57 protein-coding genes and 3 pseudogenes (1 of these 60 running past the window's edge) are annotated in these 55,726 nt (G+C 68.1%); 26 read left to right on the top strand and 34 right to left on the bottom strand.

Features of this window, described 5'->3' with window-relative positions:
- The first annotated feature begins 737 nt into the window (after positions 1–737).
- Both AC5677_RS40600 and AC5677_RS40595 read left to right on the top strand, forming a co-directional pair.
- On the top strand, positions 738–950 hold the full coding sequence (locus AC5677_RS40600) for a helix-turn-helix transcriptional regulator (protein WP_497192859.1): 213 nt from the start codon (positions 738–740) through the stop codon (positions 948–950).
- A complete protein-coding gene (locus tag AC5677_RS40595; protein ID WP_497192858.1) occupies positions 940–1,326 on the top strand; it encodes a hypothetical protein in 387 nt (128 codons plus the stop codon). The genes AC5677_RS40600 and AC5677_RS40595 overlap by 11 nt, the downstream gene beginning before the upstream one ends.
- 308 nt (positions 1,327–1,634) lie before the next feature.
- Here AC5677_RS40595 and AC5677_RS40590 read toward each other — a convergent pair whose 3' ends face one another.
- Both AC5677_RS40590 and AC5677_RS40585 read right to left on the bottom strand, forming a co-directional pair.
- A complete protein-coding gene (locus AC5677_RS40590) occupies positions 1,635–1,952 on the bottom strand; it encodes a hypothetical protein (RefSeq protein ID WP_497192857.1) in 318 nt (105 codons plus the stop codon).
- 32 nt (positions 1,953–1,984) lie between these two features.
- Positions 1,985–2,344, bottom strand: coding sequence for a DUF8825 domain-containing protein (locus AC5677_RS40585; protein ID WP_497192856.1), 360 nt, complete (start codon positions 2,342–2,344; stop codon positions 1,985–1,987).
- Between the two features lie 124 nt (positions 2,345–2,468).
- Between AC5677_RS40585 and ku the strand changes: the two genes are divergently transcribed.
- Complete coding sequence (ku, locus tag AC5677_RS40580; RefSeq protein WP_497192855.1) at positions 2,469–3,266, top strand: non-homologous end joining protein Ku; 798 nt, start codon at positions 2,469–2,471, stop codon at positions 3,264–3,266.
- Between the two features lie 679 nt (positions 3,267–3,945).
- Here ku and AC5677_RS40575 read toward each other — a convergent pair.
- The 3 genes from AC5677_RS40575 to AC5677_RS40565 form a co-directional block, all read right to left on the bottom strand.
- Positions 3,946–4,431: an iron chaperone gene (locus AC5677_RS40575; RefSeq protein WP_497192854.1), complete on the bottom strand. Its 486-nt coding sequence runs from the start codon at positions 4,429–4,431 to the stop codon at positions 3,946–3,948.
- 54 nt (positions 4,432–4,485) lie between these two features.
- Positions 4,486–5,151, bottom strand: coding sequence for a glyoxalase (locus tag AC5677_RS40570; protein ID WP_497192853.1), 666 nt, complete (start codon positions 5,149–5,151; stop codon positions 4,486–4,488).
- A 393-nt stretch (positions 5,152–5,544) separates the two neighbouring features.
- The gene (locus tag AC5677_RS40565) at positions 5,545–6,354 is read right to left on the bottom strand and encodes a hypothetical protein (RefSeq protein WP_497192852.1); all 810 of its coding nucleotides are present in this window, start codon (positions 6,352–6,354) and stop codon (positions 5,545–5,547) included.
- 495 nt (positions 6,355–6,849) lie between these two features.
- On the opposite strand from AC5677_RS40565, the gene AC5677_RS40560 reads away from it, so the two are divergent.
- The gene (locus tag AC5677_RS40560; protein ID WP_497192851.1) at positions 6,850–8,424 is read left to right on the top strand and encodes an alpha/beta hydrolase; all 1,575 of its coding nucleotides are present in this window, start codon (positions 6,850–6,852) and stop codon (positions 8,422–8,424) included.
- Positions 8,425–9,095: 671 nt separating this feature from the next.
- Here the strand turns inward: AC5677_RS40560 and AC5677_RS40555 are convergent.
- Positions 9,096–9,569, bottom strand: a complete 474-nt coding sequence (locus tag AC5677_RS40555) for a MarR family winged helix-turn-helix transcriptional regulator (protein ID WP_497192850.1) — start codon at positions 9,567–9,569, stop codon at positions 9,096–9,098.
- 88 nt (positions 9,570–9,657) lie between these two features.
- Between AC5677_RS40555 and AC5677_RS40550 the strand changes: the two genes are divergently transcribed.
- Positions 9,658–9,942: a hypothetical protein gene (locus tag AC5677_RS40550; RefSeq protein WP_497192849.1), complete on the top strand. Its 285-nt coding sequence runs from the start codon at positions 9,658–9,660 to the stop codon at positions 9,940–9,942.
- A 348-nt stretch (positions 9,943–10,290) separates the two neighbouring features.
- On the opposite strand, the gene AC5677_RS40545 is transcribed toward AC5677_RS40550, so the two are convergent.
- The 3 genes from AC5677_RS40545 to AC5677_RS40535 form a co-directional block, all read right to left on the bottom strand.
- Positions 10,291–10,902: a hypothetical protein gene (locus tag AC5677_RS40545; protein ID WP_497196964.1), complete on the bottom strand. Its 612-nt coding sequence runs from the start codon at positions 10,900–10,902 to the stop codon at positions 10,291–10,293.
- Complete coding sequence (locus AC5677_RS40540; RefSeq protein WP_497196936.1) at positions 10,799–11,110, bottom strand: phosphotransferase; 312 nt, start codon at positions 11,108–11,110, stop codon at positions 10,799–10,801. The genes AC5677_RS40545 and AC5677_RS40540 overlap by 104 nt, the downstream gene beginning before the upstream one ends.
- Positions 11,111–11,743: 633 nt before the next feature.
- On the bottom strand, positions 11,744–11,983 hold the full coding sequence (locus AC5677_RS40535) for a DUF6191 domain-containing protein (RefSeq protein ID WP_497192848.1): 240 nt from the start codon (positions 11,981–11,983) through the stop codon (positions 11,744–11,746).
- 99 nt (positions 11,984–12,082) lie between these two features.
- Between AC5677_RS40535 and AC5677_RS40530 the strand changes: the two genes are divergently transcribed.
- From AC5677_RS40530 to AC5677_RS40510, 5 genes are all read left to right on the top strand, one after another.
- Complete coding sequence (locus AC5677_RS40530; protein ID WP_497192847.1) at positions 12,083–12,475, top strand: transposase; 393 nt, start codon at positions 12,083–12,085, stop codon at positions 12,473–12,475.
- Positions 12,476–12,974: 499 nt separating this feature from the next.
- Positions 12,975–13,889, top strand: a complete 915-nt coding sequence (locus AC5677_RS40525; RefSeq protein WP_497192846.1) for an NAD(P)H-binding protein — start codon at positions 12,975–12,977, stop codon at positions 13,887–13,889.
- 249 nt (positions 13,890–14,138) lie between these two features.
- Positions 14,139–14,642 carry an LLM class flavin-dependent oxidoreductase gene (locus AC5677_RS40520; RefSeq protein ID WP_497192845.1) on the top strand — a complete coding sequence of 168 codons (504 nt, stop codon included), beginning with the start codon at positions 14,139–14,141 and terminating at the stop codon, positions 14,640–14,642.
- Between the two features lie 461 nt (positions 14,643–15,103).
- A complete protein-coding gene (locus AC5677_RS40515; protein ID WP_497196935.1) occupies positions 15,104–15,631 on the top strand; it encodes an alpha/beta hydrolase in 528 nt (175 codons plus the stop codon).
- A gap of 334 nt (positions 15,632–15,965) precedes the next feature.
- Entirely contained in the window at positions 15,966–16,646 is a 681-nt protein-coding gene (locus AC5677_RS40510) for a DUF6445 family protein (protein ID WP_497192844.1), read from the top strand.
- Between the two features lie 66 nt (positions 16,647–16,712).
- On the opposite strand, the gene AC5677_RS40505 is transcribed toward AC5677_RS40510, so the two are convergent.
- From AC5677_RS40505 to AC5677_RS40490, 4 genes are all read right to left on the bottom strand, one after another.
- On the bottom strand, positions 16,713–17,984 hold the full coding sequence (locus AC5677_RS40505) for a GTP-binding protein (RefSeq protein WP_497192843.1): 1,272 nt from the start codon (positions 17,982–17,984) through the stop codon (positions 16,713–16,715).
- A gap of 67 nt (positions 17,985–18,051) precedes the next feature.
- Complete coding sequence (gene rpmF / locus AC5677_RS40500; protein ID WP_497192842.1) at positions 18,052–18,228, bottom strand: 50S ribosomal protein L32; 177 nt, start codon at positions 18,226–18,228, stop codon at positions 18,052–18,054.
- Between the two features lie 935 nt (positions 18,229–19,163).
- A complete protein-coding gene (rph, locus tag AC5677_RS40495) occupies positions 19,164–21,761 on the bottom strand; it encodes a rifamycin-inactivating phosphotransferase (RefSeq protein ID WP_497192841.1) in 2,598 nt (865 codons plus the stop codon).
- Positions 21,762–22,336: 575 nt separating this feature from the next.
- Positions 22,337–23,212: a sigma-70 family RNA polymerase sigma factor gene (locus AC5677_RS40490; RefSeq protein ID WP_497192840.1), complete on the bottom strand. Its 876-nt coding sequence runs from the start codon at positions 23,210–23,212 to the stop codon at positions 22,337–22,339.
- Between the two features lie 87 nt (positions 23,213–23,299).
- Between AC5677_RS40490 and AC5677_RS40485 the strand changes: the two genes are divergently transcribed.
- Together AC5677_RS40485 and AC5677_RS40480 are read left to right on the top strand one after the other, a co-directional pair.
- Positions 23,300–23,758 carry a carboxymuconolactone decarboxylase family protein gene (locus AC5677_RS40485; protein ID WP_497192839.1) on the top strand — a complete coding sequence of 153 codons (459 nt, stop codon included), beginning with the start codon at positions 23,300–23,302 and terminating at the stop codon, positions 23,756–23,758.
- Positions 23,759–23,847: 89 nt separating this feature from the next.
- Positions 23,848–24,024 (top strand): hypothetical protein, encoded by a 177-nt coding sequence (locus tag AC5677_RS40480; protein ID WP_497192838.1) that lies wholly within the window; start codon positions 23,848–23,850, stop codon positions 24,022–24,024.
- A gap of 167 nt (positions 24,025–24,191) precedes the next feature.
- On the opposite strand, the gene AC5677_RS40475 is transcribed toward AC5677_RS40480, so the two are convergent.
- Both AC5677_RS40475 and AC5677_RS40470 read right to left on the bottom strand, forming a co-directional pair.
- The gene (locus AC5677_RS40475; protein WP_497192837.1) at positions 24,192–24,365 is read right to left on the bottom strand and encodes a CsbD family protein; all 174 of its coding nucleotides are present in this window, start codon (positions 24,363–24,365) and stop codon (positions 24,192–24,194) included.
- 231 nt (positions 24,366–24,596) lie between these two features.
- Positions 24,597–25,517 (bottom strand): LysR family transcriptional regulator, encoded by a 921-nt coding sequence (locus AC5677_RS40470; protein ID WP_497196934.1) that lies wholly within the window; start codon positions 25,515–25,517, stop codon positions 24,597–24,599.
- Between the two features lie 429 nt (positions 25,518–25,946).
- Between AC5677_RS40470 and AC5677_RS40465 the strand changes: the two genes are divergently transcribed.
- Complete coding sequence (locus tag AC5677_RS40465) at positions 25,947–26,642, top strand: SDR family oxidoreductase (RefSeq protein ID WP_497192836.1); 696 nt, start codon at positions 25,947–25,949, stop codon at positions 26,640–26,642.
- On the opposite strand, the gene AC5677_RS40460 is transcribed toward AC5677_RS40465, so the two are convergent.
- Entirely contained in the window at positions 26,615–26,815 is a 201-nt protein-coding gene (locus AC5677_RS40460; protein ID WP_497192835.1) for a hypothetical protein, read from the bottom strand. The two genes, AC5677_RS40465 and AC5677_RS40460, sit on opposite strands and share 28 nt — an antisense overlap.
- A gap of 158 nt (positions 26,816–26,973) precedes the next feature.
- On the opposite strand from AC5677_RS40460, the gene AC5677_RS40455 reads away from it, so the two are divergent.
- Positions 26,974–27,624: a LysE family translocator gene (locus tag AC5677_RS40455; RefSeq protein ID WP_497192834.1), complete on the top strand. Its 651-nt coding sequence runs from the start codon at positions 26,974–26,976 to the stop codon at positions 27,622–27,624.
- Between the two features lie 691 nt (positions 27,625–28,315).
- On the opposite strand, the gene AC5677_RS40450 is transcribed toward AC5677_RS40455, so the two are convergent.
- From AC5677_RS40450 to AC5677_RS40440, 3 genes are all read right to left on the bottom strand, one after another.
- Positions 28,316–28,741 carry a VOC family protein gene (locus AC5677_RS40450; RefSeq protein WP_497192833.1) on the bottom strand — a complete coding sequence of 142 codons (426 nt, stop codon included), beginning with the start codon at positions 28,739–28,741 and terminating at the stop codon, positions 28,316–28,318.
- Positions 28,711–29,223 carry a cupin domain-containing protein gene (locus AC5677_RS40445; RefSeq protein ID WP_497192832.1) on the bottom strand — a complete coding sequence of 171 codons (513 nt, stop codon included), beginning with the start codon at positions 29,221–29,223 and terminating at the stop codon, positions 28,711–28,713. The genes AC5677_RS40450 and AC5677_RS40445 overlap by 31 nt, the downstream gene beginning before the upstream one ends.
- Positions 29,224–29,887: 664 nt before the next feature.
- A complete protein-coding gene (locus tag AC5677_RS40440) occupies positions 29,888–30,139 on the bottom strand; it encodes a hypothetical protein (protein ID WP_497192831.1) in 252 nt (83 codons plus the stop codon).
- A gap of 102 nt (positions 30,140–30,241) precedes the next feature.
- On the opposite strand from AC5677_RS40440, the gene AC5677_RS40435 reads away from it, so the two are divergent.
- Genes AC5677_RS40435 through AC5677_RS40425 form a run of 3 tightly spaced genes read left to right on the top strand, consistent with a single transcriptional unit; the run spans position 30,242 to position 34,433 of the window.
- Entirely contained in the window at positions 30,242–31,411 is a 1,170-nt protein-coding gene (locus AC5677_RS40435; protein WP_497192830.1) for a tyrosine-type recombinase/integrase, read from the top strand.
- Complete coding sequence (locus AC5677_RS40430) at positions 31,408–33,900, top strand: tyrosine-type recombinase/integrase (RefSeq protein ID WP_497192829.1); 2,493 nt, start codon at positions 31,408–31,410, stop codon at positions 33,898–33,900. The genes AC5677_RS40435 and AC5677_RS40430 overlap by 4 nt, the downstream gene beginning before the upstream one ends.
- Positions 33,897–34,433, top strand: a complete 537-nt coding sequence (locus AC5677_RS40425) for a DUF6262 family protein (RefSeq protein ID WP_497192828.1) — start codon at positions 33,897–33,899, stop codon at positions 34,431–34,433. The genes AC5677_RS40430 and AC5677_RS40425 overlap by 4 nt, the downstream gene beginning before the upstream one ends.
- A 72-nt stretch (positions 34,434–34,505) precedes the next feature.
- Here AC5677_RS40425 and AC5677_RS40420 read toward each other — a convergent pair whose 3' ends face one another.
- Both AC5677_RS40420 and sigJ read right to left on the bottom strand, forming a co-directional pair.
- On the bottom strand, positions 34,506–34,772 hold the full coding sequence (locus AC5677_RS40420) for a hypothetical protein (protein WP_497192827.1): 267 nt from the start codon (positions 34,770–34,772) through the stop codon (positions 34,506–34,508).
- Positions 34,773–35,341: 569 nt separating this feature from the next.
- The gene (gene sigJ, locus AC5677_RS40415) at positions 35,342–36,259 is read right to left on the bottom strand and encodes an RNA polymerase sigma factor SigJ (RefSeq protein ID WP_497192826.1); all 918 of its coding nucleotides are present in this window, start codon (positions 36,257–36,259) and stop codon (positions 35,342–35,344) included.
- 101 nt (positions 36,260–36,360) lie between these two features.
- On the opposite strand from sigJ, the gene AC5677_RS40410 reads away from it, so the two are divergent.
- Positions 36,361–36,771, top strand: coding sequence for a hypothetical protein (locus AC5677_RS40410; RefSeq protein ID WP_497192825.1), 411 nt, complete (start codon positions 36,361–36,363; stop codon positions 36,769–36,771).
- Between the two features lie 380 nt (positions 36,772–37,151).
- Here the strand turns inward: AC5677_RS40410 and AC5677_RS40405 are convergent, their stop codons facing one another.
- The 4 genes from AC5677_RS40405 to AC5677_RS40390 form a co-directional block, all read right to left on the bottom strand.
- On the bottom strand, positions 37,152–37,694 hold the full coding sequence (locus AC5677_RS40405) for a GNAT family N-acetyltransferase (protein ID WP_497192824.1): 543 nt from the start codon (positions 37,692–37,694) through the stop codon (positions 37,152–37,154).
- 823 nt (positions 37,695–38,517) lie between these two features.
- Positions 38,518–39,426 (bottom strand): polysaccharide deacetylase family protein, encoded by a 909-nt coding sequence (locus AC5677_RS40400; protein ID WP_497192823.1) that lies wholly within the window; start codon positions 39,424–39,426, stop codon positions 38,518–38,520.
- Between the two features lie 154 nt (positions 39,427–39,580).
- On the bottom strand, positions 39,581–40,807 hold the full coding sequence (locus tag AC5677_RS40395; RefSeq protein ID WP_497192822.1) for a maleate cis-trans isomerase family protein: 1,227 nt from the start codon (positions 40,805–40,807) through the stop codon (positions 39,581–39,583).
- 8 nt (positions 40,808–40,815) lie between these two features.
- Complete coding sequence (locus AC5677_RS40390) at positions 40,816–42,150, bottom strand: MFS transporter (RefSeq protein ID WP_497192821.1); 1,335 nt, start codon at positions 42,148–42,150, stop codon at positions 40,816–40,818.
- Between the two features lie 171 nt (positions 42,151–42,321).
- Here AC5677_RS40390 and AC5677_RS40385 point away from each other — a divergent pair, with 171 nt between their 5' ends.
- Positions 42,322–43,074 (top strand): GntR family transcriptional regulator, encoded by a 753-nt coding sequence (locus AC5677_RS40385; protein ID WP_497192820.1) that lies wholly within the window; start codon positions 42,322–42,324, stop codon positions 43,072–43,074.
- Positions 43,075–43,147: 73 nt separating this feature from the next.
- On the opposite strand, the gene AC5677_RS40380 is transcribed toward AC5677_RS40385, so the two are convergent.
- Positions 43,148–43,342 carry a hypothetical protein gene (locus AC5677_RS40380; protein WP_497196963.1) on the bottom strand — a complete coding sequence of 65 codons (195 nt, stop codon included), beginning with the start codon at positions 43,340–43,342 and terminating at the stop codon, positions 43,148–43,150.
- Here AC5677_RS40380 and AC5677_RS40375 point away from each other — a divergent pair.
- Positions 43,341–43,936, top strand: a pseudogene (locus AC5677_RS40375) (GNAT family N-acetyltransferase). The gene AC5677_RS40380 and the pseudogene AC5677_RS40375 overlap by 2 nt on opposite strands.
- Positions 43,937–44,059: 123 nt before the next feature.
- Here AC5677_RS40375 and AC5677_RS40370 read toward each other — a convergent pair.
- The 3 genes from AC5677_RS40370 to AC5677_RS40360 form a co-directional block, all read right to left on the bottom strand.
- A complete protein-coding gene (locus AC5677_RS40370; RefSeq protein WP_497192819.1) occupies positions 44,060–45,034 on the bottom strand; it encodes a DMT family transporter in 975 nt (324 codons plus the stop codon).
- Between the two features lie 153 nt (positions 45,035–45,187).
- On the bottom strand, positions 45,188–46,378 hold the full coding sequence (locus tag AC5677_RS40365; RefSeq protein WP_497192818.1) for an argininosuccinate synthase-related protein: 1,191 nt from the start codon (positions 46,376–46,378) through the stop codon (positions 45,188–45,190).
- 13 nt (positions 46,379–46,391) lie between these two features.
- Complete coding sequence (locus AC5677_RS40360) at positions 46,392–47,120, bottom strand: 2OG-Fe dioxygenase family protein (protein WP_497192817.1); 729 nt, start codon at positions 47,118–47,120, stop codon at positions 46,392–46,394.
- 1,257 nt (positions 47,121–48,377) lie between these two features.
- Here AC5677_RS40360 and AC5677_RS40355 point away from each other — a divergent pair.
- Both AC5677_RS40355 and AC5677_RS40350 read left to right on the top strand, forming a co-directional pair.
- Positions 48,378–49,562, top strand: coding sequence for a macrolide family glycosyltransferase (locus AC5677_RS40355; RefSeq protein WP_497192816.1), 1,185 nt, complete (start codon positions 48,378–48,380; stop codon positions 49,560–49,562).
- Between the two features lie 72 nt (positions 49,563–49,634).
- Positions 49,635–49,844: pseudogene (locus tag AC5677_RS40350) on the top strand (site-specific integrase); the annotation flags it as partial.
- 42 nt (positions 49,845–49,886) lie between these two features.
- Here the strand turns inward: AC5677_RS40350 and AC5677_RS40345 are convergent.
- The gene (locus tag AC5677_RS40345) at positions 49,887–50,489 is read right to left on the bottom strand and encodes a TetR/AcrR family transcriptional regulator (RefSeq protein WP_497192815.1); all 603 of its coding nucleotides are present in this window, start codon (positions 50,487–50,489) and stop codon (positions 49,887–49,889) included.
- A 72-nt stretch (positions 50,490–50,561) separates the two neighbouring features.
- Here AC5677_RS40345 and AC5677_RS40340 point away from each other — a divergent pair, with 72 nt between their 5' ends.
- Together AC5677_RS40340 and AC5677_RS40335 are read left to right on the top strand one after the other, a co-directional pair.
- A complete protein-coding gene (locus AC5677_RS40340; protein ID WP_497192814.1) occupies positions 50,562–51,383 on the top strand; it encodes a class I SAM-dependent methyltransferase in 822 nt (273 codons plus the stop codon).
- A 405-nt stretch (positions 51,384–51,788) separates the two neighbouring features.
- Positions 51,789–52,208 (top strand): annotated as a pseudogene (locus AC5677_RS40335) (transposase); the annotation flags it as partial.
- A gap of 94 nt (positions 52,209–52,302) precedes the next feature.
- On the opposite strand, the gene AC5677_RS40330 reads toward AC5677_RS40335, so the two are convergent.
- Positions 52,303–52,779, bottom strand: coding sequence for a hypothetical protein (locus tag AC5677_RS40330; protein ID WP_497196962.1), 477 nt, complete (start codon positions 52,777–52,779; stop codon positions 52,303–52,305).
- A 137-nt stretch (positions 52,780–52,916) separates the two neighbouring features.
- Positions 52,917–53,222: a DUF1330 domain-containing protein gene (locus AC5677_RS40325; RefSeq protein WP_497192813.1), complete on the bottom strand. Its 306-nt coding sequence runs from the start codon at positions 53,220–53,222 to the stop codon at positions 52,917–52,919.
- A gap of 188 nt (positions 53,223–53,410) precedes the next feature.
- Here AC5677_RS40325 and AC5677_RS40320 point away from each other — a divergent pair, with 188 nt between their 5' ends.
- Both AC5677_RS40320 and AC5677_RS40315 read left to right on the top strand, forming a co-directional pair.
- A complete protein-coding gene (locus AC5677_RS40320) occupies positions 53,411–54,313 on the top strand; it encodes a LysR family transcriptional regulator (protein ID WP_497192812.1) in 903 nt (300 codons plus the stop codon).
- A gap of 298 nt (positions 54,314–54,611) precedes the next feature.
- A complete protein-coding gene (locus tag AC5677_RS40315; protein ID WP_497192811.1) occupies positions 54,612–54,890 on the top strand; it encodes a hypothetical protein in 279 nt (92 codons plus the stop codon).
- Between the two features lie 14 nt (positions 54,891–54,904).
- On the opposite strand, the gene AC5677_RS40310 is transcribed toward AC5677_RS40315, so the two are convergent.
- Positions 54,905–55,177, bottom strand: a complete 273-nt coding sequence (locus tag AC5677_RS40310) for a hypothetical protein (protein ID WP_497192810.1) — start codon at positions 55,175–55,177, stop codon at positions 54,905–54,907.
- 147 nt (positions 55,178–55,324) lie between these two features.
- A protein-coding gene (locus AC5677_RS40305; protein WP_497192809.1) for a tyrosine-type recombinase/integrase crosses the window boundary here: on the bottom strand, positions 55,325–55,726 show its final stretch. The gene runs 2,253 nt beyond the window's last position; only the last 402 of its 2,655 coding nucleotides appear in the window; the start codon falls outside the window, past its right edge; its stop codon occupies positions 55,325–55,327.

The following is a 55,726-nucleotide window of genomic DNA, read 5'->3' as shown; positions in this document are numbered from 1 at the left end:
TTGATGTCGACCGGCCGCCTCGCCGTGTCTACACGGTGTAGCGCGCCCGGTTCTGCCCGTTCCGGGGCGGACGACAAGAGGTTCCGGAACACCGGGGCGCCAGCGGGCCGTCCCGCATGTGTTCCGTAACGTCCCACACGGAGCACCCGAGGTGTGTGGAAGCCCAGACATTTCGTGATGCGAGAGGGGGCGTGTCTCCAGGTCGGCGCATGACCCGCCGCTTGGCAGGTCGTGCGCCGGCACACGTTGGTCGGCATGCTCTCCGTGCCGGAGACAGACTTCCCGTGGCTGCGGGGCAGATGCGCCCCCAGCTCGTGTTCGCCCAGGTAAACCGTGGTTCAACGAGGTAAACCGTGGTTCGACGAGGTCCGGACAACAGGCGCACCGCCCGTGCTGCCACTCGAAGAGCCGCCACCACACGCACCAGCGGGGGATCTCCTCGCCCGGCCAGTTGTCCGGCAACGGGCCCACCTGCTTCCGCGGGATGTCCAAAAGCTGCACGGCATGTTCGACGCACCGCTCCCGCTGGGGCACCACCGCCGCGACCGCCTCGGAGCCGGAGCCGCACTCGCGGGTGGGGTTGTGGCCTTCCAAGGGGCGGCCGGGGATGGACTCGCCCTTCCCCTGCTGGGCCGACCACCGGCACGGTGCACACGGTGCCCGAGGCGCCGTGCGAGCCCTACCCTCCTGTAAAGCAAGCTTGACATCCATCGAGGGGTGACAAGTAAGCTTTACACGTGCGAAACAGCGTCAGGAAACTGCGGTCGTCACGAGGGCTCACCCAGGGCCAGCTAGGCACAGCCCTCGGGGTCTCACGGCAAACGATCAACGCCATCGAGACCGAGCGATACACACCTTCCCTGCCGCTCGCCTTGTCCATGGCCAAGTTCTTCGAGGTCAGCGTTGAGGAGATGTTTCATGTCGATGAGAGCCCAGCAGATGACCAGTAACACAGCCCGGCGGTCCGTCCCCGGCTTCTTCCTTGCCCTCGGAGGCGCCTGCCTCGTGGCCTCGATTTTCGGCGGCCGCCTCACTCTCGGCCTGGTGACGTTCGGGATCCTGGCGGTCTGCAGTCTCGCCCTAGTGCTGCTGGGACGCCGCAGCGAGACCTATCAGGGCCTCACCGAGAAGGAACCCGACGAGCGCTTCGCCCGGATCGGAGGGCGCGCCTGGGCCGGCACGGGCGTGGTGCTCACCGTGGGGAATCTCTGCGCCTTCATCGGTGACCTGGCCTCCGGAAGAAGCGGCGATCCTTACTTCTGGTTCGTGGCCACCGCCGCCATCGCCTACATCGCGTTCGTCGCCTTCTGGTCTCGGCACACCTGAGCCGCATAGCTGGGAAGCCATCGCCGCGAACGGCTCGCCACCGCATGGCCGACCAGGCAAAAGCGATCAACCTGGTCACCGGAGGTCGGTGCCGGGCGAGGCTGATCCGGCGCGGGCAACGCCGGGCACAAAGCTCACCGATCCTCCCGCCACAAGGCCCGGACCGACGAGCGGTGTCAGGTCGCATGTACAAAGCCGGCTGCTAGGTGACCTGGGACTGGAATGTGCCTGACGTGCCTGACCTGCCTAACGCACCTTCTTGCTCCCCAGCGGGCTGACCTGCGTATCAGCTGTACGGCACCGGACCATCACAGCAGCGGCCTCGGCGCCGGGCGGGAGTCGAGGCCGGTGGCCCGACCGCCGACCGCCGACCGACCGCCCCACTGGCTGCGACCGGTCCGTATCCGCGCCCGAGCACGCTGTCCGGCCCCGCAGCAGGAGCGCGGCACGGGGATGTCGGCGTTCCGCACTCCCAGGCTGGGCCCGCGGTGGCCGTCATCGATCTGGTCCGGCAGTTCGAGCTCCAGGCCGTACCACCAGGTGCCGGAGCGGTCCCGGCGCCGACGCGTGATCACGGCCGTCCGGCGCCGCCCGTCCGGGCGCGCTACCTGCGCCCTCGCCGCCACCCCGCCTACGGTGCCCGCCGAGCCGTTCACCGTCAGGCCGCGGACTCGTCCGGCGCCTGTTCGTGGGCGTGCTTGAGGGCGGATCGTGCCGCGACCGCGTTGTCGCAGCTGGCCCAGTAGGGGTGGGCGAACACCACGCCGGCGAGTTCCAGACGGCGTGCACGCAACCTCTCGACCTGCGTCTTCTCCTCGTCGGTGTAGCCGGCAGAGTCGGGCCGGCTGCCGGCGAAGGAGCGCCCGTGCTCCTTTGTGTGACTCCAGCCGGGCAGCGGCTCGGCCGACCACGGCAGCCGCTCGTAGACGGCCGACAGCTCGGCCTGCACGCGGTGCAGCTCCATCTGGGCGTCCCGCAGATCCTGGGGAAAATCAAACGACTGCTTCGCCTTGGCCACCCCTCGGCAGTGCGTGCATATGTTCGAATTACGTGGAGGGTGTCAGGCCACGCGGGGCGGGTCACCCGCCCGGCGCACAGCGGCCCGGGCTGCGGCCAGGGCGGGGTGGCGGGAGGCTGGAGACATGGTCACCAGCTCGCCTCCCACAGCGGTATGGACCGGTGCAATCACGTTCGGTCTCGTCGTACTGCCCTGCCGCCTCTATCCGGCGACCGAGGAGCACGCGGTCCGGTTCCGGGAAATTCACAAGGCCGATGCCGGACGGATCCACCACCGGCGGGTGTGCGAGATCGACGGCCAGGAGGTGCCCTACGAAGACGTCGGCCGCGGGTACGAACTCACCGACGCCGGCGTGGTACCCCTCTCGGAGCGGGACCTGGACCGGCTGCCGCTACCGACCCGCCACCACGTCAACATCCTGGGCTTCGTGCCCGCCGACGACATCAACCCCATCCGGTACGCGAGGCCCTACTTCGTCGCCCCGGACGGCGAAGCCGCCCAGCACGCCTACACCCTGCTGACCGCCGCGCTCGCCCACACCGGGGCCGTCGCCGTCTGCAAGGTGGCCGTCCGCACCCGCGAGCGCCTGGCCGTACTCCGGCCCCGGCACAGCACGCTCGTCCTGCACACGCTGCTGTGGCCGGACGAGATCCACGAACTCCACGGACTCGCCCCCACGGCGCCCGTGACCGAACGGGAGCTCCGCCTCGCGGTCCAGCTGATCGGCGAACTGGCCGGAGTCGACACCGACGAACTGCACGACGAGTACCGCGAAGCCCTGGAGCGGCTCGTCAACGCCAAAACCGCCGGCGGACACATCGAACCCCCGCCCACACCACAGCCGACCGAGGACCTCCTCGCCGCACTGGAGGAATCCGTGCGCTCGGCACACCACACCCGGCACCACAAGCCCTCGGACTGATCGGCGTCCGGCTGGGCGGAGGCCGTCCAGCAGGACGCCGGGACGCGAAGACCTCCGTGCGGTGCAGTCCTGGACAGCTCCGCCACACCAGAGGTCTTCGCCATGATCGAGCCGGGCGGCTGTTGACAACGGTCGTGATCAATACGCCTGGGTCGCGCATCGTCGGGCTCCATGGTTCTGCACCGAGGCCGAACCGCAGGGCATCCCGGCGAGGGGCACCGTCAAGGTCCGCCCGGCGGCCCGCTGTTGGCCGACGGGGACCTCGTGGGAGTCAACCTCCTCGCCTCCGGCCTCGAACGCCGACGCGTCGGGCGCCGCGCGGTCTGCCCGGCCGGGCCCGCCCCACACTCTGCTTCCAGGGCCGCCATCAGGACTTCGGGGGGGTGCCGGTTCCCGTGGCGGTGCCGTCTGGCCGCCGGCGCCGAGCCCGTCCACGAGCACGTTGAGGGCGGCGGCACAGTCGTCGTGCAGTTCTGCGACCACCACCCCGGGCATCGCGGGGGTGAGGCGGAGAGGAGGCAGAGATGAGGCAGAGATGAGGCGGAGATGAGCACCTCCGCAAGCTCCACCTCGTGTCCCATTCTGGGGTCGGGGCCGGCGAGGTCACCCGGCCGGCTTTGTTCACGAGAACGGGCTCTGGCTCGATTTCCGTGCCGGCATGACGGCGCGTGGCCAGGTCTCAGCCCACCGCCTTCTTGACAAGCGCGCTGATGCGCTCTTCGTCGGCCGCGGTCAGCTCCCTCACGGCATAGGCGGTCGACCACATGGCGCCGTCGTCGAGTGCCGCCTGGTCGCTGAAGCCGAGCGTGGCATACCTCGACTTGAACTTCTCCGCACTCTGGAAGTGGCAGACGACCTTGCCGTCTCTGGCGTACGCGGGCATCCCGTACCAGAGCTTGGGCGCGAGGTCCGGAGCGGCGGTCTTGATGATCTCGTGGATCCGCTCGGCGAGGACGCGGTCCGCCTCCGGCATCTCGGCGATCTTCGCGAGCACGTCCCGCTCCGCCGCCGCCTCCTTCTCCGCCCGGGACGAACCGCGCCGCGCCGCCGCCTTCTTCTCCTCGCGTGCGTGCTCCTTCATCGCGGCCCGCTCCTCGGCGGTGAATCCGTTGTACTTCTCGGTGGTCGTGCCGGAGTCCTTGGCGGGCGACTTCGTGGACGGCATGGCAGGTTTCCTCTCATACAGAGTCAGGCGGGGCGGGAGTGTGGAGGGCGGGAGTCAGGACGGCGTGGGGGCGAGCGACGCGGCAGCCTCCCAGGCGAACCCGTCCGGGTCGGTGAAGGTGTCGCCGGTGCTGCCGAGGACGATGCGGTGCGATCCGGTGCCGTCGGCGGGGACGCCGAGGTCCTTGGCAAGGGCACGGCGCTTGTACAGCGCCAGCTTGACGGGGCCGGACTGACCGAGGGCGAACTCGACGTACTTGCCACCGAAGCTCTTGGCCACGGTCAGGCCCCGGCCGACGTAGAACTGCTTGGTGGCCTTCACGTCCTCGACGCCGAGCAGCAGGACGACCTCGTCGATCTCGCGGGTGGCGGGGCCGGTGTCCTTCTTCGCCGAGGTCGCGATCTTCCAGGTCGTCCCGTCCGGGGCCTGGACGACGCCGCCGTAGCCCCACAGCGACTTCGCGGCGGGCTTCAGCACCGTGGCGCCGGCGTCCACGGCGGCGCCGACGAAGCTGTCGACGGTGGCCGGCCCGGACACCGTGAGCGCCAGGGTGAAGCCGCGGAATCCGGTGGAGTGCGCCTCGGACGCCCGCAGGCGTATGTGCGTGTCCACGCCGAAGGCGCTGTAGAAGCGGCGGGCGGCCTCGGGGTCGGCCACCTCAAGAGTGACGGACGCGAGGGACGTGTGGGCTGCGGTGGAAGTGGTGGTTGCCATGACCATCACGCTAGGGGCTGGGCGGCGACCGGGGCTTCTCCATTCCTGCCCGGTCTTGAGACATGCTCCGCCACGCACGCCGGAACCCCGAGCACCTTGATCGCCGGCCCCGCATCGCGGGCCGTACCCGCAGCATCGGCATGGTCGGCCGGCGCACGTGCCGAGCGACAGGGCAAAGCCCCGGATCCGTGGTGAATGCCGGGGCTTCTTGCTGCACGTGAACGCCCAGCTCGACAAACCGGGGCCGGCTGGGTCACGCGTCCCCGATTGGGTCACCCGTCCCCGATGCGGGTCGACATCGACGGCAAGGTGTACCGGTATGCCCAGGTATGCCCCATCTGTCGGACGAACTTCCAGTCGCTCTCAGCGGGTGGGTCGCGCGTCCCCCACCCGCGGATTTCAGACCTCCGAAGAGACCGTGATGAGGATCGGGCCCGAGAGTCCCGTCACTGCCCGGATCGAGTCCGCGAACACCTCCGTCGTCCACGCGGCCACGTCCGTGGACCACTCGCGCACGTCGCAGCGGAAGGCGAGTGCCTGGCGCAATCCCTCGGCCTGCACCACCCCGGCGAGGGGACGGGCGAGCCCGGGAGTCACTGTGTCGGCGGGCTTGAGGGCCTCAACCGTCATGTGCTGGTACGTGCGTTCCAGCGCTGCCTCGCGGACCTCGGCGGCCCGCGCGGTGAGGTTCGCCGATGGCAGGGCGGACACGGTGACCGTCAGCGCGGCCGCGCCGGACGGGTCGGCGAGGGCGAACCAGTCGGCGACTTCGGCGAGTTCGATGCGGGCGTCCCCGGCCCGGTGCAGCGGCACGAGGGCGTGTGTGCCGGTGAGGCGGACGCTGCCGACGCGGCGCAGCGCGTCCGAGAGGACCGTGATGACGGGCAGGACCGGGAGGCGGCGGGCGCGCTGCTTTCTGCCCGGAGTGTTCACGGGCCGCGGAAGCGACGACTGCAGCCAGGCCAGCTGACGGACCTGGCCGTCCTGCGTCCAGTCGCCGTCCGCGTCGTTGTGGTCCCAGAGGTAGTCGGCGGGCTTGTCCGTGAGGGCGGTGGAACTCCAGGCGTAGGCCGAAGCCCGCTTCACTGCGAGGCTGAAGACATCCTCGTCGAGGTCGAACTCGGCGCTCACCCGGTCGATCCAGGGATGCCGGTCCAGCACCCCGTGCAGTCCCACGATGAGGGTGTCGCCCGGACCTGTATCACTCATGGTCGTACTCCTGGATCACGCGGATGGAAGGGCGGATGGAAGGACAGAACCAGAAAATCAAACACCACGCTCGACAGTGGGGCTCTCGATGCCGCCGACCGGGTGGACCGGCTTGGTTGCCGGCCCGCAGGTTGACATTGACGTCAGAGCTGCTGATCCAGCCGCACGTGCACGTTCATTGGGCTGAAGCCTGCGGCTTGGCAGTACGCACGAGCACCCTCGTGGAAGTACCAGACGTCCGTGACGAGGCGTCGGCCGCCTGCCGTGCGTCCCGCTTCACGTACGGCTTCGAGCAGTATCGCGCCCACGCCGCTACGAGCAGCATCGGCCAGGCGTTTTGTCCACCTGCACGCCGCCCGCTGCGACCAGCGGCTCAGGCGCGGGACATCGCCGAGGTGGCACTGGTACCACCCCAGGCGCGGAAGCTGCCTTCATTGATCACCGGTCCCGCGCGTCCCAATATCGAGGAAACCGACATTCCTCAAGGGGGAACGCATGCCCATACCCGGGAAGTCCACCCGCTGGGCGGCCGTAGCCGCATCCGTACTCCTCACCGCAGTGACCCTTCCGATCGCGGGGGCGGACAGCGCCACGGCCGCGGACACCTCCCGGCCGAGCACCCCGCGCACACCGGCGCGCTATCTGAACCAGCATCTCGACTGGCAGCCCTGTGCCTCCGGTGCGCTGGAGTGCGCGGCCATGACCGTGCCACGAGACTGGCACCATCCGGAACAGGGGCCCAGCCTGACCGTGGCAGTCTCCCGGCACCGGGCGACCGATACCGCCAGGCGGCGCGGTGTGCTGATGATGGCCGCCGGCGGCCCCGGGGCTTCTGGTCTGAAGCGGCCCGCCGGTCTGGCAAACTACGCACCCGGCCTCGCCGCCATGTACGACATCGTCAGCTTTGACCAGCGCGGCGTCGGCAGCAGCACCAAGGTCACCTGTGCCGGCCAGTCGGATGTCGACGCCTACTTCTCCGGCGACAAACGTGTCCGCTCCGCCGACGCCATCCGGAAGACCTTCGCCCGGGCACGCGCCTTCGTCCGTGACTGCCAACGCCACTCCGATGACCTGCTGCCGTACATCACCACCGAGCAGGCCGTCCACGACATGGACCTCTACCGGTCGCTCCTCGGGGCCGACAGGATCTCCTACTACGGCCCGTCCTACGCCACCGTCCTCGGTGCCTCCTACGCGACCGAGTTCCCCCACCGGGTGGCGCGCATGGTCCTCGACAGCAACGTCGATTACACCGGCACCTGGCAGTCGTTCATGGAAGGCCAGCCGTCCAGCTTCCAGCGCCGGTTCGAAGAGGACTTCCTCCCCTGGCTGGCGAAGAACGACGGCGTGTACCACCAAGGCCGCACCCCCGCAGCGGCCAAGGCATCCTTCGAGCGCCTGCGCGCCAGGCTGCACGAAGACCCACTCGTGCTCGACGGAACGACCATCACGCCCGACCAACTGGACATCCTCACCAGCAACGCGATCTACCAGGCCGACCCGGGCTTCGAGAACCTCGCCACCGCCCTGGCGGTCCTGGAACACCCCGATGCCGCACCCCCCACCGCCAAGGAGGCCCTCGCCAAGGCGATGGCGCATCCCATGGACGCGGGCTTCGTGGCGGACTTCTTCTCCGTCGTCTGCAACGACACCCCCTGGAACCGCAGCACCGACTACTGGATCGCACAGAGCGGCCGCGCCACGCGCGACCACCCGCTGGTGGGCGCCCGCTCGTTGGCCTTCTCTGCGGTCTGCGCCGCCTGGCCACACTCCACCGCGCCGCGCATCCGGGTCACCGGGCGCGACCTACCCCCCATCCTCATGCTGAACTCCGTACACGACCCCGCCACCTACTACGAGGGCGCGCTGCGCGACCACCGGGCCCTGCCCAGCTCGCGGCTGGTGACGGTCGTCGGGGGCGGCGACCACGGACAGTTCCAGAACCACAACGCCTGCGTCGACAACCTCGTCGAGAGCTACCTCACCGACGGCACGATCCCGCCCACCGACACAACCTGCACCGCCAACCCGCTCCCGGTACCGAGTACGGCCCGGATGAACCTGCGCTGACGCCCGATCAAGCGACAGCTTGCCGGCGGAAGGAGATCGGTCTCCTCTGGATCGGTCTCCTCTGGATCGGCATCGTCACGCTCTCTCCGCCGGGCTTCAACGGAAAGGAGGGGCGCACGGAACCCACAGCAAGTGGCGCCTTCCCCGCGATATCCGGTGCTCTCAAGACTTGAAGCCGTCTCTCAACCGATCTTGGATCGTGCAAGTCGAACGGGGTTCTGGTCGGGTGATCTTCCGGCCGGACGCGCATGAAGGCAGGGCCTCCTGGGGGCTCGGGGGTGCGCCCCCATTCCGAGCGGTTCCCGGAGGCCCTGTTGTCGTTATTACACGCGCCCGTGGTGGTACACGCCCGCGCCCGTTCACTTCAACTCGCTGCGGTGTCACCCGCTTGCCTCGCGTACGCGTACGGCAACGCGGCCGATCCGCGATCCGTCTTCCGCACCCCAGAGCCCTGGGCACCGGTCCGCCGACCGGAGGCTGCCGCCAGGGTCGGCCCGTTCACTGAGCGCGCCCACACCCGGCCCGGCGACGACCACGGCCCCGACCTCACCGCCACGCCCCTGTGCAGGAGCGGCACCACCGCGAAACCTACGGCCCGGGTAAGTGTGCGGCGCCGGCCATGGTTCAGCGCGCGCCGGGCTCTGTGTCGTCGTGTGAACCTGCGTTCCGCCTCAGGGCGTGCGGCCCGCGTCGGGGTGCGCGAGGGCCTCCGTCAGACGTTCGAGGCGCATGGCGAAGGCGGTGGCCTCTCCTGGTGGCCACGTTGCCATCTCCTCGGTCAGGAAGGACTGCATCGCTTCACGCAGGGCGACGACTGCCTGTTCACCGTCCGCGGTGAGGATCAGCCGGGTGGCGCGGGCGTCGGATGGGTCGGGCCGGCGGGCGATGAGCCCGGCCTTCTGCAGTCGGGTCGCGTAGCGGGTGGTGACGGTGCGGTCCATTCCGATCGCCTCGGCGAGTGTGGTGGCGGTGGCGGGCCCGAGGCGGTCGAGACCGGACAACACGGGATAGGTCGTGGCGTCCACGCCCTCCACGCCCGCGGTCAGGCGGCTGTAGAGCCCGGCGCGGGTGGCTCGCAGGGTCAGGGCTCCGATGGCGGCGGCCACGCGGGCGGCGGAAGTGCTGTCGCGGTTCGGTTCGCTCACCCCTCGATGATACGTGCAAAAAACACGGAGTCCTGCTAGCGTCATATGCGTGCAGAAAGCACGCGCATTCAACACGCAAAGGATCGTCATGTCGCATTCGGAATCGCACCAGCCGGCCATTCGGCCCGAGGACGTCCTGCCCGCGGGAATCGACTCAACCGAGATCAATGGGTCTACCGTCCGCAAGGGTTCGGTGGCCGCCTTCGTCGCCAACGCCGTACGACTCGAAGGCCTCGTCGAGGGCACCCCCGAGTACGCCACCCTCATCACGCAGATGCGGGAACTCGCCCCCGCCCTGCGCACCATCGGCCTCCTCGACGTCTTCGAACCCCGCTCCCCCGTGGTGGAACGGATCCTCGCCGACGCCGCGTAGCGCGGAGTCCACTTCGCGCGAGGTCACCCTCGGCAGCGGGTTTTCATGAGCCGCCGTGTCGATTCATCGGATCGTGCAGATTGATCACTGTGTCGGAGCGGGCCCCGTATCGAGGGCGGCGACTGCCGGCGTTGTGGCAACCGCCGCGAACAGCTGCCCGTCCAGCTCCAGGTCAATTGCTGGTACGGCCGCTTCCGGGTCAGCGGGCTTACCGAAGTCCTTGCCCGAGCACTCCGCGAACGCGGCCATCAACTCGAAGCCGAGCGCCTCCGTAGCCGCCTCTCCCGGGTGTCGAAGGCGACGACCTCGTGATCGGTCCCGGCCCGGAGGGTCGCCCGGTGCATGGCCTCAGGCGAGAAGCCTGGACAGCCGGGCGGCTTGCCGCTCGGCTGTTCCCGGCGGGTTGCGGGGATGCTGAGGGTCGTCACAGGACAAGAGGAACAACCACACGAGCGCCAGCAGCCTGCGACATTCCAGCAGCCGCGTGCGTTCGGATGCGTTCAGGTCGAACTGAGCCAGGAGTGCCTCGACATCGAGGGGCGGGCCTACCCAGCTGGCCACGTGTTCCGTGATCTCCGCCAGCTCGAAAGGCCGGTCACTGAGACCTGAGTCCTCGAAGTCGACGACCCGCACGCGAGTGCCGTCCCACAGATAGTTGGCTAGGTTGCCGTCCCCCGGGCCGAAAGCCATCGGGATGTCCGGCCTGCCGACTCGTTCCATGCCTGAACGGGCCAGCCACGCAAGGGCGCGGTCCATGGCATCACCCACCTCACCGCTGACTCGTGGGCGAACCTGCGGCACCCAGGCATGGATTTGGGCGATGAGTTGATGCTGCTGGCCAGGTCGGACGGGGACCTCAGTCAGGACTTCCGCCGGCACAGCCGCATACAGCTCGCTCGCGGCCGCGGCCAGAGCCTTGAGCTGCTGATCGCTGAGCGGAATCTCCCCGCAGCGGCTCACCCGGCAGGCGCGACATCACCACCACCGGCTCCTCCGCCGCAAGGTCCGCGCATTGCGGGACAGGCGCCAACCCTGGTGCATGCGCGGCGAGCAGCGTCAGTGCACGCCACTCCCGCTTGCACTCTCCGTAACTCTCACGTCGGAACCTCTTGACCACGCTGTCGGACCGGATCTCGACAGCGTGAGTACTCCAGGGAACGGAAGTCATGAGATGCGATCTTCCCAGCAGGCGCACGGTCACCGCCGCACGCTGGTCGAGTTGAAGCGGGCCATTGAGGATCACAAAGTCGTGGTGGCAGCCGACTTGTACGCCCTGGCCGCCTGGCAGCAGGCCGCGGGTGCACCACCGAGCAAAACCAGAGAGCAGCGCGCACAACCGCAGGTGTACAAGGAAACTCTCAGCTCTCGGCGTTTTCGGCGACCTGGGCCTTGTTCGTTGTCTGAAGCGCTGCCAGGTCGCCTGGAGCATTCCGGGTCGGCCTGGACCGTTTCTCAGGTGGGCCAGTCCCCCACCGCCCCTGAGGAGTCCACCGTCGAGGCGTGCCGGCTCAGGTGCACGGCCCCGTTGAGCGAGCCGGCCCGGCCCCGTCGGACACCCCGGCCTACTTGTTGCAGAACTCCAACTCGGTGAGCGTCTGCACCGCCTTCTGGTAAACACGCCACGAACCGCACGATTACGGACTTCCGAAGCGCCGCTCTGACGAAACATCAACTCAGCGGATGCACGGCTCAATTGGTGCATAAGTGTCGCGATTGCGGATGGCGGTAGGTCGACGAAGGGCACGGGTGCTCTGGGCCGAGGCCAACCGTACGGGTGCGTAGGGCGCAGGGAGACTGCCGGTCAGCGTTGTTCGGTCCTGTGACTGGGCTCCGGGCGAATCACTGCTGTGCCGGAGTGCAAGTCCACGGAACTGCGCGGCGGTGCGCCGGACTCCGCATCGTCACGGAGGACAAGGCGGCGTTCCTTCTCCTCCTGGACATGCTGTTGCGAGGGTTGGAAGAGCTCGTCCCATGCGCCGGACGTCGCGCCGCCCCCTCCGAACTTGCGCCGGCGCCAGCACACCCAGGCGAAGAGCACCATCCAAAGGACAGTGACCACGCCAGCGACCGTCAGTAACACCTAGCTCCGCCTCCGAATGCCGATCTTCTGGGAGCTTGACGCCGGTGTCCTGGTCGCTGCTTGTTCGTTGCTCCCCTTCTGGGCATCGTAGAGGAGCTGTCCTCGGACGGTCTGTGGGAGTTGCCCCGGAACGTGGCGCCCGAGGCGCCGAGACGTCTGCAGGGTGGCGGTCGTCGGCGGGCGGACGACCGTGCCGTGCCGGCCACGATCATCTTTGTCGCCACCACGGGCTGCGCCGGGACACAGCTCCCACCGGTCTTTGGCACCTCATGGCAGACCGGACACCGGCGTTTCGCGCTGTGGACGGCTGCCAGAGCGTGGGCCAAGCTCCGCCGGGTGTCTACGCCTGCGACCACCTGCGGAAACGGCTCCGCTCCCCGAACATCACACCCGCATTGCGCACAAGGGAATCGAGTGCTCAGAGCATCGGGGCCGGCACCGATGGGTGGTTGAGCGAACCGTGGTCCGTCCATCACAGCGCCCATGCCCCGCCCGGCCGCGAGAGTCTGTTCACCCTGGTCAAGACCTTCCGGAGCTGCATCACGAGACCGAACCGAACTGATTCTGACGAAAGGGGACATGGTCATGGTGCGCGGGCGCTTCACGGGACACAGGGAGCCCGCCCCCTGGATCGCCGTCGACTTCGGCCGCATGGAGGACGGCATCCCAGCTGAGCACTGAAACGCGATCGAGGAGGAATCCTCCAGGGAGAAGTCCATGAGCGGCCTGCCGATGTACGGATACGACTCCCCCGAGGACCACCCCGCGCTCTCGGCGTCGGATGGGGCCGACGCGAGCCGGGGGAAGGGAGGGGCGGAAGGCGCGCCGTACTTTGCTCGACGCCGACCTGAACGGCCGTCCTGCCGGCGTCGGTGACCCGCGGACCGTCCCCGGCGTGGGAGCGTTCGCAGTGGACCGGATGGCCCGGTCAGGTAGGCAGGAGGTAATCGCCGTGCCCGTTGCACCTGTCCTTGTCACCGGCGCCGGCGGTGGCGTCGGCGGAGTCGGACGAAGGATCCTGGAACGATTGCGGGCACAGAACGTGCCCGTCAGGGCGCTCGTACACCACGACGATGAACGCGCCTCGGACCTGAGGACGATGGGCGGCGTGGAGGTGATGGTCGGTGACCTCACCCGTGGTGCGGACGTGGTCAAGGCGCTGGCCGGCTGCTGCCGGGCCTACTTCGGGATGAGCGTGTCGCCCGCCTACCTGGAGGCCGCGGCGACGGTGGCAGCTGCCGCCCGGGAAAGCGTCAGCCTGGAACTGCTGGTGAGCATCTCGCAGATGACCGTCTCGCAGATGGACCTCACCAGCGACGCCGAGTCCCGGCAGCAGCGACTGCACTACCTTGCCGAACACGTCCTCGACTGGTCCGGGGCACCGGTCGTCCACGTCCGGCCCACCGTGTTCATGGAGAATCCGCTCTTCACCAAGGTGGCGGCCGCTTCGATCCGGCGGGACGGCACGATCCGCCTCCCCTTCGGCTCGGCCCGAACCTCACCGGTCGCCGCCGCCGACGTGGCCGAGGTCATCACCACACTTCTGCTCGACCCTGCCCCCCGGACCCACCTCAGCTACGAGCTGACCGGGGCTCAATCCCGCGACATGACAGCCATCGCGGCCGAGTTCTCCGCTGCCCTGGGCCGCGACGTGACCTACGTCGATGTGCCCTACCAGGAGTGGCTGGAGCACGACCTCAGGAGTCAGGGCCTGCCGGACCACGTGTTCGAGCACATTGCCACGATGGCCAGGCTGCATGGCGAGAACCGATACGACCGGGCGACGAACGACGTCGCCGAACTTCTTGGTCGCCGCCCACTGGGGTTCGGCACCGTGATCAAGGACGTGTTCGCCCGGCAACCATGACCGGACGAGGATCCGGCACCGCGGCTGTGCCAGTATGAGCGCCTTGCGTACCGCACGACCTGTGCGCCCCCGGCCTGGACGCCTGCACCGCCTCGACTGCGCCGGCCAGGACCAGACCGATCGGCTCGGGACCAGGTCGTCCGTGCCCCGCCCACAGACTCCCGCACCCGCACGGCCGGCCACCGTCGTCGATCAGGCCGCACATCATCAGAGGAGTATCTGAAAGTCTCCCGTGCATTTGCCCCCTCCTTGGACACACCCGCTCACATTGCTGTCGCTGAGCGGCTCGGCTACGAGCGTGCGTGGCTCTACGACACCCCCACCCCCACCAGAGTCCCGATGTGTGGATGCTGCCGGCACTCGCCTTCGGAGCGCACCGAGCGCATCGGCCTCGGGCCAGGAGTGCTGGTACCGACTCTCCGCCACCCCATGGTCAACGCGGCCGGGGCCGCCGGTCTGGCCGCCCTCGCCCCGGGTCGGCCACGGCGCCCAAGAGGCTCACCATCGCCCGTGAGCTGGGAGGCGGTTCCGCGCACGACGTTCGCGGGACCCCGCGAAGAGGTTCGGCAGCGTCGTACCGAGGTCGCCGAAGCAGGCGTGACCGAGCTGACTGATCTACCAGCCCAGCGGACCCGATATCCCCGCCGAGCTCAAGGCATTCCTCGAGGCATTCCTCGATGTATTCCTCGAGGCCGCGACGGGGCTCTGACCACGACCCGGACATTGGGCCGGGCCGGCACCAGAAGCCCGTGAGCGCCTACCCAACAGGCACCTGGACGGCGAGGCAGAGGCCGACTGCCCCATCCGAGGGGCGAGCACCCTGCTGCTCATAGATTCCGCTACCTTCGGTCACTGAGTCTGTGGCACACGCTCATGGCACTGGGCCGTCTGCGCCTCGCTCCACCTGTTCGCGCGGTGGCAGGACATTCCTGATGCGGCCCCCGCCGCCGTACGGGGCGAGGCATGGTGCGGCGCATGCGAGCGAGAACGGAGGCAGAGCGTGAGTGACCAGCCTGGAACAGCACCATCGGCACCCGGACCGGACGGCCTGAGCCACCCCATGACGACACATCTGATCGTGCTGCCCGGCGGCGGCTACGCGGTCCACGCCCCGCACGAGGCGGAACCCGTGGTCGCGTGGCTCACCGGGATGGGACTGTCGGCAAACGTCTTCCGGTATCCGCTGAACGTCCCGCACCCCGCACCCCGAACCCCTGCTGGCGCTGCGCTCCGAGATCCGGCGTCGACGCGAACTGGGGGCCGAGCGCATCGGAGTCGTCGGCTTCTCCGCCGGCGGGCATCTCGCGGGGCTGGCTGCTCTCGCCCCGAGCGACGATCCCCGTGAGTCGGTCCAGTTCGCCGTCCTCGGCTACGCGATCACGTCGATGCAGACCGAGACGTACCGGCCCGCACGAATGATCCTGCTCGGTGAGGACGCCTCGCCCGACCTGCGACGCGCGACCTCACTCGATGCCCTGGTGACCGCGGGCTCGCCGCCCTTCTTCCTGTGGCATACCGCCGAGGACATCTACGTCCCGCCGGAGCACACCTACCGCCTTGCCGCAGCCCTCGCAGCACACAACGTTCCTCACACCGTGCACGTCTTCGCCCACGGGCCACACAGCCTCGGTCTCGCCGAAGGCGCGGGTGAGGCAGCCGCATGGACGCGGTTCGCAACGTCCTGGATCGCGGAGCAGGTCCTCGCGCGGCCCCGGACCGAGCCGCGCGCCGCTGGGGCGTAGGAGCCGCAGGTCCTGCCCCGGCCAGGCCCTCCCATTGCTTTAACGAATCGCGCAGATCGGATCGGCAATGGAGCACGGCATGAAGTAGCTGGAGAGACCAAGACCTCGACGGTCGAAAATCCGGCGCAGTCGGCCACGCGTACCGGTGCGTGGGGCCGCACGGCCGACGCCCGCTGGTTCTGCTTCAGACCCTCCGGGTGCTCCACACGTTCCTCACCAGGTCCCCCGCCGGTCGGCCCGCCCCTGGGAACATGCGCTTTGTTAACCGTAGTTGGCGGAAGATTGACCAGTCCTCGGCAGAGCCCTGACGCTTTCCGGCCATATGGTCGGCCGCATGCCCCCACACCCCCCGAGGCCCTCGGTGCTTCCCGTCCTCCCCTACCGCAAACCCACACTTGGCCGTGACTACTGGGTACTGGACGACGTACTGCCCGACATCGACGCCGTGCGGGCCCGCACCCTCAGCAGGGACGATTGGGCTGAGGGCTACCCCCACAAGCCCGAGAGCTGGCCCGGACTGCGCACGATGCCGGGACTCGAACCGGAGGAACTGGCCCGCGTCGAAAGGCTGGTGAAGAAGAACACCGGAGCGCGGCGCCTCTGGCAGGAAACGGCCCCGGGCGGCGGCACCCTCAACCACAACTGCATCCAGGTCGTGGGCAAGGACGAGTGCGGGCCGCGCCCGCACACCGACTCCCGCTCGCTGTGCCGTTACGCCGCCGTGCTCTACCTCAACCCGAACGTGCCGAAGGGCTGCGGAACCAGCTTCTACCGCCAGAGCCTGCCGGGCGGCAGGCTCGGCGGGAACACGGTTTCGGCGCCGCACAACAACCTCGTCGACGCGCTCGGCACGCGCTTCGTCCCGCCCGACTCCTTCACCGAGGACGTGCGCGTGCCGCACCGCTACAACCGGCTGCTCCTCTACACCGCCAACCTGATGCACAGCGCCACCGGCTACTGGGGCAGCACCCTGGAGGACAAGCGGATGACCGCGGTCTTCTTCTGGATGGCCTGACACCGAACGAGCCGCCGGGGCACACCCGATCCGACGTGGTCCAGGGGTCCGGCGATCGCGTTCGCTTCAGCCCGCGTGGGCATGTCCCGACGCGCGGGCATGTCCCGACGCATGAACATGTCCCGACTCGTGCTCGTGCTCGTGCTCGTGCTCGTGCTCGTGCTCGTGCTCGTGCTCGTGCTCACAGGAGTCGTCGATGCCGTACGTCTCCCAGGACGGGAACGGGTCGCACAGCCCGGTCACGGACTCGCCGTCTCTGAGGAGGCAGGCGGTGAGCCGTTCGGCCAGGGCCTCCTTGCCCAGTCCTGTGCCGATGAATACCAGCTCCTGCGCCTGCTGCTCCCCGCTGCGGACACCGGCCGGCTCGAAGCGTGCGACGACGCCGGCCTGGGACCACAGCCCGGTGACGGCGGGACGGGTGGCAAGCCGGAAGAAACCTTTGGAACGCAGGATGTCGCCGTACGCTCCGCCGTCCAGGTCCTCGGCGACGAAGCGCCACAACCGCTCGGGGTGGAAGGGGCGGCCGGCGCGGAAGACGAGGCTGGAGATTCCGTACTCCTCGGTCTCCGGGACGTGGTCACCGTTCAGTTCGGCGACCCAGCCCGGGGTCTGCTGAGCCTTCTCCACGTCGAAACGCCCGGTGCCGAGAACGCGGACCGGGTCGATCCGCCCGTGGCTGACGGGCACGATCTGGGCTGATGGGTTCAGCCGGGCCAGAGCGGCTCGCAACCGGTCGGCTTCCGCGTCGGTGACCAGGTCGAGCTTGTTGAGCACGATGACGTCGGCGAACTCGACCTGGTCCATCAGCAGATCGCTGACGGTGCGTTCGTCGTCCTCGTACTGGTCGAGTCCCCGCTCCGTCAGTTCGTCTCCGCGCGCCAACTCGGGCAGGAAGTTGGCGGCGTCGACAACGGTGACCATGGTGTCCAGCGCCGCGACGTCCGCGAGCACCGCGCCGTCGTCGCGCGCGAAGGAGAACGTGGCGGCCACCGGCATAGGCTCGGAAATCCCGCTGGATTCGATGAGCAGGTAGTCGAACCGGCCCGCACGGGCGAGCCGCTCCACCTCCTCCAGCAGGTCGTCCCGCAGCGTGCAGCAGATGCAGCCGTTGGTCATCTCCACCAGCCGCTCCTCGGTACGGGACAGCGCCGCTCCCCCGTCCCGCACCAGCTCCGCATCGATGTTCACCTCGCTCATGTCGTTGACGATCACCGCCACGCGCAGCCCCGCGCGGTTGTTCAGGAGGTGATTGAGCAGCGTGGTCTTGCCCGCGCCGAGGAATCCGGACAACACGGTGACGGGCAGACGGCGGTGGGACGGCGCGGCGGGGGCTGGCACGGGACGGCTTTCTCGGTTCTCGTACGGAGCGGGGTACGGGTGTGGGTGCGGTGGCGACGGACGGTCGTCAGCTCTTGCCGGGAAGCGGCAGCAACCCGCGTTCGTAGGCGCGCGCGAGGCGCCGGGGCACCTGGTACTCGACGCCGTCGACGTGGATCGGGGCGAGCTCCGGAGTGCTCGCCTTCCACTGCGCGCGGCGGTGGCGGGTGTTACTACGGGACATCTTGCGCTTGGGTACGGCCACGGTCGAAACCTCCGGGAGACGGATCGGAAAGACGGGTGTCGGGCAACCGAAGCTACATGAAAACGAATGTCGTATGCAAAACAACTCCCGCGGCAGTGGAACTCAGCGCGGATCCGGCGGATCCGAGCAGCTCCGCCTCGCGGCGCGGGCGGGTATGGGACTGAGGGCTTCTAGAGACTGAGGGCTTCTACCGCCGGCCGGGGTGGCGGGAGGTCGGCCTACGGCCGGGTGCATTGCGGGTGGCGCCCGGGGACGACCGCGACGACAGGCCGGTAAGGAGGCGGCCAGGTCCACCCCGACGGCGCCGAGCCGGGCCGGGTCCGCCGGGCCGCAGCCCCGGGCGCCCCAAACCAGTCCCGTCAGGTACGGGCCGAGCGGAGCCGCGGACCCGGACCGAGTGGGCAGCGGCTGGGCCAGCAGTCGGTCCGCCCGGCCGCCCCCCGCCAGCGGTAGAACCGTACGAGGCAGCCGGATCTGCGTCGTCCGGCAGGGCCCCACGGCTTCCGCCCGGCCAGCGAAGCGGGGTGCGTGCGGGCTGCGGATCGTCACGGGCATGACCTCGTGGTCAACCAGGTCGTTCCACCAGCCGAACCAGTCCGGCGCCGGGATGGAGTCGGGATGGGTCGGTGTCCACCGTCACCACCGACCCCGCCACCGTGCTGCCCCGAGCCCCCCGGCTGCCCTACCTGCCGCCTGCTTGAGGTGGACATACAACAATGCTGCCGGGCAGAGGCCTTGACCGAGGCGGCTTCCTTCCTGGGTACGTGCGGGCCTGTTGATGCCGCTGCTGGTCCTGTGCCCTGTGTGCGCGTGCCCGCGTCTCCGCGTCTCCGCGTCTCCGCGTGTGCGCGTTGCGGCGGCGCTCGTGGGGTGGTCATCAACAGCGTGGCGCTGTTCGGTCGGAAGCTCCGGATGGGGCTTCCCGGTGTGGTCGGTCAGGGAAGGATCTCGACGTACCCGTCGGTTCCGTGCACGCGGATCCGCTGCCCGTCCCGGATCAGCCGGGTGGCCTGCTCCACGCCCACAACGGCCGGCAAGCCGTACTCCCGGGCGATCACTGCGCCATGGGTCATCAGGCCGCCCACCTCCGTCACCAGGCCCGCGATCCCGACGAACAGCGGCGACCAGTTGGGGTCCGTGAAGGCCGTGACCAGGATGTCGCCCGCTTCGAGATCGGCCTTCGCCATGTCGAGGATGACGCGGGCCCGCCCCTCGATGGTCCCGGCGGAAACCGGTACGCCGATCAGGGCGCCGGCCGGCACATCGTCACGCCGGTACGCCCCGGTGAGGGCTTCCCCGTCCGAGGTGAGCACCCGGGGTGGCGTGAGCGCGTGGTACGCCCGGAACGCCTCCTTGCGCTGCTGGATGAGCTGGTCGTCCACCTGGTGCGAGCGCACGACGTCGTGGAGTTCCTGGAAGGTGAGGTAGAAGATGTCCTCCTTCTCAGGAAGCATGTCGGCCTGCACCAGGCGCTCGGCCTCCGCCAGCAGGGCCTGCTTGTAGACGAAGTAGCGGCTGATGATGCCGTACTTGGGGTACTCCCGGTACCCGATGAAGGTTCTGACCCGGTCGATCATCCCCTTGACCTCGTCGGCTTTCCGGTCCCCGTCCGGCAGGGCCCGCAAGCGTGACAGGACGTTCTGTTCCTTCTCCCGCGCCTTCCGCCGCCCTTGCTCGAAGCGCCGCTCGGCGGCGCCCGGCTCGAAGTTCCTGACGTTGTCGAGGATCACAGGCACCAGCGTGCTGGGGCGCTCGCGCCAACGTGGCCTCGTGATGTCGATCTCGCCGACGCAGCGCATGCCGTACCGGTCGAGGTAGGCCTCGATGGCTTCGCGCGCTTCGGTGCCGCCCGCGAGCTTCGCCAGCTCGTCCAGGAAGTCATCGCCGTCGACGTCCTGCAGGAACGCCACCACCTCCGGCTGCGGGCGGATCACGTCCGCGACGTCGAGCAGTGCCAGTCCCATCTCCGACGTGATGTTGTCGGGGGCGGACAGCGTCAGCGTGTCAGCCACGTTCTTCTCGCCGAGCCACTCCAGCAGCTTGTCGTTGAGCCACCACGTGGCCTCCATCCCCGCCATGATCGCCTGGATGCTCAGCGGGTCACTGAGCACTCGCTTGTGCTCCTCGAAGGCCTCCAGCAGGAAGTCGAAGAGTGCCGGTCCGGTCTTCGTCCGGATGTCGCGCTGCAGGGCGGCGATGGACGCCCGGCTGCGCTCGATGAGGTCGCTGACGACGGCCGGATCGGTGTCGATCCGGGCGGGTGCACCGCCGGCCGGCGGCCCGGCGGGGCCCGCGTCCGGGAGCGTCGGGACGAAACCGTCGCGGTCGAGGACGGTCTCCAGAGCGTGCCTGATCAGCGGATCGCCCTTCCCCATGGCCTCCAGGAGGCCGGCGCGGCTGCCGGGCGAGGCCAGGCGCCGGGTGACGTCGACGAACAGCCTCCCGCCGGCCTCGTGCATCGACACCATGGCCGTCAGCTGCCACATGGAGAACCCCAGGGGCTTCATGGGGTCGGTCATCATCTGCCCATGACCGACGGACACGTAGACGTGGTTCTCCTGGTCGTCGGTCTCGGGGATGGGGAACAGCGTCGTGATCGGCCGGCTCTGCACGATCTGGAAGGCGTCGTCGACCAGGCACCATTCGATGTCCTGCGGGCGGCCGAAGTGCGCTTCGATCCGCCGCCCGAGCCGCACGAGCCGCACGACCTGCGCATCCGTCAGCGCCGGCTGCTCCTGCCGCTGCGAGTCGATCGCCGCTTCCTGCGTCCCGCCGGCCGGCAGGGCGTGAACGGCACGCTGTTTGGCGGCGATCGCCTTGGCGACGACTTCGCCGTCCCGCACCTTGAAGACGTCCGGGTTCACCAGGCCGGAGACCAGCGCCTCGCCGAGGCCGAAGCCGGCGTCCACGGTGGCGACCTTCCGGTTGCCCGTGACGGGGTCGGCGGTGAACAGGATGCCGGCCGCATCCGGGAAGACCATCTGCTGCACGACCACGGCCATGTGGACCGTACGGTGGTCGATGCCGTTCCGCTGGCGGTAGGTCACGGCCCGCTCGGTGAACAGCGAGGCCCAGCAGCGGCTGATGTGCTGGAGGATCGCCGTCGGCCCCACGATGTTCAGGTACGTGTCCTGCTGGCCCGCGAAGGAGGCCGTCGGCAGGTCCTCTGCCGTCGCGCTGGATCGGACGGCGTAGGCGGCCTGCTCACCGAGCTGGGCGAGCGCGCGGGTGATCGCCGCCGCGAGATCGTCCGGGATGGCGATCCCTTCGATGACCTGGCGAATCTGCGCGCTGAGCGTGCGGATCGCCTCCCGGTCGTCCGGGTCCACGCGCGACAACTGATCGATCCGATCTTCGACCGACGGCGCCTCCGCCATGATCCGCCGGAAGGCGTCCGTCGTCACGCAGAAGCCACCCGGCACGCGGATGCCTTCGATCCGCGACAGCCCGCCTAGGTGCGCGCCCTTGCCGCCGACGAGCGCGACCTGCGTCTCGTCAGCCGCTTGAAGATCCCACACGTACTGCTCGATCATCGCGATACCTCCGAGCCAGTCGCGTTCCGTCGCACTGCACCGGCCGATCGAATCACCGGCGCCTCCAGATCAGTCGACCCTCCTGCCGGGCACGTCCTCCGCTCTGGATGCCTCCGCTCGGGGTGTCTCCGCTCTGGGTGTCTTCCCTCTGGGTGTCTTCCCTCTGACGAGTCGGCCGGCCGCTCTGCCCAGTCGGACGGCGCGCACCCCCGCACCACCGCCCCGAGCGCTCGCGACCGCACTGCCGGTCCCACCACGGGTTCGACATCACCGCGTCCCCCATACGCCGACAACAACACACGCACGTCGTGCCCTCATTTCCGCAGGTTGTGGCCTCGGCCGATGATTTTGCGCCACCACCCGGGCCTTGCCGCAAGCCCCCCTCTGCGCTATAAGTTGAGAGTGGCAAGGAGAGAGTTCTCCTTGCCTTTGCTTTTCGCCGTCCAAGGGAACTGACAAGTTCCACGCGAAGCGGTGGCGCGCCGCACACGGGTACGCGGCGTTCGCCCAGGCGGATGTCCCATCGGATGTCCCATCGGCCTGCGGATGCAGCCGCGTAACCAGACGTCCTTTCCCTACACCGGGTCCGGCAGATCCATGAGCGCGAGTTCGGCCGGATCGATCACGGCGGTGATCTCGGTGATGCGGCCGTCGGTGACGGTGAAGACGAGGAGGGAGAGCGGGGTGCCGTCTTCGCTCCAGGAGACGACGCCGGGGCGACCGTTGACGGTCGCCGCATGTCCTCGTGCTGCGCTGCCGGCCAGTCGCGCGCGGGTGGCGACTTCGGTGGCTCCGAGCGTGACGAACCGGCCGTTCGGGGTGTGGACGGTGAACTTCACTTCGGGGTGGAGAGCCAGCAGCAGCTGCTCGAACTGACCGTCGCGGGCCGCGGCCAGGAAGGCTCGGACCACCTCGCGTTGTTGCCGTCCGGCGCTTGCCGGCCGCTGGGCGGCTTGTACCTTCCTGCGGGCGCGGCTGGTGAGCATTTTGGTCGCGTCGGTGGATTTGCCGAGAATCGCGCCTATCTCCCCATGGGGCACGGCGAACACGTCGTGCAGCACGAATGCCAGTCGTTCGTCCGGGCGCAGCGAGTCGAGGACCGTGAGAAGCGCGAGGCCGACGGAGTCCCCGAGTGCCACGAGGTCTTCCGGAGCGGGAGCTTCGTCGAGCGTCACGGTGAATTCGGGTAGCTGGTCGTCGATGGAGACTTCCGGGCGGGCCCGGCCCGACCGCAGGACATCGAGGCTGATGCGGCCGACCACGGTGGTCAGCCAGCCGCCGAGGTTGTTGATGGTGTCGGTGTCTTGGCGGGAGAGACGCAGCCACGCCTCTTGGACCACGTCTTCCGCATCGGCGTGTGATCCGAGCACACGGTAGGCGACGGCTCGGAGCCGGTCGCGGTGGGCCTCGAAGGCATCGGTGATCGGATCCGTGGGATGGGTGCCGGGCATGTTGTTACCTTCCTGAAAGCCGCTCCGTCATAGGGGTGACGGGCACAAGCCCCGGAACGTAACCCCGATCATGGAGAGCACTCTCACATGCAGAACCGGCTCAAGAACAAGAACACGAACAACCCCGATGTGTGGACCGCGATCCAGCACCTCCAGAAGGCGATCGCCGCCGGGGGCGTCGACCCGAAGCTGCTCGCGCTGGTCCACCTGCGCGCCAGCCAGATCAACAGCTGCTCGGCATGCGTCCACGGCAGTGTCGCCGCAGGGAAGAAGGCCGGTGACACCGACGAGCGGCTGCACAACGTCGCGGCGTGGCGTGAGGCGCCGTTCTACACCGATGCGGAGCGCGCGGCACTGGCGCTGGCCGAGGCCGCCACCCGGCTGCAGGATGGTGCGGAGGGAGTCACCGACGAGGTCTGGGAAGAGGTCAACGCCCACTTCACCGAGGAGCAGATCGGCGCGATCAACCTGGAGATCGCGCTGACCAACTTCTTCAACCGGATCAACCGCACCATCAAGGAACCGGCCGGCCAGACCTGGGGCTGAGTCCAGCGTGGCTCTCACCCCCAGCGTGGCTCTTACCCGCTGACCGCGCGGAGGTGACTGAGCTCGTCGGGAGATCGGACCTTGTCTCCGTGGAGTGGGAATCCTGTTTGTGCCGCTATGCGGTGAATGTGTTCCTCCTCGGCGGCACGGTCGTGTATGTCGCGTGGCAGCATCCCTCACGGGCCACCCCTGTCGCCGCCGACACCGCTGGCATCGGCGTTCCCCTCACCGTGCTCGGCATCATCATCGCGGTAGTACGCCGGTAGTACGCCGGTAGTACGCAGGCGCTGACATCCCCGTCACCCTCGTCCGGCCAGTCCCCCGCACGCCGTACAACATCAACAGGGCGGTGGCCCGGAGAACTTCTCCGGGCCACCGCCGTGCCAACTGTGCGGAAGGGGAACAGCCCTGGCGGCTTCCCCGGCACCACTGTCTATCTGCGGAACGCGTCCTTGGCCTTCTGCGCAGCCTGGCGCAGATCGCCCTTGGCGTGCCGGGAGTGACCGTTGCCGGTCATCCGCTCGTTGCCCATGACACGGCCCGCGGCTTCCTTGGCAGCACCTATGAGCTGCTCAGCCTTCGCGGTCATCTTGTGGGTGGCGGTCATGGTGGCACTCCTCCTTGCGTCGGTGTGTTTCCCCTGACGAAAGATCGCCTGCCCTCCGTCGCCTGGCACAAACACCGGCCGCAGCAACGGATGATGCTGTCACACCGATGGCCTACGACGCGGAGGCATCCTTCGCCGTCCTTGTCCGGCGGCACCCACCCTGCCAGGCCCTTGTCGCCCTTGCTGCGGTGGGAGCCGAGACATCGGTACGGCGGATAACAGTGGGAACGATCAAGGCCGGGCGTCGGGCGCCGCGAGGTGCGGCGGCCGTGGACGGCGAACGCCGGGGTCCGGGAGGGCGGCGAAGTCGGTACGGGCCTTCTCCTGTTCCTCCGAAACGCCGGAGCGTCGGCGCAGCGTCGCGGTGGCGATGTCCAGGAAGTCCCGTACGGATCCGGGGCAGCTGCTCTCCGGTACCACCAGGCAGGTTTCGACGGGCAGGGCGTCGGTGACTGGCAGGTAGACGAGGTCAGGGCGGGAGTACGAGCCCGCGATGCTGACGGGGACGAGCGCGATGCCCTGGCCGGAGGCGATGAGCTCGAACTTCTCCTCGAGCGAGGAGGTCCGCCGCGTCCTGCCGTCGAGGATCGGTTCGCCGTCGAGATCGGCCGACATGAGGGTGTGGCGGTTGGCCAGCGGATGCGTCACGGGCAGGCACGCGACCTTGGTCTCGTGACCGATGGGGACGGTGCGTAGCCCCGAGTCGTCGAAGGGGTGTCGGAGATACCCCACGTGGGCGCGGCCATCGCGGAGCGGAGCGTCCCGTTCCCACCAGCGCAGCGGAAGGACGTCGATCTCGACCTTGGGATGGCTCGCCGTGAACGCCCTGATCGCGTCCGACACGTGCAGGCCGGGCGAGAAGCCGACGACGAGCCGCTCCTCGCCCCGATGGGCCTCGTGCACGCGTCGCAGCGCCATGTCCACCGTCGTGGTGATTCTTGACGCCTCGTCATACAGCTGCATGCCCGCGGGGGTCAGCTCAACGCTGCGTGTGGACCGCGTGAACAGAGGACATCCCAGCTCCTGCTCGAACGCCCGGATCTGCCGACTGAGGACAGGCTGCGCGATGAACAGTGCCTGTGCCGCCCGGCCGAAGTGCCGATGCTCGGCCACCGCGACGAAATAGCGGAGCTTTCGCAGATCCAGATCCAGATCCATGCCTTAACGGTATCAATGCGGTCCGAAGGGTATTGGACGCCCGGCTGAGCCACTCGGAGACTTGCAGCGTGCCCGCCCCCTCACTCCGACGCTCGACATCGACATCGACATCGACATCGACATCGAAAGCCAACTCCTCTGCCCCCAGGTCGGAAAGCGCCCCGTCCTGCGGTGCGGACATCGGGGTCGTCCTGTGCGACACCACGGCCCCATCACGCTCTGCGACACCGCCCGTGAGTGCGGAGAGGTTGTGACCGGCTCACGTGGGGCGATGCCAAGGCCCCCCGACCACGCCCCCCGCTGCCGCGTTTGCTTCCGAAGCGACCTTCCACCAGCGAACGATCGCCGCTCGACGACAGTCGCGCAACGACGCTTCGCGACAGTTCTGACGCCCTGACCGTGAGAGGAATCACGAGGAATCACATGAACGACACCCGCAAGAGCGCCGTCATCATCGGGGCATCGCGTGCTCTGGGCCTCGGGCTCGCCGCCGAGTACCTCCGTCGCGACTGGCACGTCATCGGCACGGTCCGCGGCAGCCGGCGCACCGGCCTCCACGACCTGGCCGAAGCATCCGGAGGGCGGCTGACCATCGAGCGGCTGGAGATGACCGAGCCGGAGCAGATCTCGGCACTGCGCGACCGCCTGGCGCGGCACACTCTCGACCTGCTCTTCGTCAACGCCGCCATCACACGCGGCGATATCCCGATCGGTGAAGTTCCGACAGGCATGTTCAGCGAAGTCATGATCACCAACGCACTCAGCCCGATGCGTGTCGTGGAGTCCCTCGGCCCGCTGGTCGCGCCGACCGGGACCATCGGCGTGATGTCCTCCAGTCAGGGAAGTATCGCTCTGAACACTGAAGGCGGGCAGGATCTGTACCGGGCCAGCAAGTCCGCGCTGAACCAGTTGATGCGCAGCTACGCCGCCCGCCACGCCACGGACACGCGAACGCTGCTGCTCATGGATCCGGGCTGGGTCCGCACCGAACTCGGCGGACCCGACGCCGATCTCAGTGTCGAGGAGAGCGTTCCCGGTGTGGCGGAGACGGTCGAGCGACACCGGGGGAAGCCTGGCCTCCACTTCCTTGATTACCAGGGGCAGGTCGTCTCTTGGTAGACCATCACGCAGCAGGCCAATTTGAGGCACGCCTCGTGGATGTCGCGGATGTCATGGGTGTCGTGGATGTCGTCCCGGTCCCACACCCCGGCCTCGTGCCGGCCGAGCTTGCGAAGCCGCTGCTGCCGCACCGGGAGCAACGGCTCACCCTGGCCCCGCAGGTCATCCGGCACAAGCCACGGCGGTCCGTCCCTTCTCCACGGCCTCCTCATTGAGCGGCGGAAGGAGTGAGCGTGGCGAGGTGACAGCTGCTCGGCTCGGCACGCTGAGCCGCACATGGCCGTGGGCTGCTAGGTTGCGCTGAGACGAACGTGTGTACGGAGGTTGTGCTGTGATCGGGCTGGGAGCAATAGCGGGGATCGCGGTGGTGGAGTTCGGCATGGTGCTGACGCCGGGGCCGAACATGATCTACCTGGTCTCCCGCTCGATCGCCCAGGGCCGCCGGGCGGGGCTGATCTCGCTGGCCGGGGTCTTTCTCGGCTTCCTGGTCTACCTCTTCGCGGTGTCCGCCGGTATCGCCACCGTCTTCGCGCTGGTGCCGGAGATCTACGTGGCGATCAAGCTGGCCGGAGCGGGCTACCTGCTCTGGCTGGCCTGGAAGGCCGTCCGGTCGGGCAGCCGATCCGCTGTCGCGACACAGGAGTTGCCACAGGATGGGACCCGCAAGCTCTTCCTGATGGGCTTCCTCACCTGCCTGCTCAATCCCAAGGTGGCCATCCTCTACATCTCGCTGCTGCCGCAGTTCGTCGACCCGGCGCGCGGCCATGTCGGCCTGCAGGGGCTGCTGTTGGGGCTGACCCAGATCGCGGTGGGGGTCGCGGGCAACGCGTTCTTCATCGTGACGGCCGGCTCCGTCGCCGGGTTCTTCGCCCGGCATCCGCTCTGGCAGCGCCTGCACCGCTATGCGATGGGCACCGCGCTGGCGGGCTTCGCCGTCAAGATCGCCACCGAACGAACGGGCGCGGTGGTCGCCCTGCGTTGACAGCTGCCGGCTGACAGAGACGGCTGACGGCTGACAGATGGGTGCTGCGGGCGAACCACCGAAGGTGAGCTCCGCAGCGTAGGCCCGGACCGTCATGAGCCTCGGCGCCCGCTCGCCCTAGGCGGCCGGATCACGTCGAGGCGCTGCACCGGGACTCCGGGGCAGCGCCTCGAGGCGCGCAGCGAGCCGCCCGTACTTCAGATCCGCTCGGGCGCACGGGGCCCGCAGCCAGCGCGCCGGATTCTCCAGCTCACGGTCGCACTGGACGATGCCACCGCGCCCCGTCTCACACCTGTAGGGTCTCGCCGCTCATGCCCGAGCACGTGACCATGACCTGCTGGCTTTGAGGCTGTCTCACGCCGTGGCCAAGCTGCTCACTGGCCAAGCTGATCAGTCTCAGAGCTACGGCCCGTCCCTGCTTCAGATGGCCAGCAGGGCGGCACCGTCACTCTTATGGTGTCCCGTCACATATGGTGCCCCGTCGCAATTGATCCGGTCCGAGCCTCTGGCTGTGACCGGCCACGACCAGATCAACCGAGATGCCGGGCATTGGGAAATCTGGATTGATCTGGTCTGCGGCGCATGGATTGCCACCCGGTCTCAGTTGATCTGGGCCGGTGGCGACGAACGTGCTGTTGCCGCCCGGAGGGGGTTCAGGGCCCGTGGGGGGATGCCGCACGTCTCAGGTGAACTAGCCCCAGGTGCGGGTGCACAGGACGAGGCGGTAGCCGTCCGGGTCGCTGACCGTCACACCGTGCTCGTCCCAGTACGGGTTGTGCGCGGGGACCCGGGCTCCGCCGGCAGCGACCAGCCGGGCGATCAGGGCCTCGTCCACCGCGGTCCCCAGGTAGACCACGAACAGATCGTCCACGGTCGGGGTGGGCTCCAGCGGACGCTCGGGGTCGTGCGTCAGCTCGAAATGCCAGGACCCACCGGGCAGCCCGACCATGAGAAGGTCGTGCTCGCCCGGCGTGTGCTCGGTGGTGCGCCACAGGACTTCGAGTCCGAGGCCGTCCGTGTAGAAGCGTTCCGCGGCGGCGAGGTCCCGCGAGGGGCGGGCCACGCGGATGTGGCTCGTGGAGTCGATCACGCCGAGCGCTCCAGAGCGGCACGCCATACCGGGCTGTCGACGTAGTGGTTGTCGAAGCGTTCCGTGGATTCGGCGATCTCCTTCGGGTCGGCCTCACCGCGCATGACCCGGCCGAGCAGGCGCAGATAGTCGAACCGGCCCATGCCCGGGGTGAATACGAACAGGACGTCGGCCTCGGCGCCGGGCGCCGCCGCGAAGGCATGCGGGGTGTGCGGCGGCACCGCCAGGAAGTCGCCCGTGTTCAGGACGGTGACCTCCTCTCCCACCAGCACCTGCAGGGACCCGCTGATCACGAAGAACAGCTCCGTGGCCCTGGTGTGGAAGTGGGCCGGCGCCCCCACGGCCCCCGTGCTGAAGGTGGATCGGTAGCTGGTGAAGCCGCCGGCGCCGGTGGCGTCCGAGTCGGCCAGCAGGGTCATCACACTGCTCGGGTCGGCGCAGGTCTCAGCGTCCGCGTGGCGGGTCAGCACCGCAGGGAGAGTGGTGGCGGGGGTGGTTTCCTCAGTCATGATCATGACTCTACGGCCCGAAGTGCCCCACTGGCCAGGCCATTTCAGCACCGGAAAGTTGGGTCAATTACCCGGAGGAACGGGGCGTACGACCGGACCGGCGACGAATGGAAGAGCCTGGCCGCCCAGGTCGCGGTCAGCCGCTCGCCTCCGGCGACGTCATCGCCGGCGACCTCTGCAACGCGGCCGCGGCGAGCCTCCCTACCCCTTCCGGGCGCTGATCGGCTCCGGTTCCCACCCGGTGATCTCGCAGCCCGGATCCGACCGCACCGCCGCGGCCCTGCGCGTGCTCAACTTCCAGGTGCACCTCGACTTCCAGGTGCACCTCGGCCCGTTCACGACCCCACCCTCGCGAGCGCCGGCATCGTCCTGCCCGTGAACGGCGCCTACGAGCACGCGGCCCTGCACTTCGCCCTCGAGACCGGCCACCGAGTCCAGTAGCAGGTCCAGCACTGGCAGCGCCTGGTCCCGAGAACAGGAATCGGACCAGATCAGCTCTCCTGTCGCCGTGCATCTGGCAGAGAGTGGGAGAGTGAGCTGCTGACCTGCGGGTTGCCATGTCGCTCAAGACCGCTGGCCCACGGTTTTCTCAAACGAATGGGCTTTACGGACTTCGCGTTCGCCGTGCTGCCGCCCCGCCTTGTGGAGCGATGCCCGCGGATAGTCACTTCAGCTTGTACTGGCACATCTTGTCGGACTTGCCACCCTGGTTGTCCGCGACCTTCTTCCCATCGACGGTGATGACGCAGGCCGCTGCGTGCAGCGTGCCGTCGGAGCCGAGAACAGAGCCGGGGACGACGGAAACCGTAGTGCCGATCCTCTTCTCAGCGTCGGTCGTCAAGGTGATGGTCGACGTCTTCTTCCAGGGCAGTTTCACCTTCTCCATCTCGTTGTTCTCTGGGGGTGCACTGGGCATGGTGTGACGTCGTACTGCCCCCCTTCGTTGGACAGGCCGCGGCGATTCTCAGGGGGTGCAGCTCTGCGGTGGATCGTTGCGATCTACTAGTGGAGGGGTACCGTGCGCGCTTTCCGCGTACAGCTGCCGTCCGGCATCCAGTACTGGACTGTGGTGGACGACGAGCTGAGGGTCTTCGAGCCCGCCGACCGCTTCCTTCGGGAGCTACGTCTGGCGCAAGGCCGAGCGGAGTCAACGACGAAGGCGTACGCCCACGCTCTCGTCCTGTTCCTTCTGTGGTGCACCAGCACAGGCCGCGACTGGCGAACTGCCGCTCAGGACATGGGACTTCTCATGCTCTGGCTGAGATGGACGCCAGGACGCGGCGGCCAGCACCGGGTCGTGGTGCCCGGCCCCGGCTCGAAGCCGGTACGCGAAGACGGCCGGATCAACAAGGTGCTGACTGCGATCCGGATGTTCCTGATCCACACGGTCAACAACAAGGAGGCGCCGCCCTGGGTCCTCGGCCAGATCTACGAGCTGGGTGACACGCGGGATCTGCCGATGGAGGCCCAGGGCGAGAGCGGAGGGATGCAGGTCCGGCTGCGGGCCCGGCACCGGCTCCAGGAGCCAGAAACCGACGTCGACCGGGCCAGCGACGAGGAGGTCGTCGCGATGTTCCTCGCCTGCCGGTCGGCCAGGGACCGGCTGACCCTGCTGCTGCTCTCCCGCGTCGGCCTCCGGCCGGGGCAGGCCGCGGGGCTGCGCCGGAGCGACCCACACCTGATGACGGACTGCCGAGCTCTGGGCTGCGACGTCGAAGGACCTCACCTGCATGTCATCCGGCGGCAGAACGAGAACAACGCCTGGTCGAAGTCGAAGAAGTCGTGGGTCATGCCGGTCGACTTCCTGGTGGTGCAGGCCTGCGACCAGTACGCGCTCGAACGGCACGCGATTCTCGGTGACGGCGGCAGCGACTTCTTGCTCGTCAACCTCTTCCGTCCGCCCTACGGGGCGCCGATCACCACGGACGCGATCGGCGAACTCTGCGAGGCCCTCTCCCGCAGGGCCAGCCTCGACCGCGTGGTCACCCCGCGGATGTGCCGGCACGCGATGGCCAGCAACGTCGTCGACGCCGGCGGCAAGCTCGACGAGGTCCAGGCCTTGCTCGGTCAGAAGCATCCGTCCTCGCCCCAGCCCTATCTGCATCCGCAGGCGACACGACTGCGGGAAGCCGTCGATCGGGTCCCCTCGCCACGCCTCCTCAACTCGACCGGACAGGAACCACGATGACCGCCCTGCTGCTCCCGGCCGAGACGAACCCGCCGGAAGAAGACCTGACCAAAGAGCTGACAGCCGCTGTTGAACCCGGCTTCCTCCAGCTCATGCAGTGGGACGACTCCGTCCGCGTGCTCACCTTCCCCGTCGATCACCCCCTGCTCGGCGGACAGCGGTGCCTCGTCATTCGCTGCAATCAGCTCGTCACCAGCAAGACCGCCCAAGGGCTCTGCCCCAGTTGCGCCCGCCGGATGTCCCTGAAAGACCAGACACTCGAAGAGTTCCTTGCTGACGTGAAGACATGGCGATCCATCGGGGCCACACCCTGCCAGGTCGAGGGATGCGGCCGGGATCGGAAGACTTACCGGACGGCTTTGTGCAACACCCACGCCTACCAGCAGCAGAAGATGTTCCGCCTCCCGCTGGAGGAGTTCCTGCGACACCCTGACGTCCAGCCGCTGCCGTCGTTCGGCCCCTGCCTGGCGGCCTCATGCCCCAGGAATCGGCATGGCACCGCTCACGCCTACTGCAAGGCACACCAGCAGCGTCGCCTCGACGAGCTTCGGAAGGGAAGCGCCGTCGACGAGGAGACGTGGCGGCTGACCACTGCGGCGATCTCTCAGTCGGGAATGGTGAGCCTGCGTGGGCTGCACGACCACGTCGTCGCCGAGGTCCTCTACGGCATGCAGCAGTGCTACAAGGCCGGCACCCGGCAGCGGGACTACCTCATGAAGCCACTCTGCGACATCGCTCGCGCCCGGCAGGTCGGCTCTCTCGCCGAACTGGACCAGGCCACCCTGCCCCCCAGTTCTGCCCGGTGGGCGAGGAACCTCCTCAAGCACGCCGAACTCCTATGGCTCTCACCCGAGACCGAGCGGCACAAGGACATCTGGAAGGCAGTGGCCTTTGGCCTACCCGGGGGACGCATCCGCTTCGACAAGGTCCATCAGCCCTGGCTTCGCCAGGCACTCCAAGACTGGGCTGCCGAGGACATCCCGCGACGCCGGGGCGGCTACAGCACCTGCAGTGCCGTTCAGGACCGGATCAACTCGATCGTCTACATGTCAGAGAGTCTGCGGATCAACCGGTCCGACCACGGCATGAACGTGAGTCTCGTGGGTCGCGACGACATCGTCACCCTGCTGACCCGGCTGCTGTTCCTGCAGGAACAGGGCAAGATCAGCCCCAAGCGCCGGGGCAAGATCATCCGAAACATGCGCCGCCTCCTGAACAACATGCGTTCCCTGGGCCTGACCCGGCCGGAGCGGCCCCTCCGTGGGCTCGCCGACGACTTCGCCATCCGCATGGAGGACCTCCCCGATGACCCAGAGGACGAAGAAGCAGGCAAAGACCTGCCAACCGAGGTGATGCGCCAGCTCTGCGAGCACCTCGACGTGCTCGGCGCCGGAGACACACCGGAAGCCCGCACCATCACCGAGCTGGTCATGGACACCGGGCGCCGCCCCAACGAAGCCTGCCGTCTGGCCTACGACTGTCTTGAGCAGGACAACAACGACAACCCCGTCCTGGTCTATGACAACCACAAGGCGTTCAGGCTCGGCAGGCGGCTGCCGATCAGCAAGGCCACGGCCTTGCTGATCACCGGCCAGCAGGCCCGCACCCGGGCCAGGTTCCCCAACACCCCGGTGAAGGACCTCAGCCTGTTCCCGTCACGGATGACCAACCCCGACGGTTCAAAGCCGATCAGCGCCGGCTGGGTCACCACCGTCCACCGGAACTGGGTGGGCTCCCTGCCCGACCTGATCGTCCCCATCGTGGTCGAGGAGAACGGCGAGCGCGTCACCAAGATGTTGCCGTTCGACAAGTCCAAGATCTTCCTCTATGCCTACCGCCATACCTACGCCCAGCGACACGCCGATGCGGACGTCCGGCCTGATGCCCTCCAAGCCCTTATGGACCATCGCCAACTCAGCACTACTCAGCGTTACTACCGGGTCAGCGAGCAACGCAAGCGTGAAGCCGTCGAGCGGGTCTCGGCGATGCAGTTCGACAGGCATGGCAACCGCATCTGGCGGAAGGCCAAGGAGCTACTGGACGACGAGTACGCCCGCCGAGCCGTCGGCGAGGTCCAGGCCCCCTACGGGGTCTGCGTCGAACCCTCGAACGTCGCGGCCGGCGGGCACGCCTGCCCGGCCCGCTTCCGCTGCGTCGGCTGTGATCACTTCCGCACCGATGCCTCCTACCTCCCCGATCTGGAGGCATATCTCGCCGATCTCCTGCGCAACCGAGAACGCCTGGTCGCGTTCACGACCGTCGACGACTGGGCAAGAGCCGAGGCCACACCGTCCGACGAGGAGATCACCCGGATCCGCCGCCTCATCCGACGCGTTCAGGAAGACCTCGACGCCCTCACCGATGAAGACCGCGCACAAATCGAGGAAGCCACCGCTCTGCTCCGCCGCAGCCGACGGCAAATCGTCTCCCTCGGAATGCCTCGCATCGCACCGCCCATGCCCGACTACCGCCCTGGCAGGACAGCATGACCAGCATGATCGATGGGCGCCGGGCGGACTCGTCCCGCCGTCGTGAGCGCGTCCTCCACGCCCTCGACGTGATGCTGCGAAGCGACGTCGACATCACCGTCTCGGCTCTCGCACGCGCGGCACGAGTGGATCGAACCTTCCTCTATCGACACCGTGACCTGCTAGAGCGCGTCCACGCAGCCGCAGCCGCTCCTGCAGAAGGAGGACGGATCGCCACAGTCAGCCGGGCGTCACTGCAAGCCGATCTCTCCAACGCCCTGGCGCGCAACACGCGCCTGACGGCGCGTGTCCGGCAGCTGGAAAAACGACTGTCCGAGAACCTTGGGGAACGTGTCTGGGCTGAGTCCGGCCTCGGAGCGCCGGTCGACGTCGATCAGCTGCAGCAACGCATCGCCATGCTCGAGCAGCACCTCGCCGACAAACAGCGCGAACTCGACGAACGGACCGAGGAACTCGAAGCCGCGCGCGCCGCCAACCGGGAACTGACACGAGCCCTCAACCACAGCCCCGTCGGTCCCGCGGGCAGAACCTGAACTCACCCGATCCAGCGATGGCACAACACCTGTTGCGGTGAATAGGCTCAGTGATACCACCGTTGAGCTGCATCAACGTGAGCTTCTCGCCATTGCAACAGGTCGAACCCCCAGAGAATTGTTGGTGTCGAGGTTGTAATAGACCTGCGACGTGCCGGTGCCAAGAACTTCGAGGGTGACCTCGTGCTTGACCTCGCCGCTCCCGCTGTCCGGCTTCGGCTTCGGCTTCACGCTCGCGTTCACAGACTTGTCGGCGGTCTCCGGGCCGTTGTCGCCGCCGCATCCCGTCAGCACAGTCGCGGCCAGGACCAGAGCCGTGCCACTGATGACCTTGCGCATGCTTCCCCCTTGCGAATGGATAAGTGATCTTAATTCCGAGTACGGCTGCCATATGTGCCGGGTCCGGCGCGCGGGCCTCATCGGCCTGATCAAGAGGCGTGGTGGCGGTGGCTGGGTACGTCCTGGAGTGGTCGAAGTGCAGTGTGACGGCCTCGAGCTGTCTGGAGCATCAGCTGTCGAGCCCGCCCGATGGGCGAATGGCACCCGCCTGCAAAACCTCACTCAGAGCGCAGTCAGTGAGGATCTGCCGGCGCGGATGACAACGATGGAGAATCTGACAGCCTCAATGCGACAAGGACACCGGCCAATCTCGGATTCGTGGCCAATTGGCCATCGAGTGGCCACGGTTCGTGAGGTCCGGCCACGGGATTTGAGATCCCACAACACACGCACGCCCACGAGTGGTAGGTGAGGCTGTAGAACCAGACGGGCCGGGCGCTGCCCCGCTTGTCGGCCACGGCCTGGGCGCGTCCCCGGACTCAGAGGACGATGACGAGGGCGAGGGCGAGGGCGAGGGCGAGGGCGAGGGCGAACGGCAGTACGCCGAGTCGGCCGCGGGCGAATACGCGCTAGCCCTCCCACGCCCACGGCCGCAGCTTCTCCGGGTTGCGGACCGCCCAGATCCGGGTGACGCGCCCGTCGAAGACATCGAACGAGGCCACGGTCACGACCACGCCGGCACTCCGGGCCACCAGGCCGGGCACACCGTTGACCGACCGCTCCAGGAGTTGGAGCCCCGAAGCCCTATCGGCAATGGCGGCCATGTACTGGGCGATGCGTGCGCCGCCCTCGACCGGACGCAGGACGGTACCGACCATGCCGCCGCCATCGGCGGTCATCACGGCAGCCGGGTTGAGGAGGCTGACGAGGGCCGCGATGTCCTTGGTCTCCCATGCTTCTTTGACGTGTCTCACCACATCGGCCTGGCCGGTCGCCGTCACCGGAGCGCGCGCGACGGTCACCCGCCGCCGGGCGGAGGCCGCCAACTGCTTGCTGGCTGCGGGGGTCCGGCCAAGAACGACGGCGATCTCGGCGAAGGAGTACCGGAAGACGTCGTGCAGAACGAACGCCACCCGCTCGGCGGGCGTCATCGATTCCAGGACGACGAGGAAGGCCATGGCCACCGACTCGTCCAGGACGATCTGGTCGGCGGGGTCTGCGGGGCCGGTGCGGTCGGCGCCACCCGCGTGGTCCCACTCGGTGCGGTCGGGCAGCGGCTCGGGAAGCCACGCGCCGACATAGCGTTCACGGCGGGCCCGCGCCGAGCCGAGCAGGTCCAGGCAGATGCGGCTGGTGACCGTCGTCAGCCAGGCGCCAGGGGACAGGATCTCCTCCTGGCGGCTTCGTGGCAGCGCGTACCAGCGTGCGTAGGCATCCTGGACGGCGTCCTCGGCTTCGGTCACCGAACCGAGCAACCGGTAAGCGATATTGATCAGTTGGCGTCGCTCGCCGGCTATCTCATCTGCGTTGGTCCCGAAAGTCCCCATGCTTCCGGCCGCCCCCTCGCCTTACCTTTCGCAGGCCCGCGTCGTCGGGCTGGTGAGACCTTACCGATTTACTGCCCGAGGGCGGAAAAGGGGACCGTGACATGGCCACTCAGATGACGGTGACGGCGCACGCACAGCGCAGGTTTTCGTTCCTGCAGATCGCGATCGCCCTGCAGACCCTGACCATCTTCCTTCAGGCGGTCTCCGCCGGACTGCTGCTGACCTCGTCCTACGGAGAGACGCTGCACAGCGTCGGAGCCCGTGTGATGTACGGGGCGTCGATGCTGTATGTACTCGCGGCGGTGCTGGCATGGAAGCCGGGCGGCGGCCCGTTCCGGCCCGTCTGGCACGCATCCGGCTTCCTCGTACTCGCCTCGGCCCAGGTCGTGCTCGGCATCGCACACGTCCCGTCGGTCCATCTCCCTCTGGGGGTGGTGATGTTCGGTCTGAGTGTGCTGGCACTGGCCGCGATATTCGCACGGGGCACGACGCCGCAGGGGCGACGACACTGACGGCTCCGGCCCGGCCCGCACGGTAGGGACCGTCTGCATGCGCTCGACCGCCGGTTGGATGCCTACTGCCACCGGGTCGGCGACGATGTCCGCAAGGCCCCGTCCGCTGCCTCCGCCGCCGCGGCGCGGGCCGTGTCGGCCGAGGGACCTTCGGCCGTTCCGCTGCGTCCCGCTGCTTCCCGCTGCTGTTCAAGTACCGTGCTCGGGCGGGGAGCAGCAGACGAGGCGCTGACGGTGGACACCTCGATCGACGTTGCGGGAGCAGTTGAGATCGCTGTCCCCGGCGGGCTGCACCGGACCAGCCGTGCACGGACGGCCGCCCCGCACTCCCCCACACCTGACGATCAGCACCAAACGCTCCCTCGTGCCCAAGGCTGAGGTCAGGGGCGGTTCAGGCCCCACGTCTCCAAGGCGTAGGGCCTCCCCTTCTCCTCCCCCGTGATCAGGGGAACGTCGAGCAGCCTGAAGCCGGCCTTCGTGGCCACGGCGACGCTGGCGGCGTTCTCGACCTCCAGCTCGAGGATCACCCGCTCCGCGCCGAGCTGCTCGAAGGCGTACGCGGCCATCACCCGCACCGCGCGCGCCGCCAGCCCCTGGCCGCGATGCGCCGGGCCGACCGCATAGCCGATTTCCATGCCCTCGGGAGCACGCCGCAACATCACCTCGCCGAGAGGTGCGCCGCCGTCGACGGTGATGGCGAGAAGAAGGGCGGTGCCCTCCGCCCGAATCTGCCGGTCCCGGACCAGCCGTGCACGGGCGGCCGCTCCGTCGAAGGGGGAGACGATCGGTGTCCAGTACGCGATATCAGGGTGGTCGAACAGCTCCGGCATCGCGGCCAGGTCCGCCTCCGTCCAGCGGCGGAGGATCAGGCCTTCCCCGGTGAGCTCGACATGCTCGGGAAAGGATGGCGCGGTGCTGCTCACGGTGAAGGACCTCCCTGGCCTGTTCAGAACAATGCAGGATAATCGGCGGCGGCCACGGCTCACCAGAATTTTCCGAGAGCCTCGATCACCGGCCGGGTACACCTGATCCTGGTTCCAGGCTCCCGACGCCGCCGCCCCTGTCGTCCAGCAGCTGCAGGAGCTCGAGATCTCGCGTCTCCGCGCCGAGTCGGCCGTGGCAGACGCGCACGCTCTCTCTCGCTCTCCCCCCCCGCGAAGTCACCGGCAGCTTCACCAGGCCTCCGCAGCCAACTCTCGCAGCCATCTTCCGGAGCCACCGGCACGTAGCCAGCCGTTGGCGGGGTGGGCGAAACGGCTCTCCCGATCCGGTACGAGCGTGATGCAGTTTCGGCCCGCGGACAGCGCGTGGAGTCATGCGTCCGCAGTCCAAGGAAGGACATCCACCAACCGGTGGGAGATGCAGGTGCGAGGCCTGCCAGTCGCTGTCGCTCCACCCAGGGTCCCCTCCTCTTACGAGGGGGCCTTCGGCATGGGCCGGCGGGTCGGCTCCTCAGACGAGGGGCCGACCCGCCGGGCGGGGCAATGCGGGAGCAGGGACCGGGCAGAGGCATCCCCATGGGGCCGTCACGAGTTCGGCGCTCTGCTCGGCTGCCGACGGGCAGACGCTGCATTACCCGGTGTTCCCCGGTATTACCCGGTATTACCCGGTCCGTTTGGTGGATCGATTACCCGGTCCGCTGGGTGGATCGCCGGCGTGATCTTCGAAGCTGATCGCCATCCGGGAACGGAACCAGAGAACCAGCACTCTGATGACCTGCCCTCACCCACCCTTCCCCGACGTCCTTCAGGCCATATCGGCCGGACGTGCCGCGTCCTCGAAGGGGAACCGCCGGCGGAAGTCGTCCGCCGCGTCCTCCAGTGTGCAGAAGCTGACGCCGGCGTGCCCGGAGACGTACTCGATGAAGCGTTCCAGCATCAGCAGCACCTGCGGCCGCCCGCTCACATCCGGGTGCAGGGTCACCGGGATCACCGCGTAGTCCAGCTCCCGGTGCACCCAGTCGAACTGGTCCTTCCAGTCCTGTTCCAGGGCGCGGGGCGAGACGTAGCCGTGGCTGTTGTGTGCGTGCTTGTTGAACATCATCGGAGGCAGGTCGTCGACGTACCAGTTCCCGCAGAACTCCACGAGATCGACCTCGCGGCCGTGAACCAGCGGCCTCATCCAGTCCTTGGCCTGACCGGAGTAGTCGATCTTCGTCCAGGTGTCGCCCACCCGGGCGTAGAACGGTGTGAAGTCACGGTAGTTCTGCGAATGGTCGTAGCTGAAACCGTACTTGTGCAGCAGCTCGGCGGTGAAGGGCGACATCTCCCACCACGGAGCCACATAGCCGCGGGGCCGGCGTCCGGTGTACTCCTCGATCAGCTCCACGCACTTGGCGAGGACATCCTCTTCCTGCTGCGGGGACATGGCGATCGGGTTCTCGTGGGAGTAGCCGTGCGCGCCGACCTCGTGGCCCGCCTCGACGACCATCCGGGTCTGCTCGGGGAAGGTCTCGATGGAGTGGCCGGGGATGAACCAGCTGGTGCGTATGCCGTACCGCTCGAACAGCTTGAGCAGCCGAGGAGTCCCGACCTCCCCGGCGAAGACGCCCCGCTGAATGTCGTTCGGGGAGTCCTCACCACCGTACGATCCCAGCCAGCCGGCGACAGCGTCCACGTCCACGCCGAGCGCGATCTTGATGTCCTTGGTCACCACGAAGGTTCCTTTCGTCAGAGGTCTGTCAGAGGTCTGTCAGAGGTCTGTCAGAGGACCGCCAGAGGACCGCCAGAAGGCCGTCAGAGGGCCGTCACAAGGCCGTCACAAGGCCGTCAGTAGGCGGTGCGAAGACTGCGAGAAGTCAGAAGGGCGTTCAGAGGGCAAGGGCGGTACGGATACGGGCGGTCGCCGCATCGAGGGCGGCGATGTCGGCGGCCGTCCAGTCGCGTTCCTCCAGGCTGTGCACGGAGAGCCAGCCCGCCATGGCGCCGTCGCGTTCCACCGGAGCGAGCATCTGCGCGCGCACGCCGTACACGTCGATCAGCGCCTGGGGCGGACGGGGCGCGGCCTCGAAGCGCGGCTGGACCAGCGGGACGCGATGCCGCTCCAGCCACTCCACGGTGTGCAGGCGGCGCTGATCGAGCGAGGCGTCCCGCCGTATGGACCGCACGCCCGCGCGCAGCGCCTCGCCCGCGGTGAGGTCCACCTGCAGCCCGTGCTCGGGCAGGTCCACGCGGAATGTGGTGCGGTCGGCTCCGGTGGCGGACCGCAGCTCGGTGAGGATCTCCTGGCAGCGGGCGCGCAGGCTGCCCGTGCGCAGCAGCTCGCCGTGGCTCGGCAGCGCCGGCGCGGCCCCCGCCAGGTCGAGCGCCTTCCAGAGGGTGGCCGCCACGCTGTCGAACACCGGGATTCCCAGGTCCGCTTCGAGGCCGGGGACGACGCCGGCACCGTGCACGTTGGTGCACACGACGGCCACCGCGTGCGTCCCGTCGGCCGTACCGGGCACGCCCGCGCTGCCGGCCGTGCCGCCGGTACCGGCTGTGCCCTCGGCACCGGCGGCCCGCGCCACCTGCCGGGCAACCTCCGCTTCCGGAATCCGCGCGAACGCCTCGTTGTCGCTGATCCCGAAGGGCTCCGCGGCCAGCATGCCGGTGACGCCCTCCTTCGCGTACGCGGACACGATCTGCTCGGCCACGTCGCGGGTGTAGGGCAGCGCGAGCCCGAGGCGGGTGACGCCGTACGCGGCGCAGGCGTCCAGGAGCGCCAGTGTCGAGGTCGTCGCGGGGATGCCGGTCGCCTCCGTGAGCGCCGCGCACAGGGCGCGGTCGTGCTCGGCCCCGAGCCAGGAACCGGACGTGCCGTTCCATGCGATGACGTCCACCTTCGCGTCGGCCAGCTGCAGCGCGGCCGCCAGCATCGGCCCGGGGTCGAACTGCGTGTCCGAGGCGTCGTCCAGCGCGATCCGGGTGACCGGTACGCGCGCGAAGTGAGCCGTCGCCTTGGTCTGTTGGAGCAGCCGGTACGTCACCGGCTCCAGACAGGTGTTGGAGGACGGGGTGATCATGCCCAGACGAGGGCCGGGAGTCGGTGCGTCGGTCATTGGGGGCATCAGACGGCGAGCCTCCTGCTGTAGTCGATTGCCAGGGACGACCCGGTGAACAGGAGCCCCGCGCCGAGGAAGTAGAGGAGGGCCCAGGTGTACGACCCGGTGGAGCCGACGATGAAGCCGACGGCCATCGGCGTGAGGATGCCGGCGATGTTCCCGGAGAGGTTCATGGCGCCGCCGACGATGCCCGCGTTGGCACGTCCGGCCAGGAGCGACGGCAGCGACCAGTACAGACCGGCCCACCGCAGGAAGAACAGCACCGTCGACAGCAGCACCACCGCCGTCGTCGCGTCCGGCACCAGCACCACGCACAGCAGCCCGGCGACGACGACCGCCCCCGCGATGCCCAGCAGCGTCCGCACCACGGTGTTGGCGCCCGCGCCCCGGGCTTGCCAGCGGTCCGCGAGCCAGCCGCCGACGAGTTCGCCGACGAAGCCGGAGCCGAAGATGACGAGCGTCGACCAGCCGATCGTCGTGATGTCGAAGCCCTTGGCCTCCGACAGGTACAGCGGCCCCCAGGTGAGCAGCCCGTAGAAGACGCCGTTGAACCCCATCCAGCCGAGGCACATCGCCCAGAACGAGCGGTACTTCAGGTACGGCAGCAGCCCGGTGGCCTTCCGGCCCTGCGGCCCGAGCGCGTCCTCCTCGGCGTGCGCACGCTCGATGAGGGCCGCTTCCGCCTCATTGACCTTCGGATGCGCCCGCGGCGTGTCACGGATGTACCAGGCCGCGTACACCCCCACCGCCACGGTCAGCACCCCGGCCAGCACGAAGCTGATGCGCCAGCTGCCGGTCCAGCCGATCAGCGTGGAGATGAGGATGCCGCCGACGGCCGCACCGAGCGGGGCCCCGCCGTCGAGCAGCACCGCGCCGCGGCCGCGCTCCCTCGCGGGCAGCCACTGGGCGTTGAGCTTGCCGCCCGCCGGCATCACGGGCGCCTCCACCGCGCCGAGCGCGAGGCGGAAGCCGAGGAGCGAACCGGCGCCCGAGGCGGCGGCGGTGAGCGCCTGCACCACTCCCCAGCCGATGCAGGCACCTGAGGCCAGGCGCCGGGCTCCGTACCGGTCGACGAGCCAGCCGCCGGGGATCTGCATCAGCGCGTACGTCCAGAAGAACGCGCTCAGCAGGACGCCGGTGACCTCCTTGGACATGCCGAGGTCCTTGGTGATCAGCGGCAGTGCGACGGAGACCGAGCTGCGGTCGATGTAGTTGAGCGACACCACGCAGAGCAACAGCCCGAACAGCGACCAACGGACCTTGCTGGGCGGGGAGTCAGTGGTGGGTGGCGATGCCCCGGCGGTGGTGCCGGCGGCGGAGGATCTCGCTGAGGCGCGCATGACAAACCCTCGTTTCGGCGAAGGAGAGAGGACGACGCAGGACCGTTCACACAGACACGGAAAGGCCCACGGCCAGGCCTTTCCTCAACTAGGTATACCTAAAATGGCGCGCCCTTCATGGCCGCGTCAAGCGTTTGGTATACCTTGAGTGCCTCGATACGGGGAGGAACCATGGACTCGACGGGACCGCGCCGCACCGCGCAGGCCGCCTCGCTCACCGGCTCCATGTGGCTGCGCGACCAGGTCACCGAGGACCTGCGCGACCGCATCATCACCGGCCGGCTCAAACCGGGCGACCGTCTGATGGAACGCGAACTCGCCGAGGATTTCGGCGTCTCGCGGGTACCGGTCCGCGAAGCGATCCGCATCCTGCTCTCCGAGGGCTTCCTGACGTCCCTCTCGCCGCGCCGCATCGTCGTACGCGGCATGACCCGCGAGGACGTCGAGAACCTCTTCGACATGCGCGAGGCCCTCGAGGTACTGGCCGTGCGCCGGGCCACCGAGCGCGCGGACGCCTCTCACCTGCGCGAACTGAGCCGCCTGCTGGAGGCCGCCCGGCGCGCCACCCTCTCCGGCCGCCCCGAACGCATCTCGCGCGCCAACGCCGCCTTCCACCACCACATCGTGGAAACGGCCGACAACGACCTGCTCACCGCCACGCTCGTCTCCCTGGAAGGCCGACTGCGCTGGCTGTTCCAGCAGATCGACGCACCGGGCCCGCTATGGGAGGAACACCGCGAACTGTACGAAGCCATCGCCGCAGGCGACACGGAAACCGTCACCCAACTGTCCCTGCGCCACATCCAGCACTATCGCCAGGTCGCACTCACACTCCTCTTCCCGGAGGGGAGCGACGACGGGGACGGTGACGGTGACGAGGAACAGCGGAGGGGACGGGAGAGCGGGCGGGACGGGTGCGCGTGAGGACGGCGAACGGGATGAGGCCGAGAGCGGCGACCACGACGAGGGTGGGCCCCGCCCGCAAGGGTGCGCGGTATCAGCCCTCGTAGTCCGCCTGGTCCTCGTCGTCTTCGTCCTCCTCTTCGTCGTACGGCCTGCCAGGAGATCGGGGTGACGGGTCGAGTCGTAGCTGTCGCGACCGCAGCCGGCAGGGCCGTTCAGGGGTGCCCGAGACCAGGCAGTGGATCGGCGAGGCGGTGGATCGGCGGGCGTGCGTTAGGTTGCCCGCCATGACTGATCTTGGACCGATACCTGGCCACCGGTTCCGATCAATACCGAGCGGCTCGTGCTCCGCGAGTCCGAAGCCCAGGACCGTGCGGCGTTCATCGAGTTGTTCGCCTCGCCGGAGGTGGGCACCTACGTCGGTGGTGCCCGACCGCGTGACGAGCTCGATCGCGCGATGCCCGACGTACCCGGGCGGCGTCCCGGCTTCTTCGTGATCGATCGCGACGGCGCGATGATAGGCATCATCACCCTCGATCGGCGCGATGCGGAGCGTCAGGGTCGCGTCCATCCGGAGGGTGGGGAGACCGGCCTCGGCTACATGTTCCTGCCGACGGCGTGGGGACGCGGGTACGCCGCCGAGGCCTGCGCGGCGGCACTCGACTGGTTCGCCGACGCGCTTCCCGGCGAGCCGGTGGTGCTCCGCACCCAGACGGCCAACGACCGCGCGATGCGCCTCGCGGCGAAGCTGGGGTTCACCGAGGTGGAGCGGTTCGAGGAGTACGGCGCCGAGCAGTGGTTCGGTGTGTGGTCCTCGGTCACGCCGCCGTGCATCAAGGGCCGGTGGCCGCATCGCCGTCGGGCATGTTCGCGTCGTAGGTGATGGCGCCTCGGCGTTCCGGGTGCGGGCCATGCGGGCCGGCCCGGCTGCCGCCCGGTCAGTCGAAGATCAATGCCCAGCTGAAGGGCGTCGCAGAAGGATGGGTCAGGCCATCACTGCGATCAGTCATCCCGCCACCGACCGGGCTCCTTCCGCAGGTTCGGGAAGGCCTGCGCCGAGTGCGGCGGACCCGTTCGTCTCCTTTGCCTCCCGATGCTTCCGCTCAATGCGCTGCCCCCACCCGGCTCCTACGAGGATCAAGGCCGCGCCCACCACGCCGTAGACGCCCAGACGGTCGCCGCCGAGGATGACGCCGACGAGGAGAGCCCAAATCGGCTCGGTGCCCAACAGCAAACTGACACGGGACGGCGAGGTTTTCCGCACCGCCCACATCTGGACGAAGAATGCGAAGACCGTGCCGATCAGGGCCAGATACAGAAGGACGAGCCAAAGACCGGGGCTGAGCCGGGTGGCCACCGTCCACGCGGGTTTCCCCGCCAGCGGACTGACCGCGCAGAACAACACTGCAGCTGTCGCCATCTGCACATAGGTGAGGTTGAGCGAGTCGTACTGCTTTTGGGCCGATCTCCGGTGCATCACCGTGACATGAACGGCACGTGCCGCTGCCGCGGCAAATACCAGCCAGTCTCCTGCACTTGGCGGGCGCAGCCCGGTCCCGGATGCCAGGAGTCCGACGCCTACCACTGCCGCGATAGCGGCGATGAAGAACTGCGGCGGAAGCCAGGACCTGCCTACGGCGCTGTCCAGGATGGGAGTCATGACAATGGTGAGACTGATGATGAGCCCAGCATTTGTCGCACTTGTGTGAGCGATGCCGAACGTCTCGAAGAGGAGGACAACCGCCAGGATGACACCCAGGAGCATCCCTGTGGCCACTTCATCACGCCTGGCGGCTCGTAGCCGACGGATACAGATCGGCAGCAATGCCACCACCGTAACCGCGAACCGGAGAGCCAGAACGGCGATAACTGTGCTGGGCGTGACGAGTTCTTTCGCGGCGAGATAAGTGGAGCCCCAGACGGCTGCCACCGCCAACAGAAGGATGTCCACCAGCCGGATGCGTGATTGATTTACGAGCATGGTTGTGCTCTTTCATGAATGGCACCGGTGCTCCTGAGCCGCGAACCAGCGGGACGCAAATGGCCTGGCTCGGGAGCTTGGGCGTGATGCGGAGGTGTGGTCGGGGCCTGGTTGCCGTTTTTCCACCAGGCCCCGACCGCGCCAGTCGCATTCTCAGACGAGCTGATACGGAGCGTTCTCCACGTGGATCGAGAACTTCTCCCAGGCCTCGCGATCGCGGAGATAACGCGGCTCATCGGCGGTGATCGAGCGGGTTTCGGCCCCGCCGGGATTCAGCCTCCACCGCACGCATCCGGTCACCCGCACCGCGCAGCTGTCGATGAAGGACTGGAGCGCCTGGTGCAGTTCGCCGAACCAGCGGCCTTCCAGCGATTCACGCACCCACAGCTGTTCCAGATGCATCTTCTCGCGCATCGTCTCGGCTTCCAGGGTGGCGGTTTCCAGATGCCGGTAGGTGCGCAGCAGCAGCCAGGCCGCCGGCATCTCCCTGATTTCCAGGACCTTCTCGCCGTTGTCGAGGTGCTCCAGACCGCTGTACCGGCCGATCCCGTACGCCCCTACGCGCGTATTGAGCTCAGCGATGAGTTCGGGCAGGGGCATCTCCACCCCGTCGACGCTCACGGGTACGCCCTCGCGGAAGCGCACTTCGAGGGTCTCACCGGACTTCTCCGGCTGCCTGGCACTCCACTGATACATGTGCTCGGGCACCGCATGGTCTTCGGGATCATCGAGAATGCCGGATTCGAACTCACGGCACCACAGGTTCGAGTCGCCGGAGACGATGCGCTCGCTCATCTGGTCCAGGCCCACAGACTTGAGTTCCTGGATCTTCTGGTCACGGTCCACCGGGTCGAGATCGTACGGGCTGCCGTACTGCCCGGAGAAACCCAGCAGGGCGAGGGCGCCGTTCAGCCGCCGCAGCGTGTTCTGCGAGCGGTTCGCGGTGTGCAGGATGGCTGCGGCCCCGAGTTCTTGAGCCAGCCCCACGGCGAGACGGGCGATAAGGGGGCGGCTCAATGTGGAACTGACCGGGTGGGTGTCGAGGTAGACCGCCTGGGCCGCGATCGCGGGCCGGACAAACTCCTCCACGAACGCCTGGCGTCCGTCAATGATGTGCAGGCGTACGCCGAGTTCATCCGCGATGCGCTGCTTGTGTTCGCTGCTCTCGTCTTCGCCGAGATTGACACTCACCGCGTGGATGTCCCGGTACCCCGCCTGCTTCAACCGGAGCAGAAGGTAGGTGCTGTCTAAGCCACCGCTGTACAACGTGACTACGGGCCGTTCCGGATCCAATACGTCAGGTGTGAGTTGCCGGAAGGAACGGATGATCTGTCCTTGTATCAAGGTATGTCCCTGGTCAGTTCTGGGTGCGGGTGAACATGGCGATAAGAACGTCCCGGTGGCCTTGGCCGCCGGCGACGGACGGAACGAGCGGAGTCACGCTGTGCAGGAGCCGCTCGTCGTCCGCGAACAGGAACTCGCCCGGATCGGACAGCACAACTTCCTGGAGGCACTCTTGCGTCTGGGCGTCGTAAACCGCGCTGGCTCCGCCCTCAATGGAATTCCGTTCGATAAGCAGGGTCAGCACGAAGTCGACGCCGTCGCGGTGCATCCCCTCGGGCGTGGGCTGCCCGTCTTCGTGGCTCCGGGCCAGGATGCGGTTCTGAAAGGTCTGAATCTTCCAGGTAGCTGCTGCTCCCACGGTCTGCGTCAGCGCGCCGGCGCACCATTGGAAGACCGACCGCAGGACGGGGCCCTCCGCGACATGGGATTCGAAGGGATCGAAGTGCCGCTCGATCCCTCCGTTCAGGTAATTGACCTCCGTCGTCTGCGAGTAAGGAACATGTGCCAAGAGGGCCATGCTGTCGTCGGCGGTGTCGTACGAGAACTCCGAATAGCGGCGCTCACGATAAGTGCCGCCATCGGCCATGTAGCCGTCCTGACTGAGGTTGTTCCAGCTGTCGGCGAACTGCTTCCATTCGGCGCTCTGCACGAGCTGCGCATCCAGCACCGTGCTGAGCTTCTCGTGGATGTACCCCTGACTGGCCAAGGGCGTCACGGGAGTGGGGGTGACAGGTTCGTTCATGATTGATCCTCTGATGCGGTGCACATGCACGAGGCGTGTACGCATGGAGTGTTCGCGCCCAGTTGCTCAAGGGATCGAATCGAGCAGGACGCGAACGGGATAGCAGCTGCGCCCTCGAAGCTGCGGCCGAGTCGGACGCTCGGTGGCGTCAACGTATCGCCAGTGGATCTTGGACTGGGGAGCACTGTCCGTACGTGCGCACAGACCAGAGGAGCCGGTTTCGCGATGGAAGGGCGCAATAGATCCCTCCTGAAGCCCGACAGGAAGGATATTTTTCTCGCCACGGCGCCACCTTCAAGAAAATTTACATGCCGGACGCCTCAAACAGAGCACTCGTTGCAGATGCACCGGAATCGTCGCTTAAGCGCGCACCAAGTGAAGATGATCACAGACGGGACGGCTGAGGAGTCGCGTCGTCTGGCTGAAACCGTAGCCCCGAACCGACGCCGAATTCCTGGGTGAGGTAACCCCGTTGGCCCCCCCGGCCTCGTGGCTCATGTCGTCGATCACCCTTCTTCCGCGACCAGGAAGTCGGCCGGCTCGACCAGGCTCCAGGTCAAAACGGAAGCGGTGGACCCTGCGCCAGCGCAACGAGACGTCCTGCGCGAGGCCTCCGAAGCACTTGCCTGCAACGTCGCGGTCAGCCTGGAACGGATCCTGCCCACCGATGCCCTCGGGCCGGCCCTCGAGGGCGCCGTGCTCCATCCCGGTGGTACGTCGGGCACATCATGCGTCAGGCCCACGAGCGGTGGGACATCCCGTCCGAAGAGACGATTCGCCGCACGCTGCGGCAGGCCCTCGCCTTCGACGGTGAGCTGAACAAAGAGGCCCGCGAGACGTACTTCGCGCTGCCCTCGCCCCGCGAGCACACCGACGACCGACAACGACCGCCGACGCGAGGGGGCCGAACTGTCTTGGGGGCTCAGGTGCCGGCGGCGCAGCTCCGCGCCGCCGTACCGCCTGCCCTTCGCCCGAACGTTACGCGCCGGGGCGAGCGCCGCCGCCTTGCGCCTGGTGACACGCTCCTTACCGACTCTTACCGGCTCTTACCGGCATCCCCGGTCCGACAGAGGGACCGAGAGCAGCGCAAGCATGACGGCCGGTACGGCCCGGCTGTATTTCGTCGAAGACATGACAATTCCCAAAGGCGGGGGCGTGCATGTGCGTTACCTGCAGCGGGGTTTGAACTCGCGGTGGGCAAGCGGCAATTCGTAGGCCGGCGCGACGTGGAAATCCCGGCTCGGTAGAATCTCGGGCATGGCCAAACACTTGTTATTCGTGACCCTTTTCGGCCACGGACACGTCAATCCCACACTGCCCTTGGTCGAGGAACTCGTGCGGCGGGGGCACCGGGTCGACTACGCCACCAGCGCGGAGCATGCCGACGCGGTAACCAAGGCGGGAGCGTGCTGGGTGGAGCTGCGGGCATCGCCCGAACTGCTCGCCGCGCCGCCACGGGACTTCGGTCCCGAAGCCATCGGCGCCTGGATGCGCCTCCTCTTCGCGGAGATGAGTCGCGCGGTGTACCCGGCGCTGCGGGAATACTGCGCCGCCGAGACGCCGGACGCGATCTGTTACGACGGCTTCAACTGGCCGGCCCGGATCGTCGCCCAGCAACTGGGCATACCGGCAGTCCGGTCCATTCCCAACTTCGCGTCGAACGAGAATTTTTCACTGTTCGATGTCATGAAGCAGGGACCCGGCGACGAGAACCCCATGCTGTCCCAACTCGCCGCCAGCTGTGCGGAATTCACCGCCGAACACGGTGTCGCGCTCGACCCGGCGAACGTCCTGAACGCCACCGAAGATCTGAACCTTGTGTACATACCGCGGCAGTTCCAGCCGGCGGGCGACACCTTCGATGAACGGTTCCACTTCATAGGCCCCTCGCTGGGTAGCCGCGAGCACTCCGAACCATGGTCGCCCGCCGATCCCGAGGCGCCGGTACTGTTCATCTCGCTCGGAACGGTCTTCAACGACCGGCCCGATTTCTATCGCACCTGCATCGACGCCTTCGGTGACGGTCGCTATCAAGTGGCCATGAGCGTGGGTGGTCTGGACCCGGCACTGCTCGGAGAAATCCCGTCGACCATCGACGTCCGATCGCATTTCCCGCAGCTGGCCGTGCTGCAGCATGCTGACGCCTTCGTCTCCCACACCGGAATGAACTCCACCATGGAGGCCCTGTATTACGGGGTGGGACTGATTGCCGTCCCGCAAATGCCCGAGCAGGCCGCCAATGCCGGGCGGGTTCAGGAACTGGGCCTCGGCGAGCGGCTGGACCCCGCCACGGTGACCGCCGAGTCGTTGCGTGCCGTGGTCGACCGAATTGTGGCCGATGACGCGGTGCGCGCCAATCTCGACCAGATGCGCAAGGTCGTCAGGGAGAGCGGAGGAGCAGTCCGCGGCGCGGAACTGATTGAGGAATATCTCCGCCGCTGAACGCTGCCGCACAACGCCGGGGCGCGATCACGCGCCCCGGCTTTCGGCGGTTCACCGCTTCGCGACCTGTTCGCCCTACCCGGGCCCGGCACCGGCTGGGACCCCCACGAGTGATGCCATTCGCGGCTGACGCATCTGGGCGAGCAGGGCGCGGCCGAGCTGATGCTGATGGCCAGGTCCCGGCACAAGAAGGCGGAGAATGTCCGCCGCTATTTCAAGCCCTCCCCCGATGCGATCGCCGCACTCACCAGCATGCTCGCGCCCGGCGACAGCCGACGCTGAGGCGCCTTGTCGGCGCGGACAGTTGCGAGCCGCGAGTCAGGTTCAGCGTGGCCGCCGTTGCACGACGTCGGCGAGCACCGTGGTCACCAGCTTGTTGACGGTTGCCGTGGTCGGCGGCTCGGGGTCGCGGTCCGCGAACAGGAGATGCCCGCCTCCGACCAAGGAGAGGGTGAGTGAGTCGATGTCGGCGTCGGCCGCGATACGGCCCATTGCGCGCTCGTCGGCCAGGTAGGCGGAGACCGCGGTCGCGACCTGGGCGAGGATCGCGATGCCGCCTCCGGGCCTGGCTTGCCGCAGCCGCGCGCGCAACTCGTCCCGGAAAGTGATGAGCGGGATGATCGCCACGGGAACCGGTCCGAACAGGGTGATCAGCGCGCCGGTGAGGTTTTCGGCCACGGTGCGGGTGCCGACGGTCTCGGACAGCGCATGCGCTTGCGTCTCGAGCTGTGCCGCCCGGTCGAGCACGAGGTCGGTGAGGAAAGCGTCGAAGTCGGTGAAGTGCCGGTGCAGGACGCCTTTGGCGCAGGCTGCCTCGTCGGTGACGGCCCGGCTGGTCAGCCCGTTCGGGCCATCTCGCAGCAGCACGCGTTCGGCGGCGTCGAACAGTTGCTGCCGCGCGTCGCGAAGGTGTACCCCGGTCGGCACTTGTAGATCCTCTCGTGCGCCAGGCTCCTGGCATCCGTTGGCATATGGGCGCTCGCCCACTAGAGTGAACGCATGCCCACTTTACCGCGAGAGCTACCCGAACCGGCGCAGCCGCATCAGGCTCGGCAGACGGCCGAATCGTTCGGCACGGACGCGCAACGCTACGACCAGGCCCGACCCGACTACCCCGATGACCTAGTGGCGCGTATCGTCGCCGGGAGTCCAGGGCCTGACGTGCTCGACGTCGGCTGCGGCACCGGCATCGCGGCCCGTCAGTTCCAGGCCGCCGGCTGCGCCGTGCTCGGCATCGAGCCGGATGCGCGGATGGCCGACCTCGCGCAAGTCCGCGGCCTGCAGGTCGAGGTGGCGACCTTCGAAGCCTGGGAGCCGACCGGCCGAATGTTCGACGCCTTGATCGCGGCCCAGTCGTGGCACTGGGTGGACCCGGTCGCCGGCGCCGTGAAGGCGGCCCAGGTGCTGCGCCCGAACGGGCGCCTGGCGATCTTCGGGCACGTATTCGAACCGCCTGCCGAGGTGGCCGAGCCGTTCGCGGCTGCTTACCGTCGGGTGGCTCCCGACTCCCCGTTCAGCAATCAGCCGGCTCGACGTCCGCTGGAGATGTACCAAGCGGGGTACGCGAAGACCGCCGACAAGATCCGCGAGACCGAGCAGTTCAACGACCCGGAACAATGGCGATTCGACTGGGAGCAGTCCTACACGCGCGACCAGTGGCTGGACCTGCTCCCCACTACCGGCGGCCTCACCCGACTTCGCCCCGATCAGCTGGCCGAGATACTGGGCGCGGTCGGCCGTGCCATCGACACTCTGGGCGGCCGCTTCACGATGCACTACACCACTCTGGCGACCACCGCCGTACGCGCCGGCACCCCTTGATCCGCTGCCGCACGCTCGCACGGGCCCGCGCACGTTACTCGTCCTCGGACACGTCCGGATCGCGTAGCGGGCGCAGGCCCCCTCCACTGGTTCGGGCGGCGCTTCATCGTCCGAGGACCTGTGGTTGTTCACGAGAAATGGTTCTGGCTCAACTTCCGTGACGCGGGCGCGGTCAGTAACCGCTGGAGGTCCTGCCGACCTGCGGAACGTTGCCTGAAAATGATCTGCGGCGATCTTGGGTGGCTGACAGTTCGGGGCCGTGGAAGAGAAGGTGCTCCAGCTGGAGGAGCTGCTGTTTCCGGCGGTCGTGGACGTGGCGGTACCGTCGGTGGACGTCAGCGGCGATGCGGTACAGATCGAGGCTCGCAGTACGACGGCTGGCTCTGCTTGTCCGGGCTGCGGTAGGTGGTCGAGTCGGTTCACAGTTCCTACCTGCGGTTTCCCGCCGATGTACCCAGCGCGGGGCGGCGGGTGGTGTTATGTCTGCGGGTCCGCCGGTTCGCCTGCCCGCTCGCTTCGTGTGTGCGGCGAACGTTCGTCGAGCAGGTACGAGGGCTGACCCGGCGGTACAGCCAGTGGACCGAGCGGCTGCGCTCAACGCTGGCCGCGGTCGGTCTCACGCTGGCCGGCCGGGCTGGCGCCTTCGGGGTGTCCGTGAGCCGCAGCGCGGCGCTGCGGCTGGTCGACGCCCTGCCAGAACCGGAAGTACCGGCCCCGCGGGTGGTCGGCGTCGATGAGTACGCGACGCGCAAGGGTCGCAACTACGGCACCGTGCTGGTCGATGTCGAGACTCGTCGGCCGGTAGGCCTGCTTCCCGACCGGGAGGCGTCGAGCCTGGCCGCATGGCTGACGAAGCGGCCTGGCGTCGAGGTGGTCTTCCGGGATCGGGTCACCGCTTCGCCGACCGGACCCGCGACCGTCACGCTGACGTCCACGCGCTGCTGGCAGCTGGCCCCAGCCGACGCTCGATCGAAGGCAGCTCGGCATGACCTACCGCACCGTCAAACGCCTCGCGGACGCCGCGACCCCCGAAGACCTCTTCCGCGGCCAGTGGCAGAGCCGCCCGTCCGTCCTCGATGAGGAGATGGTGCTGCTCGGCTACACCGGCAGCTATCAGCGAGTTCGCGCCTACTTCCGCACCAAGCGCCTCTCGACAGACCCGATCACCGCATCCCCGCCATCGCCCCGCACCGTCGCCGGCTGGATACTCCGCCACCCCGACGCCCTCACCGAGGTCGAACAACTTCGACTCAAGGCGGTCCTGGTCCACTGCCCCGAACTGGATGCCCTCACCGGACACGTCCGCTCCTTCGCCCGGCTGCTCATCGAACGCCAGGGTGAACTGCTCCCGCAGTGGCTGGACGCCGTTCGGCGAGACGCCCTGCCCGGCCTCCACACTCTCGCCGCAGGCATCGACCGCGACCGCGACGCCGTCATCGCCGGACTCATCGCTTCGAACTCGTCTCGTGAGTCGTCGTTCAGCACCGTGTGCGTATCAGGTGACGGATGCTCAGCGATTGCTGGGCCCGCCGGTCAGTCGATGCCTTCGATGATGCGGAAGTCGCGCTCGACGCCGTCGGGGAGGGCCACCAGCGCCTTCTGGTATGCCTCGCTCTCGTATGCCGCGACGGCTTGTTCAAAGCTGTCGAACTCGATCAGAACGGCGCGTTGCGTGATTCCGGCCTCATGGGCGACGACTCGACCACCACGGGACGGGATCCGGGACAGGGTGCGCCCGCCCCCAGCCTGGACAGCCGGACCGGCCAGCTTGTCGTAGGCAGTCAGCCCCTCAGGGTCGGAAATGGCGGGGTAGACACTGACCCAGTAACCCTTAGCCATGGAAACCTCCTGTGTTCGGCCGGACACGTCCGACTTCGAATTGACACTCAGATCGATCGATCCCGGCGACGGGTACTGCGGTCAGTTGAACCGTCATATGCGCAGGTTAGGGCTTGATGCGCGGTCGAGGGAAAGACCGGTACGGGATAGGCTCAGAACGGATCGTTATCAATCGGCAGGGAGGGCACGTGGCGCCGGATACGGTGAGCCTGCGGTACTTCCTGGTGCTGGCGCAGGAATTGAACTTCACCCGCGCGGCCGCCCGGATCGGTATCGCGCAGCCCGCACTCAGCGCCCGGATGCGCCGATTGGAGGCGGAACTCGGTACGGCCCTGCTGGTCCGCAACACGCGTAGCGTCGTACTGACCACGGCCGGTGCGGCTCTGGCGGAGTCCGCGCCGCCCGCGCTGGCGGCGCTGGACCGGGCATGGGACACCGCCCGGAGCGCGGCGGCCGGTGAACTGGGCACGCTGCGCATCGGATACAGCCTCAGCGCCGGGGCCGAGACGGCACCGGCGCTGGTGGACAGGCTGATTCGCGGCAACAGCGGACTCGAGGTCGGCGCGGTCCCGATGGCGACACCGGAGATCTCCCCCGCGGTCGCCGACGGCCGCATCGATGCCGGGATCACCCGCGGTGAACAGCCGGGCCGTGGCGTGCGCCGGTACCTGCTGCGGCGTGCGCGCATCGGGGTCCAGCTGGCGCAGCACCATCCGCTGGCCGAACAGCCGGAGATCGAGATCGCCGACGCGGCCGCGTATCCGCTGCGACTTCCCGACCGTGCGGCCAACCCCGTGATCCACGATCAGCTGTCCGCACTGTTCCGAGACACCCGACCACACCCCCGATTCCACACGCCCGCAGTCTCTTTCGACATGTCTCAGCGCGACCTGCGCGACGGGGTCACCCTCGCCCCGGCCGGAGAAGCCGCGGCCACGGCACAACCGGCCGGTCTCACCTGGCGACCGCTGCGGGGCGCGCCCAGCCTGACGATCCACCTGGTCCTCCCACGCGAGCAGTCGCCACTACACCGCCGCATCCGTGCCGTCGCCAAAACCCTGGCGCACGAGCTGCACTGGCTGCCGGACTGACGCGCAAGAGGTCAAGCGAGACGGACGCCTGCGGTGGCGAGGCCGAAGACCTTGCGCCCGGCGGACTTCGCGGTGATGACGACAACGGCGGTCTTGCCGAATGTCCGGCACGACCTCGCTACGCCGGCGGATCAGCATCCGATGATGGCCCCGGGGCCGGTCCGAGTCGTACACCGCGGCGACGTCCTCGCCCAGCCCGAGACCTCGGCGGATACCGCGCCTTCGCCGACGCCGAACCGGACAAGCACGGGTAACCGGCGGGAACGCCCGCCGTCAACGGCGTCCATGACGTCGGTCAATGCTTAACGCCAACCACTGGATCACCGACTGGCAGTGGTCCGAGTTCACGCCCGCGTGGTCCAGTGCCGACGAACGGCTCAAGCCGTTCGTCGGCCAGGAACTCCGCGAAGCTTCACTGCTTGAGTGGCGCCCGTCAGGCCAGGACTTGGCCGATGGCACCATCGCTGTGGAGTTCGCCTTCGATGCGGGTCGCTTCTGCATCGCGAACGGCCTCGACGAGAACAGCATCGAAGTCGGGGATCCCCATCCAGCTTTCGTTCGTCATCAGCTGGGCTGATGAGGGTCCGCTGATCACGTTGGCGTCCGTTGGATCTCGACGACCGGCAGCACGGTTGCCCGGGCTGGGATGCCTATTTGTAGGGGTGTGGGGCCAGCTGGGGTGGGGGTGTCGGCGAGTCTGTTGAGGAGCCGGTCGAGCGCGCTCTGGCCGTCGGTGACGGCCGCTTGTTCGTCATCGGTGAGTGGGATGGAGACGGCCATCCTCTGCACGTTGTCTTTGGTTTCCAGGAGTTGAGCTCTGGTGGAGTCCTTGGGGGTGTAGAAGTCGCAGCGTGCGCATGCCATGCGGTGCTGGCACTGCTCGAAGAAGGTGTAGGTGCAGTAGCCGTGGCCGAGGTCGTAGTGCTGCCAGGGTTCGCCAGCCGAGGCGGCGCTGGAGGCGACTGCGTCGCGGTCGACCTGGACCTCGATGGTGCGGACGTTCCGTTCGAATTAGCCGGCTTCGGAGTATGCCTTCGACAGGGTGTTCGGTGTGAACTTCGCGTAGTACTGGGTGGATTGAGGTGATCGGTGTCCGAGCCAGGCTTGCAGTTCGAACAGCGTCATCGGTTCTTTGGCGTTGTAGAGCTGGCTCGCGATGGTGGACCTGGCGCGGTGGCTGGTGATGTTGCCGCGGATGTCGGCGGCAGGGACGCCGGCCTTGCGGCAGAGCATCGGTATGACCGTGTTGTTGATGTAGTGCGTGGAAACGCGCCGGGCCCGGATGGCGAACAACAGGTCAACGCGCTCGCCGGTGCGGCGGTCGGTGAATTTCGGTTGGTCGGGTCGGATGGCCTGCCAGGCGTCGACGGCTTGGCCGAGGATCGGGTCGACCGGCTTGCTGAAGGCTGTGCC

The organism is Streptomyces sp. JLSY215, assembly GCF_059682825.1.
This window is presented reverse-complemented; position numbering and strand designations above follow the sequence as displayed.

Bases quoted from the DNA above. Each gene is read 5' to 3' on its own strand.
- AC5677_RS40595 (WP_497192858.1), top strand. From the start codon at position 940: ATGACCAGTAACACAGCCCGGCGGTCCGTCCCCGGCTTCTTCCTTGCC.
- ku (WP_497192855.1), top strand. From the start codon at position 2,469: ATGGTCACCAGCTCGCCTCCCACAGCGGTATGGACCGGTGCAATCACG.
- AC5677_RS40575 (WP_497192854.1), bottom strand. From the start codon at position 4,431: ATGCCGTCCACGAAGTCGCCCGCCAAGGACTCCGGCACGACCACCGAG.
- AC5677_RS40570 (WP_497192853.1), bottom strand. From the start codon at position 5,151: ATGGTCATGGCAACCACCACTTCCACCGCAGCCCACACGTCCCTCGCG.
- AC5677_RS40565 (WP_497192852.1), bottom strand. From the start codon at position 6,354: ATGAGTGATACAGGTCCGGGCGACACCCTCATCGTGGGACTGCACGGG.
- AC5677_RS40560 (WP_497192851.1), top strand. From the start codon at position 6,850: ATGCCCATACCCGGGAAGTCCACCCGCTGGGCGGCCGTAGCCGCATCC.
- AC5677_RS40550 (WP_497192849.1), top strand. From the start codon at position 9,658: ATGTCGCATTCGGAATCGCACCAGCCGGCCATTCGGCCCGAGGACGTC.
- AC5677_RS40540 (WP_497196936.1), bottom strand. From the start codon at position 11,110: ATGACTTCCGTTCCCTGGAGTACTCACGCTGTCGAGATCCGGTCCGAC.
- AC5677_RS40535 (WP_497192848.1), bottom strand. From the start codon at position 11,983: ATGGTGCTCTTCGCCTGGGTGTGCTGGCGCCGGCGCAAGTTCGGAGGG.
- AC5677_RS40510 (WP_497192844.1), top strand. From the start codon at position 15,966: ATGCCCCCACACCCCCCGAGGCCCTCGGTGCTTCCCGTCCTCCCCTAC.
- rph (WP_497192841.1), bottom strand. From the start codon at position 21,761: ATGATCGAGCAGTACGTGTGGGATCTTCAAGCGGCTGACGAGACGCAG.
- AC5677_RS40490 (WP_497192840.1), bottom strand. From the start codon at position 23,212: ATGCCCGGCACCCATCCCACGGATCCGATCACCGATGCCTTCGAGGCC.
- AC5677_RS40485 (WP_497192839.1), top strand. From the start codon at position 23,300: ATGCAGAACCGGCTCAAGAACAAGAACACGAACAACCCCGATGTGTGG.
- AC5677_RS40475 (WP_497192837.1), bottom strand. From the start codon at position 24,365: ATGACCGCCACCCACAAGATGACCGCGAAGGCTGAGCAGCTCATAGGT.
- AC5677_RS40465 (WP_497192836.1), top strand. From the start codon at position 25,947: ATGAACGACACCCGCAAGAGCGCCGTCATCATCGGGGCATCGCGTGCT.
- AC5677_RS40450 (WP_497192833.1), bottom strand. From the start codon at position 28,741: ATGGCGTGCCGCTCTGGAGCGCTCGGCGTGATCGACTCCACGAGCCAC.
- AC5677_RS40445 (WP_497192832.1), bottom strand. From the start codon at position 29,223: ATGACTGAGGAAACCACCCCCGCCACCACTCTCCCTGCGGTGCTGACC.
- AC5677_RS40440 (WP_497192831.1), bottom strand. From the start codon at position 30,139: ATGCCCAGTGCACCCCCAGAGAACAACGAGATGGAGAAGGTGAAACTG.
- AC5677_RS40430 (WP_497192829.1), top strand. From the start codon at position 31,408: ATGACCGCCCTGCTGCTCCCGGCCGAGACGAACCCGCCGGAAGAAGAC.
- AC5677_RS40425 (WP_497192828.1), top strand. From the start codon at position 33,897: ATGACCAGCATGATCGATGGGCGCCGGGCGGACTCGTCCCGCCGTCGT.
- AC5677_RS40420 (WP_497192827.1), bottom strand. From the start codon at position 34,772: ATGCGCAAGGTCATCAGTGGCACGGCTCTGGTCCTGGCCGCGACTGTG.
- sigJ (WP_497192826.1), bottom strand. From the start codon at position 36,259: ATGGGGACTTTCGGGACCAACGCAGATGAGATAGCCGGCGAGCGACGC.
- AC5677_RS40410 (WP_497192825.1), top strand. From the start codon at position 36,361: ATGGCCACTCAGATGACGGTGACGGCGCACGCACAGCGCAGGTTTTCG.
- AC5677_RS40395 (WP_497192822.1), bottom strand. From the start codon at position 40,807: ATGACCGACGCACCGACTCCCGGCCCTCGTCTGGGCATGATCACCCCG.
- AC5677_RS40390 (WP_497192821.1), bottom strand. From the start codon at position 42,150: ATGCGCGCCTCAGCGAGATCCTCCGCCGCCGGCACCACCGCCGGGGCA.
- AC5677_RS40385 (WP_497192820.1), top strand. From the start codon at position 42,322: ATGGACTCGACGGGACCGCGCCGCACCGCGCAGGCCGCCTCGCTCACC.
- AC5677_RS40380 (WP_497196963.1), bottom strand. From the start codon at position 43,342: ATGGCGGGCAACCTAACGCACGCCCGCCGATCCACCGCCTCGCCGATC.
- AC5677_RS40370 (WP_497192819.1), bottom strand. From the start codon at position 45,034: ATGCTCGTAAATCAATCACGCATCCGGCTGGTGGACATCCTTCTGTTG.
- AC5677_RS40360 (WP_497192817.1), bottom strand. From the start codon at position 47,120: ATGAACGAACCTGTCACCCCCACTCCCGTGACGCCCTTGGCCAGTCAG.
- AC5677_RS40355 (WP_497192816.1), top strand. From the start codon at position 48,378: ATGGCCAAACACTTGTTATTCGTGACCCTTTTCGGCCACGGACACGTC.
- AC5677_RS40340 (WP_497192814.1), top strand. From the start codon at position 50,562: ATGCCCACTTTACCGCGAGAGCTACCCGAACCGGCGCAGCCGCATCAG.
- AC5677_RS40325 (WP_497192813.1), bottom strand. From the start codon at position 53,222: ATGGCTAAGGGTTACTGGGTCAGTGTCTACCCCGCCATTTCCGACCCT.
- AC5677_RS40315 (WP_497192811.1), top strand. From the start codon at position 54,612: ATGCTTAACGCCAACCACTGGATCACCGACTGGCAGTGGTCCGAGTTC.
- AC5677_RS40310 (WP_497192810.1), bottom strand. From the start codon at position 55,177: ATGGCATGCGCACGCTGCGACTTCTACACCCCCAAGGACTCCACCAGA.